The 57671-nt window shown below is 29.8% G+C and carries 54 protein-coding genes, 6 tRNA genes and 2 pseudogenes (2 of these 62 running past the window's edge); 17 read left to right on the top strand and 45 right to left on the bottom strand.

Annotated elements, in window-relative coordinates:
* The 5 genes from HUE53_RS12595 to prfB form a co-directional block, all read right to left on the bottom strand.
* Nucleotides 1–592 carry the 5' portion of a hypothetical protein gene (locus HUE53_RS12595; protein ID WP_192188550.1) on the bottom strand. Its footprint begins 98 nt before the window's first position, so only the first 592 of its 690 coding nucleotides appear in the window; the start codon lies at nucleotides 590–592; the stop codon falls past the left edge of the window.
* Entirely contained in the window at nucleotides 589–882 is a 294-nt protein-coding gene (locus HUE53_RS12590; protein WP_107317805.1) for a hypothetical protein, read from the bottom strand. Before HUE53_RS12590 ends, HUE53_RS12595 begins: the two co-directional genes overlap by 4 nt.
* 246 nt (nucleotides 883–1128) lie before the next feature.
* Nucleotides 1129–1929: a pyrroline-5-carboxylate reductase gene (proC, locus tag HUE53_RS12585; RefSeq protein WP_077225300.1), complete on the bottom strand. Its 801-nt coding sequence runs from the start codon at nucleotides 1927–1929 to the stop codon at nucleotides 1129–1131.
* 170 nt (nucleotides 1930–2099) lie between these two features.
* Nucleotides 2100–2720, bottom strand: coding sequence for an L-threonylcarbamoyladenylate synthase (locus tag HUE53_RS12580; RefSeq protein WP_014164517.1), 621 nt, complete (start codon nucleotides 2718–2720; stop codon nucleotides 2100–2102).
* Nucleotides 2721–2988: 268 nt separating this feature from the next.
* A protein-coding gene (gene prfB, locus HUE53_RS12575) for a peptide chain release factor 2 (protein ID WP_123906691.1) occupies nucleotides 2989–4084 on the bottom strand; the annotation gives its coding sequence in 2 pieces (ribosomal slippage) (nucleotides 2989–4020 and nucleotides 4022–4084; 1095 coding nt in all).
* Between the two features lie 123 nt (nucleotides 4085–4207).
* On the opposite strand from prfB, the gene HUE53_RS12570 reads away from it, so the two are divergent.
* Nucleotides 4208–5233 (top strand): threonine aldolase family protein, encoded by a 1026-nt coding sequence (locus HUE53_RS12570; protein WP_065213957.1) that lies wholly within the window; start codon nucleotides 4208–4210, stop codon nucleotides 5231–5233.
* Between the two features lie 31 nt (nucleotides 5234–5264).
* Here HUE53_RS12570 and HUE53_RS14550 read toward each other — a convergent pair whose 3' ends face one another.
* Entirely contained in the window at nucleotides 5265–5978 is a 714-nt protein-coding gene (locus HUE53_RS14550) for an acyltransferase family protein (RefSeq protein ID WP_065213597.1), read from the bottom strand.
* 42 nt (nucleotides 5979–6020) lie between these two features.
* Between HUE53_RS14550 and HUE53_RS12560 the strand changes: the two genes are divergently transcribed.
* From HUE53_RS12560 to HUE53_RS12550, 3 genes and pseudogenes are all read left to right on the top strand, one after another.
* Nucleotides 6021–6287 (top strand): transposase, encoded by a 267-nt coding sequence (locus HUE53_RS12560; RefSeq protein WP_065213596.1) that lies wholly within the window; start codon nucleotides 6021–6023, stop codon nucleotides 6285–6287.
* 48 nt (nucleotides 6288–6335) lie between these two features.
* Complete coding sequence (locus HUE53_RS12555; protein ID WP_192188549.1) at nucleotides 6336–6935, top strand: DDE-type integrase/transposase/recombinase; 600 nt, start codon at nucleotides 6336–6338, stop codon at nucleotides 6933–6935.
* A 12-nt stretch (nucleotides 6936–6947) separates the two neighbouring features.
* Nucleotides 6948–7199, top strand: a pseudogene (locus HUE53_RS12550) (integrase core domain-containing protein); the annotation flags it as partial.
* A 135-nt stretch (nucleotides 7200–7334) separates the two neighbouring features.
* On the opposite strand, the gene HUE53_RS12545 reads toward HUE53_RS12550, so the two are convergent.
* The 7 genes from HUE53_RS12545 to HUE53_RS12515 form a co-directional block, all read right to left on the bottom strand.
* Nucleotides 7335–7541: an acyltransferase family protein gene (locus HUE53_RS12545; RefSeq protein WP_192188547.1), complete on the bottom strand. Its 207-nt coding sequence runs from the start codon at nucleotides 7539–7541 to the stop codon at nucleotides 7335–7337.
* Nucleotides 7542–7744: 203 nt separating this feature from the next.
* Complete coding sequence (guaB, locus tag HUE53_RS12540; RefSeq protein ID WP_065213593.1) at nucleotides 7745–9217, bottom strand: IMP dehydrogenase; 1473 nt, start codon at nucleotides 9215–9217, stop codon at nucleotides 7745–7747.
* 278 nt (nucleotides 9218–9495) lie between these two features.
* On the bottom strand, nucleotides 9496–9684 hold the full coding sequence (locus HUE53_RS12535) for a hypothetical protein (protein ID WP_014164512.1): 189 nt from the start codon (nucleotides 9682–9684) through the stop codon (nucleotides 9496–9498).
* A 461-nt stretch (nucleotides 9685–10145) separates the two neighbouring features.
* Nucleotides 10146–10370, bottom strand: a complete 225-nt coding sequence (locus HUE53_RS12530) for a hypothetical protein (protein ID WP_077225303.1) — start codon at nucleotides 10368–10370, stop codon at nucleotides 10146–10148.
* Nucleotides 10367–11791 carry an MBL fold metallo-hydrolase gene (locus HUE53_RS12525; RefSeq protein ID WP_014164510.1) on the bottom strand — a complete coding sequence of 475 codons (1425 nt, stop codon included), beginning with the start codon at nucleotides 11789–11791 and terminating at the stop codon, nucleotides 10367–10369. Before HUE53_RS12525 ends, HUE53_RS12530 begins: the two co-directional genes overlap by 4 nt.
* 84 nt (nucleotides 11792–11875) lie before the next feature.
* Nucleotides 11876–13294 (bottom strand): MBL fold metallo-hydrolase, encoded by a 1419-nt coding sequence (locus tag HUE53_RS12520; RefSeq protein WP_097609754.1) that lies wholly within the window; start codon nucleotides 13292–13294, stop codon nucleotides 11876–11878.
* 66 nt (nucleotides 13295–13360) lie between these two features.
* Nucleotides 13361–13987, bottom strand: a complete 627-nt coding sequence (locus tag HUE53_RS12515) for a Crp/Fnr family transcriptional regulator (RefSeq protein ID WP_014164508.1) — start codon at nucleotides 13985–13987, stop codon at nucleotides 13361–13363.
* 104 nt (nucleotides 13988–14091) lie between these two features.
* Between HUE53_RS12515 and HUE53_RS12510 the strand changes: the two genes are divergently transcribed.
* Entirely contained in the window at nucleotides 14092–15696 is a 1605-nt protein-coding gene (locus HUE53_RS12510; protein ID WP_014164507.1) for a class I SAM-dependent methyltransferase, read from the top strand.
* A 51-nt stretch (nucleotides 15697–15747) separates the two neighbouring features.
* Complete coding sequence (locus HUE53_RS12505; RefSeq protein WP_014164506.1) at nucleotides 15748–16122, top strand: YchJ family protein; 375 nt, start codon at nucleotides 15748–15750, stop codon at nucleotides 16120–16122.
* A gap of 415 nt (nucleotides 16123–16537) precedes the next feature.
* On the opposite strand, the gene HUE53_RS12500 is transcribed toward HUE53_RS12505, so the two are convergent.
* Together HUE53_RS12500 and HUE53_RS12495 are read right to left on the bottom strand one after the other, a co-directional pair.
* Complete coding sequence (locus HUE53_RS12500; protein WP_077225306.1) at nucleotides 16538–17149, bottom strand: IS630 family transposase; 612 nt, start codon at nucleotides 17147–17149, stop codon at nucleotides 16538–16540.
* Complete coding sequence (locus tag HUE53_RS12495; RefSeq protein ID WP_225556153.1) at nucleotides 17109–17333, bottom strand: hypothetical protein; 225 nt, start codon at nucleotides 17331–17333, stop codon at nucleotides 17109–17111. Before HUE53_RS12495 ends, HUE53_RS12500 begins: the two co-directional genes overlap by 41 nt.
* A 65-nt stretch (nucleotides 17334–17398) precedes the next feature.
* On the opposite strand from HUE53_RS12495, the gene HUE53_RS12490 reads away from it, so the two are divergent.
* Nucleotides 17399–17665 carry a helix-turn-helix domain-containing protein gene (locus tag HUE53_RS12490; protein WP_014164503.1) on the top strand — a complete coding sequence of 89 codons (267 nt, stop codon included), beginning with the start codon at nucleotides 17399–17401 and terminating at the stop codon, nucleotides 17663–17665.
* A gap of 69 nt (nucleotides 17666–17734) precedes the next feature.
* Here the strand turns inward: HUE53_RS12490 and HUE53_RS14545 are convergent, their stop codons facing one another.
* The 9 genes from HUE53_RS14545 to HUE53_RS12445 all read right to left on the bottom strand — a co-directional run bounded on the left by HUE53_RS14545 (nucleotide 17735) and on the right by HUE53_RS12445 (nucleotide 25195).
* Entirely contained in the window at nucleotides 17735–17890 is a 156-nt protein-coding gene (locus HUE53_RS14545; protein WP_014164502.1) for a transposase, read from the bottom strand.
* Between the two features lie 158 nt (nucleotides 17891–18048).
* Nucleotides 18049–18726, bottom strand: a complete 678-nt coding sequence (locus HUE53_RS12480; protein WP_225556152.1) for a transposase — start codon at nucleotides 18724–18726, stop codon at nucleotides 18049–18051.
* Nucleotides 18727–18741: 15 nt separating this feature from the next.
* Nucleotides 18742–19065 (bottom strand): hypothetical protein, encoded by a 324-nt coding sequence (locus HUE53_RS14365; RefSeq protein WP_225556151.1) that lies wholly within the window; start codon nucleotides 19063–19065, stop codon nucleotides 18742–18744.
* A gap of 45 nt (nucleotides 19066–19110) precedes the next feature.
* The gene (locus HUE53_RS12475; protein ID WP_097609770.1) at nucleotides 19111–19410 is read right to left on the bottom strand and encodes a hypothetical protein; all 300 of its coding nucleotides are present in this window, start codon (nucleotides 19408–19410) and stop codon (nucleotides 19111–19113) included.
* Between the two features lie 260 nt (nucleotides 19411–19670).
* Nucleotides 19671–20717: an o-succinylbenzoate synthase gene (locus tag HUE53_RS12465; RefSeq protein ID WP_014164581.1), complete on the bottom strand. Its 1047-nt coding sequence runs from the start codon at nucleotides 20715–20717 to the stop codon at nucleotides 19671–19673.
* Between the two features lie 20 nt (nucleotides 20718–20737).
* Nucleotides 20738–21946, bottom strand: a complete 1209-nt coding sequence (locus tag HUE53_RS12460; protein WP_014164582.1) for a tetratricopeptide repeat protein — start codon at nucleotides 21944–21946, stop codon at nucleotides 20738–20740.
* A gap of 296 nt (nucleotides 21947–22242) precedes the next feature.
* Nucleotides 22243–23025, bottom strand: a complete 783-nt coding sequence (locus tag HUE53_RS12455) for a hypothetical protein (RefSeq protein WP_192188546.1) — start codon at nucleotides 23023–23025, stop codon at nucleotides 22243–22245.
* Nucleotides 23025–23939: a 1,4-dihydroxy-2-naphthoate octaprenyltransferase gene (menA, locus tag HUE53_RS12450; protein ID WP_192188545.1), complete on the bottom strand. Its 915-nt coding sequence runs from the start codon at nucleotides 23937–23939 to the stop codon at nucleotides 23025–23027. Before menA ends, HUE53_RS12455 begins: the two co-directional genes overlap by 1 nt.
* A 416-nt stretch (nucleotides 23940–24355) precedes the next feature.
* Nucleotides 24356–25195, bottom strand: a complete 840-nt coding sequence (locus HUE53_RS12445) for a 1,4-dihydroxy-2-naphthoyl-CoA synthase (RefSeq protein ID WP_192188544.1) — start codon at nucleotides 25193–25195, stop codon at nucleotides 24356–24358.
* Between the two features lie 397 nt (nucleotides 25196–25592).
* Here HUE53_RS12445 and HUE53_RS12440 point away from each other — a divergent pair, with 397 nt between their 5' ends.
* The 3 genes from HUE53_RS12440 to pepT are packed head-to-tail and all read left to right on the top strand — an operon-like array spanning nucleotide 25593 to nucleotide 28489.
* Nucleotides 25593–26129: an IS1096 element passenger TnpR family protein gene (locus HUE53_RS12440; RefSeq protein WP_014164586.1), complete on the top strand. Its 537-nt coding sequence runs from the start codon at nucleotides 25593–25595 to the stop codon at nucleotides 26127–26129.
* A gap of 57 nt (nucleotides 26130–26186) precedes the next feature.
* Entirely contained in the window at nucleotides 26187–27245 is a 1059-nt protein-coding gene (locus tag HUE53_RS12435) for a nucleoid-associated protein (protein ID WP_192188543.1), read from the top strand.
* A gap of 2 nt (nucleotides 27246–27247) precedes the next feature.
* Nucleotides 27248–28489 carry a peptidase T gene (pepT, locus tag HUE53_RS12430; protein ID WP_014164588.1) on the top strand — a complete coding sequence of 414 codons (1242 nt, stop codon included), beginning with the start codon at nucleotides 27248–27250 and terminating at the stop codon, nucleotides 28487–28489.
* 562 nt (nucleotides 28490–29051) lie between these two features.
* On the opposite strand, the gene HUE53_RS12425 is transcribed toward pepT, so the two are convergent.
* Together HUE53_RS12425 and fabG are read right to left on the bottom strand one after the other, a co-directional pair.
* On the bottom strand, nucleotides 29052–31079 hold the full coding sequence (locus HUE53_RS12425; protein WP_097609769.1) for a hypothetical protein: 2028 nt from the start codon (nucleotides 31077–31079) through the stop codon (nucleotides 29052–29054).
* A 128-nt stretch (nucleotides 31080–31207) separates the two neighbouring features.
* A complete protein-coding gene (fabG, locus tag HUE53_RS12420) occupies nucleotides 31208–31954 on the bottom strand; it encodes a 3-oxoacyl-[acyl-carrier-protein] reductase (protein ID WP_014164590.1) in 747 nt (248 codons plus the stop codon).
* Between the two features lie 148 nt (nucleotides 31955–32102).
* Between fabG and HUE53_RS12415 the strand changes: the two genes are divergently transcribed.
* Nucleotides 32103–33296, top strand: a complete 1194-nt coding sequence (locus HUE53_RS12415) for a cytochrome-c peroxidase (protein WP_225556150.1) — start codon at nucleotides 32103–32105, stop codon at nucleotides 33294–33296.
* 257 nt (nucleotides 33297–33553) lie between these two features.
* Here the strand turns inward: HUE53_RS12415 and HUE53_RS12410 are convergent, their stop codons facing one another.
* The 3 genes from HUE53_RS12410 to HUE53_RS12400 form a co-directional block, all read right to left on the bottom strand.
* Nucleotides 33554–35080: an oligosaccharide flippase family protein gene (locus HUE53_RS12410; protein WP_192188542.1), complete on the bottom strand. Its 1527-nt coding sequence runs from the start codon at nucleotides 35078–35080 to the stop codon at nucleotides 33554–33556.
* Nucleotides 35081–35174: 94 nt separating this feature from the next.
* The gene (locus HUE53_RS12405; RefSeq protein ID WP_014164593.1) at nucleotides 35175–36287 is read right to left on the bottom strand and encodes a DegT/DnrJ/EryC1/StrS family aminotransferase; all 1113 of its coding nucleotides are present in this window, start codon (nucleotides 36285–36287) and stop codon (nucleotides 35175–35177) included.
* A gap of 28 nt (nucleotides 36288–36315) precedes the next feature.
* The gene (locus HUE53_RS12400; protein WP_014164594.1) at nucleotides 36316–37263 is read right to left on the bottom strand and encodes a hypothetical protein; all 948 of its coding nucleotides are present in this window, start codon (nucleotides 37261–37263) and stop codon (nucleotides 36316–36318) included.
* A 107-nt stretch (nucleotides 37264–37370) separates the two neighbouring features.
* Between HUE53_RS12400 and HUE53_RS12395 the strand changes: the two genes are divergently transcribed.
* The 4 genes and pseudogenes from HUE53_RS12395 to HUE53_RS12375 all read left to right on the top strand — a co-directional run bounded on the left by HUE53_RS12395 (nucleotide 37371) and on the right by HUE53_RS12375 (nucleotide 43164).
* Nucleotides 37371–38156 carry a TrmH family RNA methyltransferase gene (locus HUE53_RS12395; RefSeq protein ID WP_014164595.1) on the top strand — a complete coding sequence of 262 codons (786 nt, stop codon included), beginning with the start codon at nucleotides 37371–37373 and terminating at the stop codon, nucleotides 38154–38156.
* A gap of 317 nt (nucleotides 38157–38473) precedes the next feature.
* A complete protein-coding gene (gene ppk1 / locus HUE53_RS12390; RefSeq protein WP_014164596.1) occupies nucleotides 38474–40588 on the top strand; it encodes a polyphosphate kinase 1 in 2115 nt (704 codons plus the stop codon).
* A 10-nt stretch (nucleotides 40589–40598) separates the two neighbouring features.
* Complete coding sequence (locus HUE53_RS12385) at nucleotides 40599–41489, top strand: Ppx/GppA phosphatase family protein (protein ID WP_014164597.1); 891 nt, start codon at nucleotides 40599–40601, stop codon at nucleotides 41487–41489.
* A 466-nt stretch (nucleotides 41490–41955) separates the two neighbouring features.
* Nucleotides 41956–43164, top strand: a pseudogene (locus HUE53_RS12375) (IS256 family transposase).
* 196 nt (nucleotides 43165–43360) lie between these two features.
* Here the strand turns inward: HUE53_RS12375 and HUE53_RS14600 are convergent.
* The 12 genes from HUE53_RS14600 to HUE53_RS12320 all read right to left on the bottom strand — a co-directional run bounded on the left by HUE53_RS14600 (nucleotide 43361) and on the right by HUE53_RS12320 (nucleotide 48764).
* A complete protein-coding gene (locus HUE53_RS14600) occupies nucleotides 43361–43744 on the bottom strand; it encodes an IS1/IS1595 family N-terminal zinc-binding domain-containing protein (protein ID WP_421638133.1) in 384 nt (127 codons plus the stop codon).
* 345 nt (nucleotides 43745–44089) lie between these two features.
* Nucleotides 44090–44164, bottom strand: a tRNA-Val gene (locus HUE53_RS12370).
* A gap of 33 nt (nucleotides 44165–44197) precedes the next feature.
* Nucleotides 44198–44272: transfer RNA gene (locus HUE53_RS12365), tRNA-Val, on the bottom strand.
* Nucleotides 44273–44305: 33 nt separating this feature from the next.
* Nucleotides 44306–44380 (bottom strand) — tRNA-Val (locus HUE53_RS12360).
* A 33-nt stretch (nucleotides 44381–44413) separates the two neighbouring features.
* Nucleotides 44414–44488: transfer RNA gene (locus HUE53_RS12355), tRNA-Val, on the bottom strand.
* Between the two features lie 33 nt (nucleotides 44489–44521).
* A tRNA-Val gene (locus HUE53_RS12350) sits at nucleotides 44522–44596 on the bottom strand.
* A gap of 33 nt (nucleotides 44597–44629) precedes the next feature.
* Nucleotides 44630–44704, bottom strand: a tRNA-Val gene (locus HUE53_RS12345).
* Nucleotides 44705–44788: 84 nt separating this feature from the next.
* On the bottom strand, nucleotides 44789–46006 hold the full coding sequence (locus HUE53_RS12340) for a bifunctional folylpolyglutamate synthase/dihydrofolate synthase (protein ID WP_041253164.1): 1218 nt from the start codon (nucleotides 46004–46006) through the stop codon (nucleotides 44789–44791).
* Nucleotides 46007–46020: 14 nt separating this feature from the next.
* A complete protein-coding gene (locus HUE53_RS12335; RefSeq protein ID WP_065213581.1) occupies nucleotides 46021–46788 on the bottom strand; it encodes an energy transducer TonB in 768 nt (255 codons plus the stop codon).
* A gap of 1 nt (nucleotide 46789) precedes the next feature.
* A complete protein-coding gene (locus HUE53_RS12330) occupies nucleotides 46790–47179 on the bottom strand; it encodes an ExbD/TolR family protein (RefSeq protein WP_014164603.1) in 390 nt (129 codons plus the stop codon).
* A 2-nt stretch (nucleotides 47180–47181) separates the two neighbouring features.
* Entirely contained in the window at nucleotides 47182–47886 is a 705-nt protein-coding gene (locus HUE53_RS12325; protein ID WP_014164604.1) for a MotA/TolQ/ExbB proton channel family protein, read from the bottom strand.
* A 320-nt stretch (nucleotides 47887–48206) separates the two neighbouring features.
* Nucleotides 48207–48764, bottom strand: a complete 558-nt coding sequence (locus HUE53_RS12320) for a DUF6642 family protein (RefSeq protein ID WP_107317798.1) — start codon at nucleotides 48762–48764, stop codon at nucleotides 48207–48209.
* Nucleotides 48765–49269: 505 nt separating this feature from the next.
* On the opposite strand from HUE53_RS12320, the gene cobW reads away from it, so the two are divergent.
* Both cobW and cobN read left to right on the top strand, forming a co-directional pair.
* The gene (gene cobW, locus HUE53_RS12315) at nucleotides 49270–50307 is read left to right on the top strand and encodes a cobalamin biosynthesis protein CobW (protein WP_014164606.1); all 1038 of its coding nucleotides are present in this window, start codon (nucleotides 49270–49272) and stop codon (nucleotides 50305–50307) included.
* A gap of 64 nt (nucleotides 50308–50371) precedes the next feature.
* Nucleotides 50372–54106, top strand: a complete 3735-nt coding sequence (gene cobN / locus HUE53_RS12310) for a cobaltochelatase subunit CobN (protein WP_192188541.1) — start codon at nucleotides 50372–50374, stop codon at nucleotides 54104–54106.
* A gap of 263 nt (nucleotides 54107–54369) precedes the next feature.
* Here the strand turns inward: cobN and HUE53_RS12305 are convergent, their stop codons facing one another.
* The 4 genes in view from HUE53_RS12305 to HUE53_RS12290 are tightly spaced (at most 39 nt apart) and all read right to left on the bottom strand, a layout consistent with a single transcriptional unit that may run on beyond the window.
* The gene (locus HUE53_RS12305; protein WP_014164608.1) at nucleotides 54370–54948 is read right to left on the bottom strand and encodes a cob(I)yrinic acid a,c-diamide adenosyltransferase; all 579 of its coding nucleotides are present in this window, start codon (nucleotides 54946–54948) and stop codon (nucleotides 54370–54372) included.
* A gap of 32 nt (nucleotides 54949–54980) precedes the next feature.
* Nucleotides 54981–56654, bottom strand: coding sequence for a VWA domain-containing protein (locus tag HUE53_RS12300; RefSeq protein ID WP_192188540.1), 1674 nt, complete (start codon nucleotides 56652–56654; stop codon nucleotides 54981–54983).
* A gap of 4 nt (nucleotides 56655–56658) precedes the next feature.
* Nucleotides 56659–57357 (bottom strand): hypothetical protein, encoded by a 699-nt coding sequence (locus HUE53_RS12295; protein WP_014164610.1) that lies wholly within the window; start codon nucleotides 57355–57357, stop codon nucleotides 56659–56661.
* 39 nt (nucleotides 57358–57396) lie between these two features.
* A protein-coding gene (locus HUE53_RS12290; protein ID WP_065213577.1) for a cobalt-precorrin-5B (C(1))-methyltransferase crosses the window boundary here: on the bottom strand, nucleotides 57397–57671 show its end. The gene runs 811 nt beyond the window's last position; only the last 275 of its 1086 coding nucleotides appear in the window; the start codon falls outside the window, past its right edge; the stop codon is at nucleotides 57397–57399.

Below are 57671 nucleotides of genomic sequence, written 5' to 3'. Positions count from 1 at the left end.
TTTGTAATAACAAATTGGTCATTTCTCCTATTTGAAAGCCTTTTTCTTGAATTTCTTTAGCAGATGGGATATTAGGTAAATGGTTGTTTTCTTTAGTATATTTTTCAATTTCTGCCAGAGTAGGCATTTTATAATCAGCTTTTAAAATAGATTTTCCGTTATAATATTTTTCAAAAACATAATCTGCAGGTATTTTTTGATCAATACGTACCTCTTGTGCATGAATACTCCCTTTTACCGCAAGCATTTCATCTGGATTATTGGTACCAATTTCTATCTTTTTAAAAATTGCTGTCCCATTAACATCTAATTTTGCTGCAGGAATATTTGTTCCAATACCAATATTTCCATCAGAAGTTACTCGCATTCTTTCCTGATTAAATAAAGTATGAAATATTAAGTTTCCATCATTTCCATGAGTATACATTTCTACATCATTAGAAGTTCTTTTTAAACCATGCGAACTATTTCCTAAAAATAAACTTCCCCCTGTTCCATTTTCATTTCCAGACATAATTCCTCCTATAACCTTTAATCTTTCAGTAGGAGAATTGGTACCAATTCCTATTTTTTTATTAGGTAAAAAGGTCATATACGTATTATCCCAACTTTACCTATAAAAGTGTACGACAAGTCTAAATTTCCATTTAAAGCATTTCCATACGAACCAAATGCCGTTGATATAGGTTTTCCATATTCACCAATCCAAAATGCCCTAGCCCATCCTCCTGTATAATTTTTAGCATACGTATCTACATCTAAGACAACTCCATATACAGGGCCTTCTAGTCCTATCTTAACATTATTAATAGTTTGTTGTCCTCTTATATTTTCAAATCCTGACAACAAAATGCTTACTATTAAAATCTTAAATCCTTTCATTTTATTTTTTATAATTTAATTATGCAACCGTTATTGTTTATAATTATTAAAATCTTTATACTCTATATCTATATTGATTAAGCCATAAAAATCATATTGAATAAATTCACTTAGTTTTAAACCATTCAAGTACAGTGCTTGTTAGAATTATTAAACCATATTCTCTAACATTCTTTTATCATCATTTTTTATTTTATCATCTACATTATTTCTTATAGAATTTTACAACTACAAAAATAATAAAAGTTAATCTCCTAATTCTATTGCTTTTGAATTAGCTCTTTGAATAGCTCTATTAATGATCATATTCAAATTATTTTCATTAAAAAGCAGAATAGCTTGTTCTGTAGTTCCTCCTTTTGAAGCTACTTTTTTAATTAATTCATCATTAGACAATCCAAGAGATGCTTTTAGACTTACCGCTCCTAAAAAAGTTTGATGCACTAACAATTCTGCCTCTGCATCAGAAAATCCTAATTCTCTTGCCGCTTGTATCATAGCATTCATAAAATAAAAAACATAAGCGGGTCCGCTACCTGACACGGCTGTTGCTGGATTTAACATTCCTTCATTTTCTACATAAATAGATTTTCCTGTAGTATTGATTAAATTTTGAATGATAAATAACTCTTTTTTATCGATTGTATCTGATGCTGAAAAAACAGTCATCCCCTGCCCTATCTGAGTTCCTAAATTAGGCATAGAACGAACAATCTTATTTACTTGTAATAAAGTAGCTATTTTTTGAATTGAAACACCTGCCATTACGGATAGGACAATTATTTGTTTATTTAATTTATCACGTAAAACCTTTGCTACTTTCTCAAATTCTTGTGGTTTTACAGCTAATATAAGAATATCTATTTCTTCAGTAAAAGGAAAATGATCTGTAGAAAAATTATTTAAAGGAATTAAAAAACAATCTTCTCTTTTTGGCAATGTACGTGTATAAACAAATATATCTTCTTTTCTTATAAAATGGGATTTAACAAAACTTCCAGCAAAAGTTTTACCTAAATTCCCATAGCCTACTATTGCTATTTTCATCTTTTATTATTTTAAAATTGGGGAAAATATTTTTTAAAGTGGATGTCTAAAAAGTAGTATCTTAAGGTATACAGAAGAAGTCACACTATGTAATTTGCTTGACCTATTCACTTCATTCGAGCCTCCTTTTGTTTTAAATGAAAAGATTGTAAACTATTAGTATATTTTCTTTAAAAAATATCTAAACTTCCTTTTCCTTCACGAATTACTTCTGGCTCTAAACCTGATAAATCTATTACGGTAGAAGCATGATTATCACCATAACCGCCATCAATAACCAAATCAACAATATTTTGCCATTTTTCAAAAATTAATTCAGGATCTGTGGTATATTCAATAATTTCATCTTCATCATGAATTGAAGTAGAAACAATAGGATTTCCCAATTGTTTTACAATTTCAATAGCTATTGAATTATCAGGTACACGAATCCCTACAGTAGTTCTTTTTTTAAATTCTTTGGGTAGATTATTATTGCCCGGCAAAATAAAAGTATAGGGCCCAGGTAAAGCTCTTTTTAAAATTTTAAAAGTAGAGGTATCTATTTGTTTGATATAATCAGATATATGACTTAAATCACTACAAACAAATGAAAAGTTTGCTTTTTCAAGTTTAACTCCTTTTATTTTAGCTATTCGTTCTAGAGCTTTGGTATTAGTTATGTCACATCCTAAACCATAAACGGTATCTGTAGGATAAATTATAAGGCCTCCTTCTCGTAGTATCTTAATAACTTTTGCTATTTCTTTTTCATTTGGATTTTGAGGATAAATTTTTAGAAATTGAGCCATATCGTTCTAATTAGTATTGTCAATTTAGTGAGCTTATAAAAGCCTAAGTTGGGTTAAATTTACTTCTTTTTAGTTTCTATAAAAAATAAAATAGAATATTAATTTGTTTAAATTTTTATTTTCAAAAAAAGGCTATCCTAAAGCTTCCTTTGTCTAAGAAACCTTTATAAAAAAACGATCTTCAATAGGCACTCCCGAATAGTTTAGTAATAAAAAGGCTGTCCAAAAAAGTTTTGAACAACCTCTTCACTAATCTTATTAAGCTGTATTATTCTTCTTTTTGTCCCATCATCATTAAGTAAGCTTTTAAAAACGAATCTAAATTACCATTCATCACACCATCTACGTCACTAGTTTCGTATTGTGTTCGAACGTCTTTGATTAATTTATAAGGGTGCATAACATAATTTCTGATTTGGGATCCCCATTCAATTTTCATTTTACTGGCTTCAATATCAGCTCTTTGTTCAAGACGTTTTTTCAATTCAATTTCATATAATTGCGAACGTAACATTTGCATAGCTCTTTCTCGATTATCATGCTGTGAACGAGTTTCAGAACATTGAATTTGAATACCTGTAGGCTTATGTAATAATTGAACTTTTGTTTCTACTTTATTCACATTTTGTCCTCCCGCACCACTTGAACGTGCTGTAGTGATTTCAATATCAGCCGAGCTAATTTCAATTTCAATTGTATCATCTACCAAAGGATACACATAAACTGAAGCAAAAGAGGTATGCCGTTTTGCATTGCTATCAAATGGAGAGATACGAACCAAACGATGAACACCGTTTTCACCTTTGAGGTATCCAAAAGCAAATTCGCCTTCAAATTCTAAAGTAACCGTCTTAATTCCTGCTACATCTCCTTCTTGAAAATTCAGTTCTTTTACTTTATATCCGTTTTTTTCTCCCCACATTAAGTACATACGCATGAGCATACTAGCCCAATCACAACTTTCTGTTCCTCCAGCTCCAGCTGTAATTTGCAATACGGCACTCATTGCATCACCTTCATCAGAAAGCATATTACGAAATTCTATAGTTTCTATATGTTCTATAGTTTGAAAATAAAGATCGTCTAATTCTTCTTCTGTAAATTCACCTTCTTTATAAAAATCAAATGCTATTTGAAGTTCATCTGCAAATTCAACAGCTTTATTATAATCTTCAACCCATTTTTTTTTAGAACGCAAATTTCTTACAATGCCTTCTGCTTCTTTGGCATTATTCCAAAAATCAGGAGCAAATGTTTTTTCTTCCTCATTTGTAATTTCAATCATTTTGGCATCTATGTCAAAGATACCTCCTCAACGCTCCTAGGCGTTCTATAATACCTTTAATTTGATCGGCATTTGTCATAATAAATTTCTATTTTTGGAGTTTTTAAAAAAAATTAAAATACTATTTTTGTATTTACTTGGAACATTATCTGTAACTATACAGAATCCTTTCCTAAGCAAAAGTACCAATCCTTTTATAATTATGGAAATAAATTTGGTAAGTGATACCGTTACAAAACCTACACAAGAGATGCTACATGCTATGTCTAATGCTAAAGTGGGTGATGATGTATATAAACAAGACCCAACAGTTAATGCTCTAGAAAGTAAAGTTGCTAACCTATTCGGGATGGAAGCTGCTTTATTTTTCCCATCTGGTACTATGGCTAATCAAACAGCTCTTAAATTAAATACACAACCAGGAGATGAAATTATTTGCGATCGGTGGTCACATATTTACCTATACGAAGGCGGAGGAACTGCGTTTAATAGTGGCTGTTCTTTAAGTTTAATTGAAGGACATAGAGGAATGATAAATGTAGATCAAGTACGAAAAGCTATTAATGATCCTGAGTTTTATCATGCTCCAAAAACAAGTCTTGTAAGTATAGAAAATACAACTAATAAAGGAGGGGGAGCCTGTTATGATATTCAAACTTTAAAGGAAATAAAACAAGTTTGTATTCAAAATAATCTCAAATATCATTTAGATGGTGCTCGTATTTGGAATGCTTTAGTGGCTACAGGACAATCTCCTAGACAATTTGGAGAATTGTTTGACACAATATCCGTTTGTCTTTCAAAAGGATTAGGAGCTCCTGTAGGATCTCTATTGATTTCTGATGAAAAAACCATAAAAAGAGCTCTTCGCATTCGTAAAATATTTGGTGGAGGTATGCGCCAATCAGGTTATCTAGCTGCCGCAGGTATTTATGCTTTAGATAATCATCTTGAACGATTAAAAATAGATCATAAAAGAGCACAAGAACTGGCCTTTATTTTAAATCAGCTCCCTTGGGTGGCTTCTGTGGAACCAGTAGAAACAAATATTGTGATTTTTACTATTCACCCCTATTTAGATGAAAGAATGATTCTTGAGAAGCTAAAAAGTAGAGCTATACATATAAGCTCAATGGGACAAGGAAAATTACGAATGGTAACTCATTTAGATTATCGTCAAGTCATGCATGAATATGTTTTAGATATACTTCCAAAAGTTGCTATGTAATTTCTAAAAAAGAATCTATAGGTTAAGTATTTTAAATACTTTCAATTCGTCGTTTTATTAGATTGTGAAATAAAATTTCAATTTTAGTGTAAAATAATATTGAAATAAAATTTATAAGTATAAAAGTTATCCAATAATTAAAATACTTATGAAAAAAATCATAAAAAATACCTAGATGAATCAAGTAAAAAGCGTAAGAGCTTTTGCCTAAAATTTGTATTATTTGAGTTGAAAGAAGCTTTTCAATAATAGTTTTTTCTGTAATTAAACCTATAAAAAGTGGAGTAAAAGCAAATAATGGAAAAAAAATAGTATTTATAATTTTACCAAGTAAAAGATCATTACCATATAATCCCTCCCCTGGTTTTAAATATACTAATCCCAAAAGACCAATGGAAGTAAATAAAATTCCAAGATAAGTCATATTGATAGTAAAAAAAACTTTATTATTCTTTTTTAGAAATAAGGCTAGATATATTCCCGAAAAAAATTCGAAAGATCGACCAAAAAAAGTAAAATCTAACATAAAGTTTATATCATTTCTATAAAATATTAGTCCTAAGATCATAAAAATAATAGGTAAAAAATAAATAGAGAATCTTTTTTTCTTAATAAAGATAAAAAAGAAAGGCGCTAATAAATAAAAAAATTCCTCTACTGTTAACGACCAAGTCTGAGCAATTCCTGTAAATTTTAAATTATTAAAAAAACCCTTTATAAAGGTTATATTTGTAAGCTTCCCCAAAAACAGCTACGATTAAAAGTATAATTTTTTAATTTTAGCAATATGAAAAAAAGTAAATTTACTGAGACACAAATCATCAAAATTATCTCAGAACAAGACAAGGGCAAAACGGTCAATGAAATTTGTCGTGAATTTGGTATAAGTCAGCCCACTTTTTATCAATGGAAAAGTAAATATTCTGGCATTGAACCCAATCAGCTCAAACAATTAAAAGAGCTTGAAAAAGAATTGAGCCAGTATAAAAAAAATGTTGCCGAACTCACTTTGCAAAACACCGTTTTAAAAGATGTAATCAAAAAAAAGCTTTAATGCCTGCCGAAGCGCGAGCTTGTTATCTATGTTGGGAAGCGATTTAAAATGAGCTTTCGTCAGGCTTGTAAGCTGTTTCGTACAAGTACTTCTGTGTTTTATTATAAGTCCAAACGAAAAAATTGCGACCTTCAAATTTCCGAAGAGTTATTAAAATTGGCTGAATCTCATCGTACTTGGGGTTTTTGGATGATGTATAACCGTTTGAGAAATTTAGATTATCTATGGAATCATAAACGAGTTTATAGGATTTATACAGAAATGCGGCTAAATTTAAGATGTAAGCGTAAAAAAAGAATTCCCGCAAGAATAAAGGAACCTTTGCTCAGACCAATTCAACCTAATATCACTTGGAGTATTGATTTTATGCAGGATACGCTACAAGATGGGAGGAAAATTCGTTCTCTTAATGTCATAGATGATTTTAATAGGGAAGCATTAATGGTTACTGTCAACAACAGCTTGCCTGCTCAAAGGGTGATTAATGAATTAGACAATTTAATCCAATGGAGGGGTAAACCAGAGCGAATTCGTGTAGATAATGGTCCCGAATTTATTGCACAAAAGATGAAGGATTGGTGCCAAAATAATCAAATAGAATTAACCTATATTCAACCTGGAAAACCTACCCAAAACAGTTTGATTTAGCGTTTTAATAGAACATTTCGACAGGAAGTATTGGATTGTTATATGTTTGAATCAACCCGCCAAATGCAGAATTATGTAAACGCATGGATATGGATTTATAATAATGAAAGACCTCATTCTGGGCTGAATTATATGACGCCTATAGGGTTCTTGTTGAAATCTGGGAAACTCAACTTTGAAACCGCCGAAGAGTTTCCCACATTTCAACAAGAGAAATTTAAAATTATTGATTGGAATTCTTTAGTTTTGAATGTAGCTAATTGAGGGAAGTTTACATATTCAGTAAGTATAATTTTATATTGAGTGTATTAGTTTTATAATAAATGTATAAAAAAGTAAACGTAGTTAAAATAAAAAAACTTGGATAAATTCTTGAAAATCTATTAATAAAATAAATTTTCAATTTATTTTTTGATCATAATATCTGTTTGCAATTAAAAATCCACTTAAAAAAAAGAACAATGTGACACCAATGTGCATTTCAGTAAAACAATCATATAAAAAAGGAAATGATGTTCTTGTTGAAACGGGATTAAAATGATGAAAAAAAACCATACTGGCAGCAACAAAGCGTACTCCAGTTAAACTAGGATAATACTCTTTCATTAGTAATCTTATTTGTTTTTACTTTAGTTAAAAGAGGGTCTGAAAGATTACAATCTTGTCATTTAGACCAAAGGGAGGCTCGAACAAAGTGAAGATACGAAGCAAATCACCATAGCAATATGACTTCTCCCTTTGTTCGAAGGGAAAACTAGACGTTAAGTTACTACTTTTTGCCTCCCATCTTTTTATTTTGAATAACTCTTTTAACGTGAATAATTAGGAGCTTCTTTTGTAATGGTTACATTATGAGGATGACTTTCACTTATACCACTCGAAGTAATTCTAATAAATCTCCCTTTTTCTTGTAATTCTTCTATAGTAGCAGCACCACAATATCCCATTCCTGCACGTAATCCTCCTATAAATTGAAGCATACTTTCATTTAATTCTCCTTTATAAGGTACTCTTCCTACAATTCCTTCCGGAACTAATTTTTTTACATCGTCTTCAACATCTTGAAAATAACGATCTTTAGAACCTTCTTTCATAGCTTCTACGGATCCCATTCCTCTATAAGATTTGAATTTTCTACCTTCAAAGATAATAGTTTCTCCAGGAGATTCTTTGGTTCCTGCTAATAAAGATCCTAACATAACTGTAGAGGCTCCTGCTGCTATTGCTTTAGGAATATCTCCTGTATAACGAACACCTCCATCTGCTATAACAGGAACACCACTATCTTTTAGTGCAGCTGCTACTTCTAAAACAGCAGAAAATTGAGGAAAACCAACGCCTGCCACGACTCTAGTAGTACAGATAGAACCTGGTCCAATACCAACTTTAACAGCATCAGCTCCATTTTCAACTAAATACAATGCAGCTTCTGGTGTTGCAATATTTCCGACTACTACATCGAGTTCTGGAAATTTATTTTTTACTTGCTTTAATACTTCAACTACTCCTTTAGTATGACCATGTGCTGTATCTATAATAACCGCATCAACACCTGCATTTACTAAGGCTTCTGCTCTTTCTAGAGCATCTGTTGTAACGCCTAAAGCTGCAGCTACTCGTAAACGTCCGTATTTGTCTTTATTAGCATTTGGTTTTTGAGTAAGTTTTGTAATATCTCTGAAAGTAATAAGGCCTACTAGCTCGTTTTCAGCATTAACAACGGGTAATTTTTCTATTTTATTACCTTGTAAAATTTCTTCTGCCTTTTCCAAAGTTGTTCCTTCAGGAGCTGTAACCAAATTAGTTGAAGTCATTACTTCAGTAATACTTCTTAGATTATTTTTTTCGAAACGTAAATCTCTATTAGTAACAATTCCTTTTAATTTTTTATTTTGGTCAACCACAGGTATTCCGCCAATTCCGTATTCTCTCATCGCACTTTTGGCATCTCCTACATTTGCTTCAAGATTTAATACTACAGGATCAATAATCATTCCACTTTCAGCTCTTTTTACCTTACGTACTTCTGCTGCTTGTTGCTGGATTGACATATTTTTGTGTAAAACTCCTATTCCTCCTTCTTGTGCCATAGCTATAGCCATTGCACTTTCTGTAACAGTATCCATTGCAGCGGAAACAACAGGTAAATTTAAAGTAATATTTTTAGTGAATTTTGTTTGGATACTTACTTCTCTTGGAAGTACTTGTGAGTAGTTAGGAATAAGCAATACATCATCGTAAGTTAGTCCTTCACCGATAATTTTAGTTGTGTGTGCGTTCATTGCAATTTACGATTAAATTGCGAACAAATATAGGAAATTAACTGTAAATTTTAGCAATTTAATTTAAATTTAATACTAAAATTTACTGATTTTCATATTTTTTAAACAAAAAAAAGTGCCCGAAAAGTGTATAAATATAATTTAAAGAGGATTTAATGAATTAAAAAATCGATCATGTATTTATTATGAGACTTTCCTTAGACTTAAACCAGATAAATTTTATTTTTACTTCTCGGACAGCTTTTTATTATTCTTTTAATCTATAAAATTTAGAATAATTAAGCTTTTTTCTCAGCTTTTTTTGTGCAACACGCTTTTTTTTCAGTACACGCTTTCTTGTCTTCTTTAGAGCAAGTTTTTTCAGTTTTTGCTTTTTTGTCTTTTTTCTCTTCTTTTACTTCTTGTGCAAATACACTAGAAGAAAATACAAACGCTACTAATGCTACTGATGAAATTAATTTTTTCATACTAAAATTTTTAAAAGTTATTTTTTTGATTTAAATAGACTTCCTACTACTCCCCTTAAAACAGCACCATATAAACACTATTATTCAGAGGATTTTAGGTAATCAAACAAGTTCCCGATATAGAACCATAATGGTAATAAAGGTAGCCTGCTATAAGACCAAATGTACTACCTAAAAGAGTTAAAAAATACTTCTTTAACATAATTTTATAAGGTGCTCTCTTTTAGTACTTTTATAATTTTATCTTTTTGTAGTAATCCTGAAACATCCTATGGATTATTTTTTTAAAAAAGGGTTAAGCTTGTAACTCCTCTTACCAGATATTTTGTTGCTAATTATTTATTTTTGTTTACATCTATTCAATCTCCTTGTATTCCCTTTACTTTTTTAAGATGGTATGGAGCCTAATACTTGACAGGAGCCATAGCAAGTCGCAAAAATTAATTAATACTGGTTTATCTTTATTTGTAATGTTTAGGAAATGAATCATTACTTTTTTTATCCTCTAATTGAATTTGACAAGTATTTGAACTACATCCTATATTAAAAAAGGCTTGAAATAAAAAGAATATTGCAAATCCTAAAAAAATCCATTGATGAGTTTCAAAGGCTTGAAAAATTAAAAAAACACCTAATGCTAAGCGAAAAAAACGGATTATATGCCAATTTAAAAAAAATCGTTTCATAATTTAGAATTTAACATTTTACTTGGACAAATAAAATGAGTCCTTGGCAAATTAGTTTTAGAAATAGCTGTAAATCCCCCTTCAATTTCTGTAAAGTTTCGATAGCCACGTGCTTGAAGTATTGATGCGGCAATCATACTACGGTAACCGCCTGCACAATGTATATAAAAATGTTCTTTGGGATGAATAGTATTCATCCAATCGTTAATATAAGCGAGTGGTTTATTATAGGAGTCCTCTAGGTGTTCTGCTTGGTATTCGTTTTCTTTGCGAACATCTATTATTATATCATCTTTTAAATTTACTTTTTGAGCAAATTCTTCTGCACTTATTCTATTAATTCGATCTGTTTCCCTTTTTGATTCTTTCCATGTTTTCAGGCCTCCTTCTAAATAACCTAGGAGATTATCAAAACCTACTCGACTAAGTCTGGTAATTGTTTCTTCTTCTTTTCCTTCTTCACAAACTATAAGAATTGGCTGATTAACATCAGCAATGAGTGTTCCTACCCAAGGGGCAAAATCGCCTATTATTCCAATATTAATAGATTGTGGGATATGCTCTAAATGAAATACAGCGGCTGGTCGTGTATCTAAAACGATAGCATCTTGGTTATCTGCTAAATCATTAAATTCTTTGGCTGACAAAGGTCTTAATCCATTATTTAATACCGTTTCAAATGAAACATACCCCTTTTTATTCATAGCTACATTCATTCCAAAATATGGAGGAGGAGGAGTTAATCCATCTAGGACTTCTGCTATAAATTCAGCCTCATCCATATCAAAGCGAAGGGCATAGTTGTCAACTTTTTGTTGTCCAATAGTGGAACTAGTTTCTTTACTCATATTTTTACCACAAGCACTCCCTGCTCCATGAGCTGGATAAACTATTACATCATCGGCAAGTGGCATAATTTTATTTCGTAATGAATGAAATAATGTACCCGCTAATTCTTCTTGAGTCATACTAGCAGCTTTCTGGGCTAAATCAGGTCTGCCTACATCTCCTATAAAAAGAGTATCTCCTGAAAAAATAGCATGGTCTTTTCCGTTTTCATCTATTAATAAGTAAGTTGTACTTTCCATGGTATGTCCAGGAGTATGTAAAACTTTAATAGCAACATTGCCTACCTTAAATATTTGCTCATCTTGTGCTATGATTGCATCAAATTCTGGTTTGGCAGTTGGACCATATACTATTGGGGCACCAGTAGCTTTACTTAAATCTAAATGACCTGAAACAAAATCAGCATGAAAATGCGTTTCAAAAATGTATTTTAAAAGGACATTATCTCTTTTAAAACGGTCTAAATACGGTTGTATTTCCCTTAAAGGGTCGACAATTAAAGCTTCTCCATTTGAGGTAATATAGTAGGCACCCTGGGCTAGGCAACCTGTATAAATTTGTTCTATCTGCATTATTATCAATTTGTCCTACAAAAATACTATTTATTTTTATAACAAATAGTGATAATAGTTACAAACCTTTAATCTTATATAAAATTATAACATACAGGTTTGAGTTTGATAGTCTGATAATCTAATTTCTGTCTTTTTTATTCCATTGAAACCATCTTCAATTTCTATAAAATTTGTAATTGCTTTTTTGTATAATATAGATGCTGCCATCATACTTCTATATCCTCCTAAACAGTGTATAAAAAAAGTAGTTTTTAGTGGTATTTTATTTAAATTATTTTCTAATAGATGTAGAGGAATGTTTATACTATTTGTTATATGTTGAGAATTATATTCATTTATCTTACGCACATCTATTATGTAAGAATTTTCATTTAGAATTTTAGTTAACTCCATTGCTTTCATCCTTTGGATGGTATGAAACGGTTTATTGCAATTTTTCCAGGTTTTAAATCCACCTTTTAAATAACCTATAGTTTGATCAAACCCTATTCTTGATAAACGAATAATAGATTCTAAAGGCTGTTCTTCATCTTCTGTTATTAATAATATTTTTTGCTCAATATTAGGTATCAACTCTCCTACCCATTGGGCAAAGTTTCCATTCAGTCCTATATTTATACTATTAGGAATAAAACCTTTTGCAAATTCATCAGAATTACGAACATCTAATAATAAAATTGTAGGATCTTCTATATATTTTTCAAATTGTGTTATATCTAATTTTTTAAGACTTCTGTTTATAACTGAATATAAACTTTCATACCCTTTAATATTTAGTAATACATTTTTAGGAAAATAAGGAGGTGGAGGCATTAATCCTTCTAAAACAGCTTGTACAAAATCATCTTCTGTTAAATTAGGGTTTAAAGCATAATTTACTTTTTTTTGATTACCTAATGTATCCGTAGTTTCTTTACTCATGTTTTTACCACAAGCACTTCCTGCCCCATGATTGGGATAAACAATTAAATGATCAGGAAGAGGAAGAATCTTATTTCTTAATGAATGATATAATAACCGAGCAAGTTTGTCTTCTGACAACTCGGTCATAACATGTTGAGCCAAATCAGGTCTTCCTACATCACCTATGAAAAGGGTATCTCCTGTTATAATACCTTTTTCTAATTGATTTTCATCTATTAATAACAAGCAAGAACTTTCTAATGTATGGCCTGGTGTATGAATTAGTTTGATAGAAGACTTGCCTAATTGAAAAATTTCATTATCAAAAGCAATATGACATGGGTAGCCTGTTTTTGTAGTGGTGGGGCCAATCACTATGGTTGCCCCTGTAGCACGAGCTAATTCTATATGTCCAGAAACAAAATCAGCATGAAAATGGGTTTCAAAAATATATTTTAGGGTAACGCCTTCTTTTTTTAAACAATCTAAATAGGGTTCTATATCTCTTAAAGGATCAACAATAACTGCTTCTCCATCTGAAACTATATAATAACAAGCTTCAGCTAAACATCCTGTGTAGATTTGTTCTATTTTCATAATAATTTTATCAAAAGGACAAAGGTATAAGTCAATTTTTAAAAAAAGGCTGACTTTTGTCAGCTCTTAAAAATTGATTTCAATATGGCTTCTATATAATTTAACTACCCCTTGTTGCTCCATTTTTTTTAACAAACGTGACACTACTTCCCTAGATGTGTTTAATTCGGAAGCTATTTCTTGATGGGATAGTTTTATATCTTTGCAATTGCAAGCATCTCGATGTCTTTTTAAATAAAATTCTAAGCGCTCATCCATAGCTTTAAAAGCTATATTATCTATAACCGTTAAAACTTCTTCAAAACGACTTCTATAGGTTTCTATTACAAACTCATACCAAGAACGGTGTTTACTCATCCATTTTTCCATTAATGCAAGAGGTATCATAATAAGCTCTGCATCTTCTACTACTTTAGCCATTAAAGCACTGGTTTCTTCTCTAGTGGCACAAATCATAGAAATAGCACAGGCTTGTCCCGGTTGAAGATAATACATAAAATATTCATTTCCTTCGTCATCTTCACGGTATAACTTTATCTTTCCTTTTATAACTAAAACAGTATGACGAATAAATTGACCTGAACGCATTATTGTTTCACCTGCCTTCATATTTTGTATATAGGCGTTTTCCTCTATTTCTTCTATTAGTTGTGGATGAAAATTAGGGAAATTTAGCTTGATTATATCTCTCATAAAAAATTAAAAAACATCCTACAAATATAAGTTACTTATCTCATCTTTAAAATTTAAAAAGTCATTAAAATTTACTACTTTGTGCAAGTAAACTTAATAAACTAATGATGAACACAACAGAATTGAGAGAATCTATTTTTAGGCATCTAGATGGCATTGTAATTTTACCTATAGCAGCTTTACTTAAAGAAAAAAAAATTACAGATTATATTATTGATAAAAAAGAAGTTACGCTAGATGAATTAAAAAATATTTTTAACTTAAATGAAGGATATTTAAATATTGCATTAAGAGCTTTAGCCTCTCAAGGATTTATAACTTATTTTGTAGATAATCACCAAAATAAAGTAAGTTTAAAGATTAATAATGTAACTGAATTGGCTTTTTCTCAGTTTGATTTATACCATGATATTGCTCAAACATTGTTTCTAACGGATGTATTTACATCTAATAGCATTAATGAACATACTATTTCTATATTAGCTCCTTTATTTGAAAAGTTAAAAAAAATAAACTCTCTACCTCTTGATCTAAATTCAGAAGAAGGAAAAATTAAACATCAGATTATAAAACACTTAGAGGGATTTTTAGTAGGTCCTTTAATAGTAAATTTAGGAATGACAGGTATGTTTCATAAATATTTTATGGAAACTTCATTTGGAGCCGATGAATTTCATAAAGAACCCGAAGCTTTTACTGTTATGTTAAACTTTTTCACCTCTTTAGGTTGGTTTACAGAACGAAAAGGAAAATATCAATTTACCGAATCAGGTCTTTTTTATGCTAAGCGAGCTTCCGCTTATGGAGTAACTGTTTCTTATTTACCAATGCTAAAAAATCTTGAAATATTATTATTTGGCAATCCTAATAAATTAAGAGATATAGCTATTAATGATGTAGAAATACACGTAAATAGAGAAATGAATGTTTGGGGTAGCGGTGGCGCTCATAATACTTATTTTAAAGTTATTGATGAAATTATAATAGAACTCTTTAATCGCCCTATTTCTGAACAACCTAAAGGAATTTTAGATATGGGATGTGGCAACGGTGCTTTTTTACAACATATTTTTAACGTTATTGAAAGACAAACAATGCGTGGAAAAATGTTAGAGGAATATCCGCTTTTTTTAGTAGGAGTTGATTATAATCAAGTAGCTTTAAAGGTAACTAGAGCTAATTTAATAAAAGCTGACATTTGGGCTAAAGTAATATGGGGAGATATAGGCAATCCAGATTTATTAGCAACAGATTTAAAAGAAAACTATAATATTGATTTGAACGAATTATTAAATGTTCGTACATTCTTAGATCATAATAGAATTTGGAGTGAACCTAAAAACAATTATGATATCGAAAGTAGCTCTACAGGAGCTTTTTCGTATAGAGGAAAACAATTATCAAATAATACAGTAGAAGCAAACTTATATGAGCATTTAGAAAAATGGGCAAAATACGTTCATAAATTCGGACTTCTACTGATTGAGCTTCATACTGTAAATCCAAATATTGTTTCTAAAAACATAGGTAAAACACCCGCTACCGCTTACGACGTAACACATGGTTTATCAGATCAATATATATTAGAAATTGAAGAATTTGTAAAAATAGCTCAAAAAGTAGGACTTTATTCTGATGAGCGTTTTACACAACGTTTTCCTAATACAGATTATGCTACAGTAAGTATTCATTTATTAAAGGGTAACTAGTTATTTTTTAAATAGATAAATAATATAAATAGGATAAAGATTTAGAACAAAATGAATAACTGTTTCTGTGGATCAAAAAAAATATTTCACGAATGTTGTGAACCTTTCATACTAGGTATTAGTAAGCCTAGTACTGCCGAAGAATTAATGCGATCTCGTTATAGCGCATATTGTATACATCAAGTAGATTATTTATTGAATACGACACACATTAGTACGAGAAAATTTTATACTAAAAAAGATTTTTTGGCTTGGGCTACCCAGAATAATTGGTTAAAATTAGAAGTTTTAGAAGCAACAGAACAGAATGTTGAATTTAAAGCATATTATATAGATAGCAATCTTCAATCACATTGTCATCATGAAAAATCTAGTTTTAGAAAACAAGGAGGAATATGGTATTATGTAGAAGGCGAAATAGGTTAGTTTTAATATAAATTAAAATCTATCTAAAAGATTTATAAGTGTTTTTTAACCCCAGACTATGTGTTAGTATAATGAAGAGGAAAAGAGCAAAGAAGGCAAAAAGGAACGAAATTTTTTTACCAGAGCTGTAATTTTAATACATTGAGGACAAAAAATGGAGTACTTTTTAGATTCAAGGTCATTTGTATTTGTAATAAATTTCTAATACCTAATCTGGGGTAACTTTATTCAGTTAGTATACTCTAAACAGTGAATAAATAATTTCTAAACAATTGATTTTAAAAAACATAAATTAAAAAATACTCGTTATGAGATTTTTATTTATTGATAAAATAAATTGAGATACCTATTTTTTATTTTAGATAGTTTATCTAAAACTAATTCATTCAAGTTGCTAGTTTAAAAATGATACCATTTAAACTTTAAAAATACTGTAAAAAGCTTTTATATAAAACTCATAGCCTGTTATTGATTTAATTAATTCATTCTCAGCTGTTTTGATCAATTCTTCCATTTTTTGATTTAATTCGGCTAGAGTATTATAAATTTTCATTGCAATTTTATCTTTCATCCATTGCCATATTTTTTCAGCAGGGTTGAGTTCTGGACAATATGGAGGAATTGGTAACAGAAATATGTTCTGAGGAATTATTACATCTTTTGTGGAATGAAATGCTGCATTATCAATTATTATAATCTTTAATTCTGTTGGTTTGTGATTACTAAAATCTTCCAAATATTTTATAAATAATTCTTTACAAACACTCTGTGTTGTCATACAAAAACTCTCACCTGTTATGGGGGAAAAACTTCCCCAAAGCCAATTATAAAGATAACTGTGCTTATAGGTACCAATGGCTTTTATTCCTTTTGCCGTAATAACTCTTTTTTGTTTTGTGATCAACCCGAAGCGACTTTCATCTTGAAAATATAAGTTTACAGATTTGAAATTATTTTTATTAAGAATAATTCTACACTCTTCGAGCTTATTTACAAGGTTTTTTAAAAAACGCTTCCGCGTTTTCATCCTTTTTGTAATGGGATTTTCTTGCTATTTTTAACTTTGATTGATGTTTTCGTCTACAATGAGCGTATAAAGCTCCATAGTTAACCGTTTCGTTTAGTTCTGCTTCAAGTAATTTTAATAATTCTATATAAGATGTAATTGTTGTTTTTGGATCAGTCAATTTCTGCTCAATAGACTTAGCCATTTTATCTGATATTTGCTTATACCATTTTAATTTTGAATTTACTAGAATAATTTGTAATTTTAGGCATGCCAAAAAAAATTCAAATAGTAATAAATGAAGATCTTGATTTTTTAGAAAAATTACTAGCAAAGACATCAGGTTCTTTGAAGAAAGACCGAGTAAAGACTTTGATTCTAATTAAGAAAGGGAAATATGTTTATTATAGTGATATCGCTAAGAAGCTCGGGAGAACGGAAAAGACAGTAAGAGTTTGGGTTCAAGACTATTTAAAAAAAGGTATTTCTGAAATGTTATGTGTTAGAAGTGGAGGAAACAATACTAATACCATTTAAACTTTAAAAATACTGTAAAAAGCTTTTATATAAAACTCATAGCCTGTCATTGATTTAATTAATTCATTATCAGCTGTTTTTGATCAATTCTTCCATTTTTTGATTTAATTCGGCTAGAGTATTATAAATTTTCATTGCAATTTTATCTTTCATCCATTGCCATATTTTTTCAGCAGGGTTGAGTTCTGGACAATATGGAGGAATTGGTAACAGAAATAGGCACATTCAGAAGTAACCACACTTTTGTAAAAAAATAAAAAAATGACCCATTTTGATTTACAATTTTGGGTCATTTTTGTTTTTTGGCGGATTCAAATGTTTAAAAATTGGTTTTTGGTTCGCAACAGGACGCACGTTCCCCAGTGAGGCTAGTTTTCATTTTTTTATGCTACTAAAGTTTGCTGTTGCTGATAAATTCTTCGTCCTATTTCTAAAGCATTGGCTGTGTGAATGCCAAAGAAAATCCAAAGTATCTCACTTTTTTGGGTTTTGGCTTTGATTTTCTTGAGATGGTAATGTTCCTTTTCCTTGCCAAAACTTCCTTCTAGGCGAGTAGCTCGTTCTTTCTTGATGTGTTGGGCTAAAATTTTGCGTTGTTCTTCATTTTTTCCAGCTTTTCCTTTACGTACAAAATCGGTTTGGATAGTATTGGTTGTAGTGAACGTTCGATTTTTGTTGGTGGCGTAAATGGCATCTGCTCCAAGTATTTTTACTTTTGTTTTAGTTAAATTCTGGGCGCAAAAGACACTGCTTTGCAGACGAGTTCCTTCGTTGAAAGCTCGATATTGAATGTGTTGGATGAAATTGATGCCATCGATTTGAATTTTGTTTACTTTGGCTCCAAATTCAACTTGCTTTATTTCTTTCTCACGGACAATTGGGCGGATATAACTTTTGCTAATACTTACAATCCTGTTTGGAAGACTTTTGCCGGTTTTAAATATCTGAAGTTGTTGTTTGTGTACCTGATTGATAATCAAGCGTTGTTTGCTGTATTTTGTAGTGGCTTCAAATGGATTTTGTGTTTCAATACGGCTAAGTTCGTCATTGAGTTTGTACAATAATTTAAGTAATCTTCAGGTAACTTTTGTGCGATGTTTTGATTGTTTTTTTCTCTTTTTTGAATATTTTTTGTATCGCTTACACCAATCTAAATATTTAGTTCTTGGTAGTTTTATTTTAAATAAATGACATAAAGATTCCATTTGCTTATAATTCCACTCTACACATTCCCAAAGCAATTTCTGGTTTGTAGGAAAGCGCACTTCGCTCTCATAACAGGTAGCATCCGTAAGCATTTTGTCTAAATCTCCCATATAAGGAATCCAGCTCTTTGCTAGTACTTCTTGGGCTTTACGGATGGTTAAATTTTTGGATAGCTCCATTCTGATTTGACTCACGATTTTAAAGTTTTTCAATGGTTTATCAATCGGAATCAGAATGTCTCAAAAAAATGGCATAAAGATATTTCCGTTGAGAAGTTCAATTAACTTTTTATCAGAACAGCCGTAGTAGTTTTTAAGCATCATCAGAGCTATTTTACCCTTAGGGCTAAAATAACAATGAGTTCCTTTTTGAAAATCTTTCAGTTTGAAGGCTTGAGCTAGCTCTGAAAAAGGCATCGAAAGATAAATTTTTCCCAAATCTGTTTTTAAAAATTGGGCGTAAAAACCATCAAAATCTTTATTGAGGGTAAAAAATGGAATTTGGTATTGAAATTCGCTTAAACGTATTTTTTTTGCCATAGCATTTAAAGAAAAACCCCGTTTTTGACTCTTTTTGAGCTTTTTCGGGGTTTGTTTCTTCTAATATAAGACTTATTTTATTGATAAGCAAGTGTTTATGTTATTATGAATGTGCCTAAATAGAAGAACTCTATATTTCTAACTCCTCTAAATTTACTTCTAAAAGCTTTTATTTTAGTATTAAAAGATTCAGCTGAAGTGAAGTTAATCTTCCCCAAAAAAGTACCGTTTAATAATATAAAACGCTCTTTTGACAACTTCTAAAAAACATTTATAGATTTAATCTTCCACTCTAATTTTGGATTATAAGATAAAAAGCCATTCGTAACCTCTAAGGGACAATCAATATTATTAAGATACAAAGAACCAGTACCTAAACCTTGAGGCATAGGATTTTGCTTCATAAATGTATACTGAGCAATGGCATTTAAACCGATGTTGGATTCTAGTGCAGAAGTAATCCACCAACCAATATTATACTTTTTAGCCAACTGAATCCATTCATCAGTACCTTTAAATCCACCTATAAAACTAGGCTTTAATATAATATATTGAGGTTTTATTTCTAATAAAAGAGTTTCTTTCTCCTTTAATGAAAAAACACCTATTAATTCCTCATCTAGTGCAATGGGTAATTCTGACTTACTACAAATGTCTTTCATGTATTTTTTTTGCCCTTTTGTTATGGGTTGTTCTATACTATGAATAGACAAATCCGATAATTTTTGCAATTTATCAAATACTGTTGTATAATCAAAAGCTCCGTTTGCATCCACTCGCAACTCTATCTGTTCATTCGAAAAATTTGAACGAATAAATTTTAATAGTTTATATTCTTGATCAAAATCAATAGCTCCTATTTTCATTTTTATACAATAAAAGCCTTGATTAATTTTTTCTTCTATTTGTTGTTTCATAAATGCTTTATCTCCCATCCATATTAAGCCGTTAATAGGAATAGCATCTTCTCCTGTTGTAAATTTAGAAGGAAATAATTCAAAAGGATTAGAAGATTCTAATGATTGAAAAGCCATTTCAACCCCAAATTGTATTGAAGGAAATGCTAGTAATTCCGTCCAAAGTTTATCTTTTCCTAAATGAATATTCTTACAAACCCATTTTAACTTTTCTTCATAATCTGGTCGATCATCAACGGATAATCCGCGTAGTACGCCGCACTCCCCTATTCCTTTCTTATTGTCTTTTTCTAAAATTAGGTACCAAGTTTCTTTCTGATTTAAAACGCCTCTTGAAGTTCCCGCAGGACGTTTAAAATCCAATAGATGTTTTATATAAGTTGCTTTCATTTTAGATTATATTTTTATACTTAATTATATAATCTCCAAATCTTATCTAAATTTTCTTGTGGTAGAGATAACCTTTTAAATTTTTCTAAATCATTTATAGTTTTATTCTCCCATGTTTGCTTAGCTGAAATATTTTGAGATTTATATTTTTTATGAATTTCTTTAGATTTAGACACTTCGTCTAAAAACATATAAATATGGGCTAAATTTAATTTTACTTTTAATTCGCTCTTATCCTTATCTTCTGCCAAAAGTAAGGTTTGCAATGATTTCTCAAATTGGTTTGTGTACATATACATTTCAGCCAAGAGATTATAATCTAAAGAACTAGCGTATTCTGTATTAATTAATCTATTTTGAATCCAATTAATAGCTTCTTCTTCTTTTTTATTTTTAAATAAATTTTGAGCTTGTTTACAAATTAAATCATTATAAAGAGGCATAGAATTGGCCTGTTTAAAACATATTGGATCATTTTGTTCTATAAAAAAAATCTGTTCTTGTTTACTTAAATTTAAGAAATCTTGAAAACGATATTTATCCATTATCTTATTAAGCAAACCAAAAGCAATTGCATTGGATACATCTGTTTTTAAAGTTTTAGATAAAGAAGTTTGTTTAATAATCTCTAAAATAATCTCTTTATTGTTTTTAGTCCACCCTTTACTAGCTGTATAATCTACCCAAGGAATAACTTCTAATATTATTTTTTCACTCATTAACCAATTTTGATTTTTAAAAGTAAACCAAAGGTTTTTAGTGTTTTCATGTAGACAGACTGATTTTAAAGAAATTAATTTAGCATCTTTGCTTACAGGATTTTTTTGATATAAACAAGCTTTTTGTATTGATTCTGTTTTAATAAAATCATTACTAGATAATTCATCTACAAATATAGCGTACGTACATTTATCAACTCCTGAAATAGATGAAACTAAAGAAATAGCACTTCCTGTGCCTTTTCCTATAAAATAAGGATCTGGAATAGCTTTCAATACAGATGCAAGATCATTTACCATCTTTTGATTTTCGTCAAGCAATGTAATACGATACGCTATTTCAGTAGTTCCAACGGGTAAATCTTGGGTTTTTACGACTAATTTTTCGCCAGCTGAAAGATTTACTTCCTTAGTCGTCCCACGTTGATTATCCCAATAACCTGAAGGGGATTGTGTATATCCTGTAAAAAAACTCAGAGTAATAAGTATATTATAAAAATGGAATTTCATTTTAATTCATCTCAAAAATTAAAGTACGCAAACCGTATAAAAGGTAAAAAATAATTATAATACTTGTTTTTATATAAGGATAAAAACTTAACTCTAGAGTAGGCATTAGAATTTATTAGACATAAAAATGTCTTTGAATTTAAAAAAGGACTTTTTCAATGTAGTAAAACATTTACAAGAAAAATTTTCCATGTTTTTTAGATTTATCAAAAGTCTAATGCTTAATCTAGGTTAAAATCATATAGAATATGATGGTTAAGTTTGCTTTTAGATAGTTTTAAATAAAAACTAAATATTTATCCAAATATTTTTTTCCAAAGGCTCTTTTTTTCTACTTTAGATTCTGTTTCAGGTATTTTTGCAATAGGAATATCTAACATTATTTCTCTTACTTTTTCTTGTCTTGACAGGTTTGTTTGAGATCCAAATTGTAGACTTTGAGTATCACAGTTTTCTATGATAATATCGCTCACATCGCTTGATGATAGTAAAAAATCTTTATTTATAATACCTGCTGCTTCTAATAAACCTAGATTATTATGCCTAGCATATTCTAAGCTATCTAAAAAAATCGTAATGTGTTCACCAAAAAAAGAATTCAAATCATCTTGTACACTTCCTTTTTTACTATAATCTTGTAATAATTCTACTACTTTATTAGAAGGTATATATATTCCTCCACTTTTTTCTCCTGAAATTTTATTATTAAAATTAAGAAGTATTTCTTTTTCTTTTTTTACTATTTCTTGCCATTTTTTGGTATATCGCTCAAAATAGGATTTTTTATCTATTAGTTTTGAAAAGGAAAAATCTTTTAAATAAAAATATTTTCTAAAAAGACCTTGAACAAGGGCTATGTTGTAAGCATGGGCTTCATCAAAATTATTTTTTGACTGAGCATTTTTTGCTGCCATTTTCATTATTTCAACATAGGATTTTAAACTTTCCTCACCAAGATTAAAACGTCTACCGTTTTTTACAATTTCATAATATACATGATCCAATATACTTTGAAATTTCAAATCACAATACCATTCGTTTATTTCTTTTTCTGCAATTGGATGATAACTACAATTCATTATTGATTAAAAATTAATGTTAATGATAATATTAAAGATATTAAAAAAGTACTTATTGCTAATTTTTTTAACTCAGGGTCTAATGATCTATTATCTGAGCAATTACGAACAGTCATAAGATGGCTTATCAAAGGGAAATATCCTACTAAGAAAAAGTATTGTTCCCAAGTAAAATTAGATAAGTAGCCAAATAGAAGAATTAAAATCATGGCTGTAATAATTAAAAAATAATGATATTTTTTTGCATTATTACCGCCTATTCTTACAACTAAAGTATTTTTTCCTGATCTACGATCTAATACTTCATCTCGCATATTATTCAAATTCAATACTCCTGCGCTAAGCATACCAATGGCAGAAGCGGGTAAGATGAGTAAAGCATTAAAATCTTTTGTAAACAAAAAATTAACCCCCATGGTACTTACCCAACCAAAAAAGATGAAAACAAAAATATCTCCTAATCCTCTATAGCCATACGCAAAATTTCCAACAGTATATTTTATGGCTGCTATAATAGAAACAATCCCCAATACAAGAAAAAAAAGAGAGTAATTGAGATACATATCTTTAAAAGAAAGGTAAATAAGTAAGCATGCGGATAAAAAACTAATAATAGCGGTTATATATACAGCTATTTTCATTTGTTTTGGAGTTATTTCTCCACTTGCAACCAATCTTTTTTCTCCTATCCTATTGGCGTCTGTCCCTTTTACTCCATCTCCGTAATCATTTGCAAAATTTGAAAGTACTTGAAATCCAATAGTTGTAAAGATAGCTAGTACAAAAATTCTCCAATCAAATGATTCAATAGTAGTCAATTGGCTTGTTTTATACGCATACATACTCCCTACCAAAATACCAGAAAGAGATAAAGGTAAAGTTCGTAAACGCGCAGCTTGTATCCAGTGTTTCATATTTTTTTTTAATATAAAGAATAACTCACAATGGCAATTAGAAAAAAATGATCATTTGAATTATAATAAATAACAAAATTAATAATTCTTTTAAAATAAAAATAAAATTATAAATTTCAAAAATTACTAAAACTCTTGTTATAGGACAAGGAAGCAATTGTAAAAAATCAAATAATTCGTTTAAATTTTAATGACTTAATTCTAAAAACTTAAAATTTATTTCTAGGAAGAATAATGATAATATGTCCAAATATAATTAAAATATACATTCTATAGACTATTATTTATATCATTTTAAACTTTCTCTATATTAATAAACTTAAAGGCTAATATAAAAAATCATAACAATATACCTCTAGCTTTTAACATTTAATATAAAAACTAGAAGTATTCTTTGGATCGGATAGAACTATATATTATGGAATATATTTTTTCTCGAAATTAGGTTTACGCTTTTCTAAAAACGCATTTCTACCTTCAATAGCTTCATCACTCATATAAGCCAATCGTGTAGCTTCACCTGCAAAAACCTGTTGACCTACCATCCCATCGTCAGTTAGGTTCATAGCAAATTTTAACATTTTAATTGAAATAGGTGATTTTTCTAGTATTTCTTGCGCCCATTCATAAGCTGTTTCTTCTAGTTCAGAATGTGGAATAACGGCATTTACCATTCCCATTTCGTATGCCTCTTGAGCTGAGTAATTTCTACCTAAAAAGAAAATTTCACGAGCCTTTTTTTGACCTACCATTTTAGCCAAATAAGCAGATCCATATCCTCCATCAAAACTAGTAACATCTGCATCTGTTTGTTTAAAGATAGCATGTTCTTTACTAGCTAATGTTAAGTCACAAACTACATGCAATGAATGTCCTCCTCCAACAGCCCATCCTGGAACTACTGCAATTACAGCTTTTGGCATAAATCGAATTAGACGTTGTACCTCTAGAATGTTCAAACGATGATATCCATCTTCACCTACATATCCTTGATGTCCTCTTGCACGCTGATCGCCTCCACTACAAAAAGACCAAATACCATCCTTAGAAGAAGGTCCTTCGGCAGATAATAATACTACACCTATTGATGTATCTTCATGGGCATCTTTAAAAGCAACTAATAACTCTGAAGTTGTTTTTGGTCGAAAAGCATTTCGAATATCCGGACGATTAAAAGCAATTCGAGCGACACCATTACATTTTTTATAAGTAATATCTTCAAACTCTAGAGCTGTTTCCCATTGTATTTTATTCATAACAATATAGCTATTTTATTATAAATTTATTAATAATCAACTTTTTAAAAATAAAATTATACTGGTTTTTTTTACCAAGTACCTCGCAAAAATACTTCAATTTTATTGTATATAGTAATTTATAGATTATAAAATTGTTTTTCTGCTATAAAAATCTAATAGAAATAAATAGATAAAATCTTTTAAAAAACAAAATAAAGTGCTATTAATAAGTGCTTTACAATCATAACTTCATGACAATATCTATTTATTACTTTTAAAGTGATAATTTATTTTTAAACATTCTGATTTCTAAAGATTAACAAGAAGCATGAAAAAATATTATTAACAAAAGCTCATTCTAAATTTCGTTTTCTAAAATTATGGTTACCTTTGACCCTAGCAAATAATTCGTTTTATGATTTACAAATTCAGAGTTATCCTTGATGCTGAAGAGGATGTATTTAGAGATATAGCTATTGAAGAAAATGATAGTTTAGAAGATTTACATAACGCTATTGTAAATGCTTTTGGTTTTGATGGTATGGAAATGGCCGCTTTTTATACCTGTGATGATCAATGGAATCAAGATCAAGAAATTCCTTTATTTGATACAAGTGATAATCCTGGTGAAGGATTAACAATGGTCGATCATATTTTATCATCTACTTTTGATAAAAATAACACAAAGATAATCTATGTCTACGATTTTTTAAATATGTGGACTTTCTTTGTTGAGTTAGCTGCCATTGAAGAACCTGAACAAGGTATGGCATATCCTGATTTGTTATTCTCACATGGACTCCTCCCTCTTACAGCACCAGATAAAGAATTTGATGCTGAACAAGATGATTTCTATGGTGATTTTCAAGATGATTACGATGATGAAGATTTAGATATGTTTGAAGGTGACGATTCATTTAGTGATTTTGGGTTTGATGAAAACTGGAATTAATTTTTTTAAAAAAAATCAAGAACAATAAAAAAAATATTTGTTCTATTACTATAAAATATGATTAATCTTTTTAATACACAAATAGAAAACCTATCCATTCATCGTGTAGGAAATAAAAGTAGAAATGAGGCTATATTTCTATCAGATCAACCCTATGGGCTAAATGATGAAATTATGCCTTTGCTAAAAGAATTTTTCTTTAAATCATTTAGAGAGAAAGAAGAAAATTACTATCAGTTTGCACATGATGTAGATTTAGAATATAATGAGATGTACAATTTAGCAACTGAAATTTTTTCAAATCCTGCTAATATTCACGATCTTTCAAAAAAAATAACAAAACATCTTTTTGAACAATCCAACCACCCACACATAAAAAATGGAGAGGTTTATATTACATACTTAACAAACGTTTCTATTGATAATAAACCTGTAGATGCTATTGGTGTATTTAAAAGTGAAATAAAGTCAGATTTTCTTCAATTTGAAGAAAAAGAGACAAATCTTGAAATGATTTTACAACAAGGAATTAATTTGCAAAAGTTAGACAAAGGTTGTTTAATCTTTAACTATAAAAAAGAAGAGGGTTATAAAATTTTAACTGTAGATAGTAACCGTTATGATGCACGCTATTGGTTAGAACATTTCTTAAGCGTTGATGCGTTTCAGGATGAAAATTTTATGACCAAAAAATATTTAAAATTCTGCCAAGATTTTGCAAAAGAAGTTGTTTTACCTGCTGAAGATAAAAAAGAAGAGGTTCTTTTTATGAACCGAGCAGTCAACCATTTTGCTAAAAATGATAATTTTGAAGAATCAACATTTTTAAACGATGTATTAGATAATCCTGATTTAATTTCTGAGTTTAAAAACTATAAAGTCGATAAAGGCGAAAAATATAGTATTGAAGATTTAACGAATTTCCCAATTGCTAATCAGGCAGTAACAGATGTTCGTAGGAAGATGAAAAATGTAATTGAGTTAGATACGAATATTCAAATAAAATTAGATTTTGTAAATCCCGAGAGTGCAGAAAAATTTGTTGAAAAAGGGTGGGACGAAGAAAAACAGATGTATTACTATTTGGTATATTTTAATAAAGAACAAAAATCGTAATTATGCAACATATCATAGATCGTTTTATAAGCTATGTAACGATAGATACAGAAGCTGACCCTAATTCTAATACCACGCCTAGTTCTGCTAAACAGTGGGATCTTGCCAATAAACTGGTAGAAGAATTGAAAACTATAGGAATGCAGGATGTGAGTATAGATGATAAAGCTTATATTCAAGCAACTTTACCCTCTAATATTGAACAAAAAGTTCCTACAATAGGTTTTGTTTCGCATTTTGATACTACTCCTGATTTTACAGGAGCGAACGTAAAACCACAAATAGTACAAAACTATGATGGAGGAGATATTGTTTTAAACCAAGAAAAAAATATTGTTCTTTCACCTAGTTATTTTGAAGATCTATTATTATACAAGGGTCAAACTCTAATTACTACAGATGGTACAACCTTATTGGGGGCTGATGATAAAGCTGGCATTACAGAAATTATAACTGCAATGGAGTATCTTATTCAAAATCCACAAATTAAACACGGTACTATAAAAGTTGGTTTTACTCCAGACGAAGAAATAGGACGCGGTGCAGACTTTTTTGATGTAGAAAAATTTGGATGTGACTGGGCTTATACAATGGATGGTAGTCAAATTGGTGAATTAGAATATGAAAATTTTAATGCCGCAGGCGTTAAAATTACATTCAAAGGTAAAAGTGTACACCCTGGTTATGCAAAAGGAAAAATGATTAATTCAATGCTTTTGGCTAATAAGTACATTAGTAAATTACCTAAAAAAGAAGTCCCTGAAAAGACAAAAAATTACGAAGGCTTTTTTCATGTTGTTGATATCAAAGGAAGCATAGAAGAAACAACAGTTCAATTAATTATTCGCGATCATAATCGTAAGAAATTTGAAAAACGTAAAAAGTTTGCGCAAAAAATTGCTGACAAGATCAATTCTAAATATAAAAAGCAATTTGGTGAAGATATTATAGAAATAGAAATAAAAGATCAATACTATAATATGCGTGAAAAAATTAAACCTATGATGCACATAGTAAAAATAGCAGAAAAGGCTATGAAAAATTTAGGTATTACTCCTATTATTAAACCAATACGTGGAGGTACTGATGGATCTAGGTTATCTTATATGGGGCTACCTTGTCCTAATATCTTTGCAGGAGGACATAATTTTCATGGAAAATATGAATATGTTCCCGTAGAAAGTATGCAAAAAGCAACTGATGTTATTGTAGAAATTGCTCAGTTGGTAGCTCAACAAAAATAATTTTATAAAATAAAACTATCATAAAAAGTGGTTGTCTAAAAAATGTAACTTAACATCTAGTTTCTCACTTCGCCTAAAGAGAAGTCCTATGCGAGTTGCTTCGTGTGTTCACTCTTTTTGATCCAAATGACAAGATTGCAAGCTTTTAGACAGCCACTTTTTAAAATTTATTCTATAAAAAATACAATGTTATTTTGAAACAACAAATGATTAAAGATATTTCAATTGAAGAATACAATGTAAGTAGTCATTGCATTTATTTCTTGATTTTTTATTAAGAATAAAATCTATTTTTCCTAATTTCTTTTTTATATCTTATTTTACTCTCCTCCGATCCAACACAAAATAGAATTTTAGATAAACTTAAAACAAGTTGTTAAGTTTATCTGAACTAAAAAAATATTTTATAAAAAGAATTAAGGTATTCATTTCTATTCAGATAAATCATTTTATAATTGGCAGACGCTAATTTAAAATATTATTTGATTCTTATTCTTATGGATTTATCTTTCAGTATTTTTTTAGATAGAATTGACAATATTTTATCCTTTTAAAAAACTATTTACAACAAACCATTATATTTTCTTACGAACCACTCAATACTTAATAATATAATCAATATGATTAATCCATAAAACCAATCTATTAGTGGAGATTTTTTTATAATTTCTTTTTGAGTAGGTTTGTATTTTTCTAAACTTTCTAAATGAAGAATGAGTTCATCTATTTGTTTTGGAAGATATATTTTACCTTCTGTATTTTCTGCTAATTGTTTTAATCGAATTAAATCCGCATTTACAAATTGCTTTTCTGCATCAAAATATAAAACATGAAATTTACCAAAATACTGTGTTCCTGATTGTTTTTCTTTTACTTTAAAAATGTAGTTGCCAGCATCTAAATTATCAAAGGCAACTGAAAAATCATTATTTCCTTTAACAAAATCGTATATTTTTAATTGTTTTGTGTCATTGTTTTTTAACTCAATCGTTAATTGAGCATTTTCATCGAACTCATAATTTTTATTAAAATATTGAGCTGATATTGTAACTGTTTCCCCTGAATTATAAAAATTTTCATGATTAACTACTAAATTTTTCTTTTGGGTATTTGAAGCTACGTATTGTGTCATTTTATCAAAGAAAACATCAAATTTCTCAAAAGTCTTTTCTTTTAAATAACTTTCCAATCGCCATTTCCAAATATTTTCTCCAAATAAAAATGCGTTTCTAGTTATCCCGTTTTCAGTAAAGGCTAACAAAGGGCTTTCTGTAGTTATCGTACGGATACGTGCGGTAAGTAAAATATTTGCGTCAGATTTTGGAACGATAGTCCCAAATGGATTTTCTAAAGGAGGAAATTGTTCAAAACCAAAATCATCAATAGAAAAAGAAGTAAAACTATTATTAAATTTAGCTGAATAATCTTCTTTTTGAACGGATGTTTTAAAATCAAATTGATTATAATACTGTGATAATAAATTAAAATCAGTATGAAGTCCCGTAATTACAAAAGTATTAATCTTACGGTTTTTATTTTGTTCCAAAATAGATTTGAATTCTGAATTTGGTTGGTAGAAAAACAAAACGTTAAAATCATTCAAATCCTTAATTTCTTTTGGTTTAACCATAGTTACTTTACGCTGTGCATTTGATTCTATTGCTCTTTTGATAGCCCCCAGATCGGGATGAACAATAGATGCTACTAAAGCAACCTCTGTACGTTGATCTATTATTTCTACAGCAAAGTTTTTAATATTATTGAACTTATTTTTCTCTTTTTCGGTAGAAGTAAGAACTGCTTTATAGGTATGAACTCCTACTTTATCAGCATTCAATAAAATGGATATGTTTTCTGATTTTTTCTTTGCTGAAAAAGAAACATTTTGAGTATAAATGGTTTTATCAGCCATTTGTATACTTAAATTAGCTGCTACTGATTTATTTCCTGTGTAATTCAGAAATACTTCTACAGGAAATTTATTCTTATAAAAAGCATACTTATTAGCATTTAATTGATTTATTTTTAAATCTAAGTGTTGAACGGTATCTCCTAAAATAATAGGAAAAACAGTAGCATTTTGTTGAATGTTAAAAACATAATCGCTCCCTTGTGTTTGGTTTCCATCAGTTAACAAAACGACAGGATGATTTTGTGTGCGGTATAATTGTTTTAAATTTTCAAATATTTTGTAAATGTTTGATTGTTTTCCTTTAAAATTAAGTGGCTGGTCTGTGTTTAAATCTTGATCAAAAGAAAATAATTGTACTTCGTATTTTTCTTGAAGTTTTGAATTTTTAGATATTTTTTGAGATAATTCTTTTGCTATTTTACTTTGTTTTAAAAATTCAATAGATTCAGAGTTATCAACCACTATTGGCAAAGGCGTTTTTAATGTTTCATACGTATTTTTAGTAATTATTGGATTAATTAATAATAGCAAAACCAAAAATAAGGAAGTAAAACGTAAAAAAGTCAAAAACAAATGCAAAGGTGATTTATAATTGGCTTTATATAAATATTGATAAAAAGCAATTCCAGCAGAAACTATTATTGCTAAAAGTAAAAGTAAAATTGTATTTATCGACATTTTTTAGTGATTAATAAATAGTAAATTAGTAAAGAGCAAACTTATGAAAAATCATTATTTTTACTCTTTACCATACTTCTTTATGTTAACATTCTTAGATTTGCATTCTGTTCTTATACTGAACAAAATTATGTAAGCATTCCTCCGTCTACATTTAGTACTTGTCCAGTAACATAAGTACTCATATCAGAAGCTAAGAATACACAAGCATTAGCAATATCTTCAGGTTTACCTCCTCTTTTTAAAGGAATTGTATCTCTCCAACCTTGTACCACATCCTCATTTAACTTAGCAGTCATTTCAGTTTCAATGAATCCAGGTGCTATAGCATTACAACGAATATTACGTGAACCCAATTCTAATGCAATAGACTTAGTAAAACCAATCATACCTGCTTTAGAAGCCGCATAATTTGCTTGACCAGCATTTCCTTTTACTCCTACTACGCTACTCATATTAATAATAGATCCTGCACGATTTTTTAACATCGTTTTTTGAACTACTTTAGTCATATTGAATACAGATTTTAAATTAATATTAATTACTGCATCAAAATCTTCTTCTGACATTCTCATTAATAAATTATCTTTTGTAACACCTGCATTGTTAATAAGGATATCTATTGTTCCAAATTCAGCCAAAACATCCTCTACTAACTTTTGCGCTTCATTAAAATCAGCTGCATTTGATTTGTATCCTTTTGCTTTAACTCCTAAAGCTATTAAATCATTTTCTAGAGCTAATGCGCTTTCTGCTGATGAACTATATGTAAAAGCTACATTGGCTCCATTTTTTGCAAATACTTCTGCTATCCCTTTACCAATACCACGACTGGCACCTGTAATGATAGCTACTTTTCCTTCTAATAATTTCATTTGATTTCTTTAATATGTATGATAATTTGTTTGGTTGAACAAATATAAAAATACTTTAATATTATTCTATTACATTTTAGATTTAAAATTAAACCTTTTTCGTTTTTTTTAGTCTTATATAATAGTTATTTGCCTAAAAATCAGCCCTATGAAAAAAATAACCTATCTATCATTATTCTTTATTTTTACTATGTCTTGTCAATCAAATGATGAATCTTATATAGAAATTAGCCCAACAGCCGAAAATTTCCCTAATATTACGGCTACTTTTGGCAATACAATAGACTTAAAAAATCTTTATAATTACACTAATCAACTAATTCCTAATTACATAACTAAATTTAATACAAGTACAAACCCTATAACTGATAAAGGTGCAACTCTTGGAAGAGTTTTGTTTTATGACAAAAATCTTTCATCAAATAACAGCATTTCTTGCGCTAATTGCCATCAACAAGCCTATGCGTTTAGTGATCCTAAACCTGCGAGTCAAGGTGTAAATGGAACAAGTGATAGACATTCTATGCGATTAATAAACAATCGTTTTGCGAATGAAACTCATTTTTTTTGGGACGAACGTGTTTCCAGTCTAGAATTTCAAGTAACCCAACCAATACGAAATCATACGGAAATGGGATTTAGCGGTACAAATGGAGATTTAGATTTTAATAACCTAATAAGTAAATTAAATGCCATTCCTTATTACAAAGAACTTTTTAAATTTGTGTATGGTTCAGAAGAAATTACTGAAATAAAAATTCAACTTGCTTTAGCTCAATTTGTAAAAAGTATTCAATCCTTTGATTCTAAATATGATGTAGGTAGAGCTCTTGTAGCTAATGATAATCAAACATTTCCTAATTTTACAGCACAAGAAAATATAGGGAAAACTTTATTCCTTACACCATCAACATTTGACACAACAGGAAATAGAATAGGCGGAGGATTAGGTTGTTCCGCTTGTCATGCTGCTCCTGAATTTGACATAAATCCAAACAGTCGAAATAATGGTATAGGAGGATCTATTAAGGGAGGCTCTGATTTTAGCGTTACCAAAGCACCTAGTTTAAGAGATTTGGTTAAAACTGATGGGACTACAAATGGTCCTATGATGCACACAGGAATTATTACAACACTACAAGCCGCTATTGGTCACTATGGAAATTTAACAAATGCGGCTACAAACAATCCTAATCTAGATAATCGTTTAAAACCCAATGGATTTGGGCAACAACTTAACCTTAATGCCACTGAAGTAAATGCGGTTATTGCTTTTCTAAAAACATTATCTGGAACAAGCGTGTATACTGATCCTAAATGGGCTACTCCTTTTAAATCTTAAACTCAAATTATGTATTTAAGGGCAAATAAATTTAAGCACTTATTAAAAATTGTAGAAAAAAGTGGTTAAACTCTGATTAGACATTAGAAATTTATTATAGATAAAAATGACTTTGGATCTAAAAAATTCCTACATTTTTATCTTCTTTCTCTTTTCTTCTTCATTATAAAGTCTAACGTATAATCTGGCTTAAATAAACTAATCTTTTAAATGTATAGTCTAAAACAATACTTAAAACACCTTCTTTATAATTGAAACTAATTATTTTTTTCCTTAAAACATCTATTCATTCTCTCTTGAATTTTAGTGAATAAGGGAATCGTTTCTACTCTATTCATTATTAATTGATCTAAAGAATATTTAGAACTAAATAAAAAAATAAAAAAAGATATGATATAAGTCAAATAATTTATTTCCTTACAAGTAAATAGGAGAATAATAATACTTAATAAAAACAACATAACTATGGTGTTTTTTAAAATTTGTTTTTCAAATTCAAATGCGTAACGTTTTTTGGTTATCAAATAAATGAGTATATTATATTGAAAAAAATGAATTAAATAAGCAAATCCTAATCCATTAATTCCATAGTAAATATAAAAAAGTACAAACAGTATTAATTTTATTAAATTTCCATATACCCCTTCAAAAAAAAAGTAAAATATTTTATCGCTTTTAGCAAAAGAAATATACCCCATACAGTAAGATACCAACTGAAAAAAAGTTGCAAAAGAAATCAATCGAATTATGAAAATCGAGTTTATAAATTGTTTAGATAAAAATAATTCAACTAAAAAGGGACTTACGATAATTAATAAAATTAATAAAGGAGAAACTAATAAAACCACCACATTGGTTTGTTCATTAACCAATTGTTTTACCTTATCATTATCTTTAGAAATCATAGATAATCTAGGAAAAAAATCCGTAGCTAATGCAGTTAATAAAAAACCGATATATTGGGTTGTTAATGAAATAGCCGCTGAATACAATCCTAAATCTTGTAAACCGCCTCTTTTTTCTATAAAAATATTAATTAGTTGATTTGTTATTAATCCTAAAAGCGAAACTACAATAATAACGAATCCCAGCTGTATAATTTTTTTAGTATATAAAAAAACCGAATAATCTGGTTTAAAACTTATATTAATCTTATTTTTTATGTAATAGAAAAGTAAAATTATAAAACTAACAAAAGCTGAGCCTACAATTGAAAAAACAATTCCTTCCTCTTTGTAGGTATAAAAAAACAAACTTGACAGTAAAAAACTAGCAATAGATATATATATACTTGAAACAATAATGTCCTGTATCATTTGTAAGGACTTAAAAATTGTTTGTATTCCTTTTCCTAAAATCGTAAAGAATACAAATAAAGATAAAAAGATAAAATCTTTGTAACGGTCAGAGGTATTAAATGTGAATAAACTTAATTGTTTTGCAAAAAGAATTGTTAATGCTGTGCCTAAAAGAGCTGAAAATAGGAATAATAAAACAGAAACATTAGTCCTTTTTTCTAACTCTTTTTTATTATCATTTTCTAATGTATCTGATATTTCTCGAACTACGCTTAACTCTAAACCCAATAAACTAAAAGTAGATATAATATTTAGAGTAGAGTTAAAAAGATTATTCAACGCAATACCTGAAGGCCCTAAAAAAACAGCCATTATTTTACCTTTAAATATAGCTATTATAATATTTACAAGCTGTACAAATCCAAAACTTAGTGTATTAGTCAAGCTTTTTTTATAACTCTTTATGTTTGGGTTTTCTTTTGTCATAGTATAATAATCTAAAACGTATTTTTCTTACTTCATACTCCTTAAACTAACAAATAGATCTAGATAGATTTTGTTTTTAATACAAACAAAAAATTTAAAAAGCATTTAATACCCTAATTACATAATCTACTTCTTCTTTATTCATTATAGGACTCATTGGTAAACTAAGTATTTCATCATGAATTTGTTCTGTAATAGGAAAACTCAAATTATTCCATTCTTTCATTGCTTTTTGTTTATGTGGCGCAACAGGATAATGAATAAGTGTTTGAACTCCATTAGCGTCTAAGTATTTTTGTAATTCATCCCGTTGTTTACATCTGATAACAAAAATATGAAATACGTGCTCATCTAAAGTTTTAATTGTAGGAAGAAAGATTCTAGGGTTTCGAATGTTTTTTAAATAGTAATCAGCTATCTTTCTTCTTTTTTCATTCTCTTGATCTAAGAATGGAAGTTTACTATTTAAAAAAGCAGCTTGTAGCTCATCTAATCTTGAATTAATTCCTATTAAATCATTATAATATTTTTTTGATGAGCCGTAATTTCTTAATTTTTGTATAATACTTGCAATTAATGAATCATCTGTAATAATAGCTCCTCCATCTCCTAAAGCACCTAAATTTTTACCTGGATAAAAACTAAATGTACGGGTATGACTTCCTTTAAATTTTAATCCATGAGCTTGTGCACAATCTTCTACTAATATTAAATCGTATTTATGTCCTATTGGTATTATAGCATTCATATCGGCTAATTGGCCATACAAATGAACGACTAAAATACCTTTTGTTTTAGATGTTATTTTTTCTTCTATCTTAGAAGGATCTATAGTATAGGTATCTAAATTAGGTTCAACCAATACAGGGGTGAGTCCAGCTTGTATAATTCCTAAAATAGAAGCTATGTAAGTATTAGCAGGCACTATAATTTCATCTCCCTTTTTTAAATTTCCTTTTTCTAGATATGCTAAAAAAGTAAGTGTAATAGCATCCAATCCATTCGCCACTCCAACGCAATAATTAGATTGGCAATAATCAGCAAATTGTTTTTCAAAAAGAGCTACTTCTTTCCCTAAAATATACCATCCTGATGTCAATACTTCTTGTAACTTATTTTGAAAAAGTATTTCATAAGGTTGATTAATCTTTTTTAAATCTAAAAAAGATACATTCATAGAGTCAGGGTATAATTTTATATTAGTCATAGCAATTCAGATCCATTTTTATGGTAATTTATTTATTTTCTATTTCAATTGTATAGGTATCTAAATTATAAATTGAACAGCCTAACTCTACTTTTTGTTGTAATAAACCTACGTTATAGCCTAAAAAGCTATCGTTACTAACTGTACCCATATCAAAAAAATGAAAGGAATCTTTAAATTTTTGAATGAGTTTAATAAATAAAAAATCAAGTGCTCTATACTTTTCTCCTAATATGGTTGTAGCTCCATATTGTGATTTAATACCTTTTTTAGATATAAAAAGCGTAACTCCAGCTATAATTTTATTTTCAAAATAAACAGAATATTGTCTAATGTTAGAAGGAAACTGATTTTTTAGTTTTTGAATTTCTAATAATGAATGTACTGGTTTGGTTTGATAACGTTCTAATAATCTAGGTTCTAAAACTTCTGTCCAAAAAGAGGTTAAATTAGATTCTTCTTGTATTTTTAAACCTAACTTGTCAATTTTATTAAAGTGTTTTAATTTACTTTTTGAAATTAATAATTCTTCTTTGTAATCAATAATTAAACTCATTTCTCGTTTGAACAAAAAACTTTTATAACGATTAAATAATATATAATCAATTCCTTGGTTTCCTTTTAGATATATACTAGGGATTTGTTTTAAAACAAGTTGTTTTATACCGCGTTTTTGTAAAAAGACAAAACTCTTTTGAATAATTATTTCTATTTTTTCTACAGTAAACTTAGAAGAAAAATAAAACCCTCCATAAGTTAATCCTTGGTGTGAATACAAGGTATCGCCTACTCTGTTCCCTGGTAGAATAGCTACTAATAATTGGTCTTCAAAAAGCATCAATGAAAAATCTTCAAAACGCGCCTTATGATATTCCATATAATCACGATGAAATAAAAAAGGAACACATTTAGATGTTTCAACAAACTGATTCCAAATCATATAATAGCTTGAACTATATTGTACTGCTGTAAACAAACTTGAATTTTAAAAATTAAAGTCGAAAAATACACATTTTAATATGCTAATACAAATTTTAAGATCTCAGTTTTTTTAGATAATTTTGGTTTCTTATTAAAAATACAATGAAACAAATTAGCTCAATTCAAAATCCTTACATTAAATCATTAAGTTTACTACAAGAAAAAGCAAGGGAAAGAAAGAAAACAGAAACTTTTTTAATTGAAGGAATACGTGAAGTAGAATTAGCTAAAAAAGGGGGTTATCAAATAGAAACTATCTTAATTTGTACAGAAATAATCCCTACGTCTGATTTAAGTAAATTTGAATGCAATCAAATCATTGAAATTTCAAAAGAAGTATATCACAAATTAGCTTATCGTGATACTACAGAAGGAATTATAGCTGTTGCAAAAACTAAATCTTTTGAATTAACCAATTTAAAACTGCCTAAAAACCCCTTGATACTAATTGCAGAAGCTCCTGAAAAACCAGGCAATATTGGAGCTATACTTCGTACAGCAGATGCAGCCAATCTGGATGCAGTAATTATTGCAAATCCCAAAAGTGATCTTTATAATCCGAATATTGTTAGATCTAGTGTAGGATGCCTATTTACCAATCAAATTGCTATTGGTACTACTGATGAAATTATAGCCTTTCTAAAAACCAATCATATTTGTTTTTATGCTGCTACACTACAAAACTCAACAAATTATCATACACAAGATTACACAAAACCAACAGCACTAGTAGTAGGTACAGAGGCTACAGGGCTAAGCGAAGCATGGCGAACTCAAGCTACTCAAAATATAATAATACCTATGCAAGGTGCTATAGACAGCATGAACGTATCGGTTGCAGCAGCCATTCTCATTTTTGAAGCTAAAAGACAGCGCGATTTTAAATAATAAAAATACATATAAAATAGTTTTATTCCTATTTTAAACAAAAAATAACTTTTTACGTTATAACAGAATATTTGAAGTCATTTGATATTGTTAGAATTTATTATATCATTTCTATTTAAATATAAATTTAATGTAAAAATAGTGTTAAACAATTAATTCTTTTTAGAGATCATGATGTCATTACAAATTTTGTCAATAAATTTGAGGGTATTATATAAAATATTCTAATTCTATTCCTTTTATAAGTTTATAAAAGGAATAAGACTGATATTTTTAGAATAGATCCATATAATATTTGCAAAAAACAGACTACATAGATGCCAAATAATCAAAATAAATATATAGATAGAGAAAAAAGCTGGTTAGCATTTAATTTTAGAGTGCTACAAGAAGCAGCTGATGAAAAGGTTCCCTTATTAGATCGTTTGCGATTTTTAGGGATTTTTTCAAATAATCTAGATGAATTTTTTAGAGTTCGATATGCAGCTATCAGAAGATTGGCTTTAGAAGGAAAAACAGGAGAAGAAATTTTAGGAGGAATATCTTTACAACAACTAATCAAAGATATCACAGATACTGTTATAGAACAACAATCAGAAAGTCTTAGAATACTCAGTATTATTGAAAAAGAATTAGGAAAAGAAGGAATTTTTATCATTAATGAAACAGAAATAAATAAAGAACAACAAAAGTTTATTAGAAATTTCTTCATTCAAAAAGTAAGTCCTGAGTTAGTAACGATTATACTTAATGATTTAGACGAATTTCCTTTACTAAAAGACACTTCAGGCTATTTGGCCATTAAAATGGTTATGAAACCCAAAGAAGAAGCCTCTATGCTTCAAAAAATAAAATTAAAAAGAGAGGTCAGATATGCCGTAATTGAAATTCCTAAAACAATTAATCGTTTTGTTGTTTTACCTTCCAATAATGACAAACAATATGTCATTATGTTAGATGATGTAATACGATATAATATTCATCAAATATTTACCATTTTTGATTATGATAACATCAGTGCTCACATGATCAAAATTACTAGAGATGCTGAATTAGAGCTGGATAGTGATTTAAACAAAAGTTTCTTAGAAAAAATTTCACTAGGCGTTAAAGATAGAAGAATAGGAGAACCCGTACGCTTTGTCTATGATCAAACAATTGATAAAGATACTTTGAAATTTTTCTTATATAAAATGGGAATAAATTCAAAAGATAGTTTAATTCCAGGAGGACGATATCATAATCGTAGGGATTATATGGATTTTCCTAATCTAGGCCGATTTGATCTACTATACAAAGCAAATGCTCCATTAACAGTAAAAGGTTTAAGCTTAGAAGGAAGTATCCTAAAACAAATTGAACATAAAGATTATTTAATAAATGCTCCCTATCAGTCTTTTTCTTATATCATACGATTTCTTAGAGAAGCAGCTTTAGATCCGTATGTTACAACTATCAAAATTACCTTATATCGTTTAGCAAAAAATTCACAAATCATAAGTTCATTAATTAATGCTGCTAAAAATGGTAAAAAAGTAATTGTTCAAATAGAACTTCAAGCTCGGTTTGACGAAGCTAGTAATATTTCTTATGCAGAAATAATGCAAACTGAAGGCATAGAATTAATTTTTGGAGTAAAAGGGTTAAAAGTTCATAGTAAAATATGTTATGTAGAACGAATTGATGAAAAAGGGCGATTAAAACGCTATGGGATCATATCAACAGGTAATTTTAATGAATCCAGTGCTAAAGTATATACTGACGTAACACTCTTTACAGCGCATCAAAAAATACTCAAAGACATGGTTAAAGTCTTTGAATTCTTTCAAATTAATTATAAAGTCCATCGCTATAAACATCTAATCCTATCACCTCATTATAGCAGATCTAAATTCTGTAAATTAATTGATCGTGAGATACTTAACGCATCAATAGGCAAACCCGCTTATATAAAACTTAAAATGAATAGTTTATCAGATTACAAAATGATAGATAAATTATATGATGCCAGTAGAGCCGGTGTAAAAGTTCAATTAATTATCAGAGGAATTTGCTCATTAATTCCTGGTGTTAAAGGAATGAGCGAAAATATAGAAGCAATTTCTATAGTAGATGCTTATTTAGAACATTCTAGAGTTTATATTTTTTGTAACGAAAACAATCCAGATGTCTTTATTTCATCAGCCGATTTTATGACTAGAAATTTAGACGCACGTGTGGAAGTTTCATGTCCTATTTATGATCAAGATATAAAAGAAGAATTGATAAATACTTTTGATATAGGATGGAAAGGTAATGTAAAAGCACGTTTTCACTCAGAAAAACTAGATAACAAATATAGATTAAAAGGAAATAATCCTATTTTTAGAGCACAATTAGAAACCTATCAGTATTATAGAAATAAAATAGAAGTTATAGAAGAAATAATTTAAGTCAATCCAAATGATTAATATAAAAAAGTACGCAGCAATTGATATAGGATCCAATGCTGTAAGATTGCTGATCACAAATATAGTAGAGCAAAATGGCAAAGAAACTCAATTTAATAAAAGTGCTTTATTTAGAGTTCCCATTCGATTAGGACAAGATGCTTTTACAGTAGGAGAAATTACGCAGGAAAATATTAATCGGATGATAGATGCTATGAAAGCCTACAAGCTACTAATGGGCGTTTATAAAGTAGAAAAATATAAAGCTTGTGCCACTTCTGCTATGAGAGAAGCCTATAATGCCAAAGAAGTAGTAGAATTAATAAAAAAGAAAGCCGAAATTAAAATTGATATCATTGATGGCAAAAAAGAAGCCGCAATTATAGCTGCTTCTGATCTGCATTCATTTATAAAAACAGAACAAACTTATTTATATGTGGATGTTGGAGGAGGAAGTACCGAATTTTCTTTGTTTAGCCAAGGTAAGATTATAGCTTCTAAATCATTTAAAAATGGAACTGTACGATTACTTAATGAAATGGTAAATAATGTGGTCTGGGAAGAAATAGAAAAGTGGATCAAAAATGTTACGGATCCCTATGAAGAAATCACTTTAATTGGATCTGGAGGCAATATTAATAAAATTTTTAAATTATCAGGTAAACCACAAGACAAACCTTTATCTTATATTTATTTAAATACTCAGTACCAATACCTTTCTTCATTATCCTATGAGGAAAGAATTGCAGAATTAGGATTAAACACAGATCGAGCAGATGTAATCATACATGCACTTAGAATTTATTTAAATGCTATGAAATGGAGTAAAGCAAATAAAATTTACGTTCCAAAAATAGGTCTTTCAGATGGTATTATTAAAGCAATGTATTACGAAAAAATATAAAGTAATTCGTCAAAAAGAGTTGTGATTGTTTTTGGTAATGTGGTCAAAAATAGTTGGTGATTTTCCATTTTTTAATGCTTATATTACCCTGTCAAATTCAAGAGGAAGTTGGCTCTGCTGAGGAGCAACCAACCAGCAATAGGTTTTATAATTCATAGATAGTTAAGAGGATAGATTTTTAGTCTATCCTCTTTTAAATTATCGGTAATTGATATGGCTAAAAAAACCTATTTTAAGTTTGATTTTTATAGTATAAATACCATTTCAAAAAGTTTTTTCTGTTTTTTAAACTTAAGCCTCGATGTATATTTAAATTTCCTTTGAGGTGTCCAAAAAATGATTCCAAAGAGTTAGTCGAATTTGGTATTTTTTCATCTTTTAGATACAAAAACTGGATACTGTACAAAAAAAGTGTGTAAAGAATTTTTTGTAATTTTAAAATTATGAACCATTAAAATTTACAATTATGGACTTTACACACGCTCAAATTTCGGAATTATTATTGGAAGTTGCAAATTCAGAAAATGGAACGAATTTATTAATGCAAATGACCTTAGAGACCTTTATGAAGTCAGAACGAGTATTGCATCCGCTAGAAAATCCTACGGATTATGCAAATGGATTTAGAACTAGAACTACTAATGGTTTTGGCAAAGAAATGGTTTTAAAAGTACCAAGAACACGAAGAGGTACCTTTTATCCAGCATTGCTTGGAGTTCTAAGAAATGAGGATGAAGAGCATCGAAAACTCATTTTTAGTCTTTATAGAAAAGGTTAAACAACAGAGCAAGTAAGCGACGTTTATGAAGAACTTTACGGTAAAGATTACAGCAAGCAGCAGATAAGTTACTTGATGAAGGAGAGTAAAAAAGAAATTGAATTATGGCTTAAAAGAGACTTAGAAGAACATTATTTAGTACTTTATATTGATGCTACTTTTGTTCATACAAGGCGAGATAATTCGGTTAAGAAAGAAGGCTATTTCACAATTTTAGGTATTAAAGAAGAAGAAACAAGGGAGGTTTTAACAATTGTAAATCATCCCACAGAAGGAGCTTTATTGTGGCAACAAGAGTTGGAGAGCTTAAAAACAAGAGGTGTAAAAAGTATTGGATTAGTGGTCTCTGACGGCTTAACATCTATTGAAAACGCTAGTGCAAAAGTCTTCCCTAATGCCAAACATCAACTCTGTGTGGTTCATTTTAAACGAAATATATTAGCTATTTTTCCACGAACAAAACGAGTAGAAATAGCAATAGAATTAAAGGAAATATACCAAGTAGAAACAAAAAGCACAACACCAATTGCTTCATTTGAAAAATTAATTAATTTTGTTAAAAAGAGGGAAAGTAAATATCCAAGCATAAAAAGTTTCAAAAATGAGCGAAATATAGCTTATTTTACTTATTTAGATTATCCGCCACAAATTCAAAGAATGGTTTATTCGACCAACTGGATTGAACGGTTGAACAGAGATTACAAGCGTGTTTTGAAAATGAGAGGAGCCATGCCGAACGTGTCTTCAGTTATTGCTTTAATGGGTTCGGTAGCATTGGAAAAAGAATATAAAACATACAAGTATCCAGTAAGTGCTTTTAGAGATATAGAGGAATTAAAAAATTATACTTTTAATCGTAGCTGTTTTTGGGGAAGCTTACATTTGGATTTGCTGTAAGCCATATTCTACACATTCGTGATATATGAACTAAACATCTTTGAAAAGGCACTTTTGGACAAACTTTTTTAATGGATTTTATGGAAGATTTATCACCATCAGAAGTAATACTTTTTATTGTTATCCCAAGCTTTAATAGATTCTGTAAGTCTTCGGTTATTTCCTCAAAATGTTCTCCATTGCTTATTCTGTAAAGTTATGTTAGCTTTAAATGAAAGTTTCTATATACAACTAAACAAATATCGTTTGGAAAATAAGTACCATCTAGAACTAAGTAAATCTCATCAGCTGAACTAAACTCTAACACAGGAGATTTGTTTAGCATCGTATAGAAGTAGCCTTGTAAAGTACTTATACTATATCCTGATTCTTGTGAAATTTTGTTAAAAGTATCTTTGCCAATTATCCAATTTTTAAACCAAATTTCTTTATTAGAATCTGAAACAGATTTATTGCTACTAGTAAATAATTGTCGACAATACTTACACTTAAATCGTTGTTTGTTTTGTTCAATTCCCCATTTTATAGTTTCTAGACTTTTACAAGTTGGACATCGCTTTTTTTTGAGTTTTTCATAAATAAAAAAAGTTTATTGAAATTCGTTTCAATAAACTCTTCGAAACTTCATATTTTATAATGCCTAACTGCTATTTTACCAACTATTTTTGACTATTAAACCTAGATTTTATAACGAGTAAGTTTATTCGAAATCCGACGGATTTTATTCTTTTTACCGTCTTTAAGAAAATCGGTTTTTACCTAAGTAAACACAACTTTTAAACTTAATCTATTACAAGTTTTATTAGGTTTTAAAAATAATCAAAAAACATTTTGCTTATTAAAAAAGGATATGGTGGAATACCTTTAATATAGAAAATAAATAGGCTAATCAACCCAAATTAGAGATTGTCTTTTTCGACTTTTGTGGGCGATAAGGGATTCGAACCCCTGACCCCCTCGGTGTAAACGAGGTGCTCTGAACCAGCTGAGCTAATCGCCCGATAAATTTTTGAACGTTGTCTTTTGACTTCTGTGGGCGATAAGGGATTCGAACCCCTGACCCCCTCGGTGTAAACGAGGTGCTCTGAACCAGCTGAGCTAATCGCCCGATAAATTTTTGAACGTTGTCTTTTGACTTCTGTGGGCGATAAGGGATTCGAACCCCTGACCCCCTCGGTGTAAACGAGGTGCTCTGAACCAGCTGAGCTAATCGCCCGATAAATTTTTGAACGTTGTCTTTTGACTTCTGTGGGCGATAAGGGATTCGAACCCCTGACCCCCTCGGTGTAAACGAGGTGCTCTGAACCAGCTGAGCTAATCGCCCGATAAATTTTTGAACGTTGTCTTTTGACTTCTGTGGGCGATAAGGGATTCGAACCCCTGACCCCCTCGGTGTAAACGAGGTGCTCTGAACCAGCTGAGCTAATCGCCCGATAAATTTTTGAACGTTGTCTTTTGACTTCTGTGGGCGATAAGGGATTCGAACCCCTGACCCCCTCGGTGTAAACGAGGTGCTCTGAACCAGCTGAGCTAATCGCCCAATAACTTTAAGAAGTATACCCTCCGTTATTGTGGGTGCAAATATAAGATAGTTTTTTTGTAAAACAATAAAAAATAAAGAAAATTATACAATTTCTGCTACTACAAACGTACTCCCTCCTATATAAACAAAATCTTTAGGGTTTGCTAATTCCTTAACACGTTTATAAGATTCTGAAACAGAACAAACTATCTCATTACGCACTAAGCCATAAGACTCAGCTATCTTTTTTAATTTTTCCGCTTCCAAACCACGTGGTACACTAGGCTTTGTAAAAATATAATATGCTTCTTTAGGAAAAAGAGGTAAAATATCGTCTAAATCTTTATCATTAACTACTCCTAAAACAAAAAACAATTGATTATAGGTTTCATTCTGAATCTGATTCAGTACAATTTTTAAACCATGACTATTATGAGCTGTATCGCAAATAATTTTAGGAGACGAATCCAACTGCTGCCAACGTCCTAATAAGCCTGTATTTTGGACTACATTTAATAATCCTTTTTCTAACTGTTCTTCTGTAATACTAAAATACTTTTGGAGAATTTCAATCGTTTGTAAAACTGTTTTTTTGTTGTGTTTTTGATAATCTCCTAATAAGGTACAAGTATATTCTTTAAACATTCGATCTGAAGCAAAATAAATATCTGAATGTGTCTCTTTTGCTTTATCTAAAAAAACAACTTGGGTTTCTGGTAAATATTCCCCTATTACTACGGGTACCCCCTTTTTTATAATCCCCGCTTTTTCTAAAGCTATAGAAACCAAAGTATTTCCTAAAAACTGTGTATGATCCCAACCTATATTAGTTATAATAGAAACCAAAGGGATAATTATGTTAGTAGAGTCTAATCGACCGCCTAAACCTACTTCTATAATGGCAACATCCACCTTATGATCGGCAAAATATTGGAAAGCTAAACCAACTGTCATTTCAAAAAAGCTCAAATGATGTTGCTCTAAAAAAGATTTATTTGTTTTAATAAATTCTACCACATATTCTTCGGATATCAAATTACCATTTATTCGAATCCGTTCTCTATAATCTTTTAAATGAGGAGAAGTGTATAACCCTACTTTATAACCTGCTTCTTGTAAAATTGATGCTAACATAGAAGAGGTTGATCCTTTACCATTAGTTCCTGCTACATGAATGGTTTTAATTTTGTGTTCAGGATTTCCTAAATGAGCTGTTAGCAATATGGTGTTTGTCAAATCCTTTTTATAAGCAGTAGCCCCTTGTTGTTGATACATAGGAAGCTGTGCAAACATCCACTGAATCGTTTCTTGATATGTCATAAAAAATTGGAGAACTATTGCCCCACGTCAAAATTAAAAACTATAAAACCTATTTGTTTTTCAGGTGCTTGTTGATCAGCATGCCATTTAAATGCTCTTGCTGCTTCTAAAGCTGGGTTAACTAAACAAGGATGTGTATTTGTTGTTCCTTTTATATAATTAGCAACTACTACCTGACCGCTTCTATTTACAGTAACCTGTACAACTACCCTTCCTGTTTCATTACAATCTTGTACTTTTCGTGATTTAGAAGCAAGGGTTCTTCCTTTTAATCCCCAACCTGATCCTCCCATTCCAGTACCTGAACCATAGAATGAATTAGCATATCTATTTCCATTTGGATCGCCTTTATCTCCAGGCACTTCATCATTGCCATGACTTCCATTAGCACCTGTTACTTTAGGACCATTAATCAAACTTGACAAAGCATCATCTGTAGATCTACTAGGTTTTTTAGATTCTTCTTTATTCTCAGGCATTTGTTTAACTCCCTTGTTTTTTATAACCAGAGAATTACTTGAATCATCATTTAAAACCTCTTCTTGTTGATTTATAGGAGTTGATTTTTCTATCTTAGGTTGAGGCGAAGAGGCTACCCTTTTTTCAGGCTGTATTTGCCCCTGCCCTAATTGGGTTGTTCCAAAATTAATTGTTATTCCATTTTCAGGAGGAGGATCTATATAGGTCAATCCAAAAAACAGAAACAAAAAGAGTAAAATAGCAAAAATTGCCGTAGTAATGGCAAATGATTTTTTTTCTTCTGGTGTTTCTAAAAATAACATATTATTTAGGTCTTACAGCTAAAACAATTTTTATATGATTACGATTGGCTATATCCATAACATAAACCGCTTTTTCTATAGGTACTCCTTCGGCTACCCGAAGTATGAGTGATTGGTTTTCTTTACCAAGAATTGTTAACAATTTAGTTTCAATCTCATTTTCAGCAACCGTTTGCTCGTTTATATAATACTTTTTGTTTTTATCTATACTTACTGATATACTTTTGTTATTATCCGTCTTTCCTTTTGCTTTTGGCAAAACCAAGTCCAAAGCATTTGTAGTAACCATAGTAGATGTTAACATAAAGAATATCAACAATAAGAAAACAATATCTGTCATAGATGACATATTAAATTCTGCTGAAACTTTATTTCTTCCTCGTAAGTTCATATCTATCGTTCATTTAATAAATCTAAAAACTCAACTGCGTTTAATTCCATTTGATGTACGACTTTATCTGTTTTTACAACTAAATGATTATATCCTACATAAGCTATTAAGCCTACTATCAAACCAACAACCGTTGTCATCATAGCGGTATAAATACCCTCTGCTAGCATACCTACTTCTATCTGTCCGCCTCCACTTGCCATTTTATGGAAAGCCATCACCATTCCTACAACTGTTCCTAAAAAACCTGTCATGGGACCTGCTCCTGAAAGTGTTGCTAACATACTTACGTTTTTTTCTAATTTATAGACTTCTAATTTTCCAGCATTTTCTATAGCGGTATTAATATCTTCTAGGCGATTACCAATTCTTGAAATGCCTTTTTCAATCAATCGAGCCACTGGAGAATCAGTTGCTATACATAATAATTTTGCAGCATCTAATTTACCATTCCCAATATGATCTTTTATTAGTAACATAAACTTATCGTCTATTTTAGAAGCTTTATTAATAGCCATAAGTCGTTCAAAATACAAATACAATGCAAAAAACAACATGATAAATAAAGACAACATGATCATTTGACCAACCAATCCTCCTGAAGTTAATAACGCCCATATAGACAAAGTTTTTTCTACTGGCACATTTCCTTCATTAGCTTGATTAACATTTGTGGCAAGTGAATCCACTTGAAGAAATAAACTCATATCCTTTTTTATTTTAAACGGTTTTATTTTGAAATAATTGTTTGGTAAATATAGTAGAATTTTGATTTAAAGTTAAAAATGATTCTAAAGACTCTATTTATAAGAACGCAAAATAAGCTTAATTATCTTTTAGAAAATATTTAATAGATGTTCTATAAAATACTCATAATGTGTATTTTAAATAACTTTATTTTAAAAGTAGATTTAAATTTTAATACCTTTTATTTTGTATCGTATTCAGTTATTTTTTATACATCATATAATTATGATACTCTTCAACATTTTAAGAACTTTTTTTACTGGATTTACTTCAGATGGGTTCAATAATACATTCTAAAACCTAACGATTGACAAAGAGAATATTGTTTTTCAAACAGAGTCTCTGTCAAATCAACCACATTATCTATTTCCTCACTGAGTGAAAAATATAAATTATCTAACATGGTACTTAATATCGGCACACGATTAATATATCCTGAAAGAGCTTTGGCTCCTGTAGTATCTAAAAAGTATTGAAAAGTTTCTTCTTCTAAATCTAAAGGAAAAGTATTTGCAAAATGGATGATTTTGCCCTTTAGTTTCCCTTCAAAAAACTCAGCTATTTCCTCAAAACTGTAATAATAATTATCAATTTGAAGAGCATTTCTTTTCCCTTGGATTACTAAATAAATAATGGAGTAATTTTTAAAAAATCTATCTTCGTATAGTAAGGTGCTAATACTTTCTTCAAATCCTTCTATACAATCAAAAGTTTTATAAATATTTGTTATTTTGTATTGAAAAGCTAAATTTTCTAATGAAGTTAAAATAACACTTGGTTTTTCTTCTGTTACATCTGCAACTGATTCTAAACAATAGATGTGGTGATTTTCTGGCATCTTTCTTAATTCTATGTGTTTTTTAAAACGTATTCCAAGAATTGATTTTTTTAAGTTTTAATTTTTTTATAAAAAACGCAAAGTTATCTAAATCGTAAAATAGTTGAAAGAATTTACATCCATTTATTTTTGTTTCATTCCCTGAAGTTATAATTAGATGAAAAAGGGATTGTTATTTTTTGCTTTTATTAGTCTTATCCTAAAGATAAAAGTTTATTTTTTATGCCCTTATTACCTATTCTTTTACTCTTAACCTCAGATTACGTATTATAAATTTATTAGAGATAAAATGCCATTGAGTATAAAAGAGGACCCTCTTTTATACTCAATGTGATAACACTACAATCTTTGAAAAAATTTCCATGTATTTTTATCTTCTTTTCCCTTTATAGTTTTCATCACAAAGGCTAAGGCATAATCTGGGATAAAATAAAAATAACTTCAACTATTTTTACTTTTTTCTTACAGATATACTATTTTTAACCAATAAAAAAATAAAGCTATTATGACAAATAAAATTCCTGTAACGATAATAACGGGGTTCCTAGGATCAGGAAAAACTACAATTATTCGCAACTTATTAGAAAATAATAATGGAAAACGATTGGCCGTTATTGTAAATGAATTTGGTGAAATGGGAATAGATGGCGAATTACTAAAATCATGTTGCAGTTTTGAAGAAGACATTTTAGAACTAAATAACGGTTGTGTTTGTTGTACTGTACAAGACGAATTTTTACCTGTTATGTTAGAACTAATGGAACGAAAAGATTCGATAGATCATATACTAATTGAAACATCAGGACTTGCTTTACCCAAACCTCTTTTACATGCTTTTAATTGGCCTGAATTAAAACCACAAATTACGGTAGATGCCGTAGTAACTGTGGTTGACGCTGTAGGACAAGCAACGGGCGAAATTTGCGATCGTGCTAGAGTTGATGCTCAACGTCTAGCAGATGATTCATTAGATCATGAAACGCCAATTGAAGAATTATTTGAAGATCAGTTATCATGTGCAGATTTAATTGTAATGACTAAAAAAGATTTGCTAGATCAAACGCAATTTGAAGAAGTACAATCTATCATTACAAACAAAATTAGACCCAATGTAAAAATAGTAAGTGCTAATAAAGGCGTAATATCCTCTGATATTTTACTAGGAGTGGGTGCACAAGCAGAAAATGATTTAGAAAGCCGACACTCACACCACGAAGAAGATCATGCTCATGGCCACGAACATGACCACGATGATCATATTGATTCTGTGGTTGTAAAAATTACGGCAAATCATACACCAGAAACTTTAATTAATACTTTAAAAGAAATCATCAAAGAGTATGAAATTTATAGAATTAAAGGTTTTATAAATGTACCCGAAAAATCTATGCGCATGGTTTTGCAAGGCGTTTCTACTCGTTTTGAAAGCTATTTTGATCGTAAATGGAAAGAAAACGAACCCCGAACGACAAGTCTAGTTATCATTGGAGATGAATTAAAACATAAAAATTTGCAACAAATTATAAATGAAAGATTAAATTAAAAGTATATTTGAATGGATAATTAACTCGAATTAATTATCCATTTTTTAATTTTGAATACTACAAATGCACTTAATACCTACCATTCCTGGCGGCTGGAATCCTAATGAGGACGGCGTTTTTTATATAGAACAATCCAAAGGCGATATTCTTTTTTTATCTGCTGCAGATACGGAAATACATTCTTTAAATACTGCTTATAAGGAATGTATGCAGAGTCTTAATAAACAGGGACTCCCTTCTTTACGAATGACTAATCTTACTTATTTAAAACAAGAGTTAACAATAGACAAATATGTTGAAGAAGTAGTAGGAGAATCAAAACTTGTAATATGTAGACTATTAGGAGGTGTTAGTTATTATCCTTATTTAATAGAATCACTTGAATTAGAATGTCGAAAAAAAAACATTCCTATTCTTTTTTTGTCCGGTTATGATGTACCTGATATTGAATTAATGAACCTATCAAATATTGATTTCTCCATTTCAGATTTAGTTTGGAAGTATTTTTGTGCTGGAGGAAAAAACAATTTAATAGAACTATTACGTTTTCTTTTTCATCATTTTTTTGGAGCAAAAGAATTGGTTTATAAAGAACCTCAACGTATACCTGATTTATTTTTGTACGATTTAAAAACAGGTATATTAACTAAAGAGCAAGCTTCTAATTGTGTATTTAACACCATAATCTTAGTCTATAAATCACATTATTTAGCCGATAATTTAGAGCCTGTCTATGCTATTTATAAACAATTACAACAAAAAAACATATTCCCGATTATTGCTTTTGTTAATAATCTAAGAGACAAAAATACAACTGATGAATTATATGAATTACTAACTCAATCTAAAAATTGTCAGTTAAGTTCGATTATTAACACCACTAGTTTTTCAATAAAAAACGTAACAGAAAATGACAATGGCTTTATTTTTCAAAAATTAAACATACCTGTTATTCAAGCCATTTTTGCTTCTTGTACTAAAACTATTTGGGACAATAATTTATTTGGCTTACCTCCTACTGATGTAGCCATAAATGCTGCATTACCTGAATTAGATGGGCGAATCATTACTACAGCTATTTCTTTTAAAACCCCTTTAGGTAAAGATGCTATTACTGATTCAGATATTTTGAAATATGAAACACATCCAGAGGGAGTCGATTTTGTAGTGGATTTTGCAATTCGTTGGTATAAATTACAAAATATAATAAATTCAGAAAAAAAAGTGGCTCTAATCATGCCTAATTATCCCAATAAAGACAGTCGTTTGGCTAACGGGGTTGGACTTGACACGCCAGAAAGCATGGTAAGAATTATACAAGCTCTTAAAGAAAATGGATATGATTTAGGTAACTTTATTCCTAATTCGAGTAACGAATTAATTCAATTGATTACACACTATATAACGAATGATATAGATACCACACAAGCTCGTCCGTTTCAGGTTTCATTAAAATTAGAAGATTTCTATGAAGAATATGAATCTTTTTCTCCTTATTTAAAAACACAACTTGAAAAACAATGGGGAAAACCAGAAGATTCTCCATTTTGCAATAATAAACAATTTGCTATTCCAGGTTTTTTATTAGGAAATATTTTTATAAGTATTCAGCCTGCAAGAGGTTATAATCAAGATGAAAAAGCTATTTATCATTCACCTGATTTACCTCCAACGTATAATTATTTAGCTTATTATTTTTGGGTAAATAGTATTTTTAAAGCGGATGCCATTGTACATGTTGGAAAGCATGGAAACTTAGAATGGCTACCAGGTAAAAGTATAGCATTAAGTAAAGAAAGTTGTTATCCTAGAGTATTATTAAATGCCATTCCGCATTTTTATCCCTTTATTGTTAATGATCCTGGCGAAGGAACACAAGCCAAACGAAGAAACCAAGCTGTAATTTTAGATCATCTCATTCCTCCTATGACACGTGCTGAAAATTATGGCGTTTTAACAAGATTAGAACACCTTATAGATGAATATTACGAAGCTTTTACACTGGATAATAAACGTACTGCATTACTAAAAAAGCAAATTAAAGCTTTAGTTCAAGAAGCACATTTAGACACTGACTTAAAAACTTCTGTAGATGACATAGATCAATTATTAGTAAAACTAGATGGCTATTTATGTGATTTAAAAGAAGCACAAATTAGAGATGGTTTACATATTTTTGGGGAAGTTCCTAAAAATAATCAATTGTTAGATTTGCTTATTGCCCTACATCGTTTGCCTTCAGGAACAACAAAAGGTATAACCCAAGCTTTAGCTATTGATTTAGAATTAGATTTTAATCCTTTAGAATGCAATTATGCGGATTCTTTTAAAAAAGAAATTCATCAAGTACATTGCAGAACTATTGGAGATGCTATAGAACAACTAGAATTAATTTCACGTACTTATCTATCGCAATTTTTATTAGATAGAAAAAAAACAGGATATTTACATTTTGATGAAGTCCTTCAATTTATAATTAATACTACCTATCCTAAAATTCAACAAACGACTAATGAAATTACTAATTTAATAACAGGATTAAATGGCAAATACGTTCCTTCTGGAAGCTCAGGAGCTCCTACAAGAGGCCGTTTAGACGTATTGCCCACTGGTAGAAATTTTTATTCAGTAGATGTACGTACCATTCCTTCACCAACAGCGTATACATTAGGCGTAAAAAGTGCCCATTTAATTATTGAACGCTACCTCCAAGAAAACGGGGAATATCCAGAAACAATAGGACTCTCGGTTTGGGGAACTTCTACCATGCGAACAGGAGGAGATGATATTGCACAAGCCTTTTCTTTAATGGGGGTTAAACCTATTTGGGAAGGAGCTAACAGAAGAGTTATTGATTTCGAAATTATTTCACCTTTGATACTCAAACGACCAAGAGTAGATGTAATACTTCGTATTTCTGGCTTTTTTAGAGATGCCTTTCCTGATGTAATTTCGTTATTTAATAAGGTCGTTGAACGACTAGCACACTTAGATGAAGATCCTGAAATAAATCCTATTAGAAAACGTTTTTTAAAAGAAAAAGAAGAGTGGATAACAAAAGGAATTACTCATGATAAAGCTCATAAAAGAGCCTTATTTCGTGTGTTTGGATCTAAACCTGGGGCATACGGAGCAGGATTACAAGCTGTTATTGATGAAAAAAACTGGCAAACTAAAGAAGATTTGGCAAAAGTATATATGCAATGGAGCGGTTATGCTTATGGTAGCGACAGAATAGGAGAATCAGCTCATGAAGTTTTTGAACAACGCTTATCTGATATTCAAATTGTAATGCACAATCAAGATAATAGAGAACATGACCTTTTAGATTCTGATGATTATTATCAGTTTCAAGGTGGTTTGACTAATGCCGTACAAACAATTAGTGGCAAGCAACCAAAGGTCTATTTTGGAGATCATTCGCGTCCTGATAATCCAAAAGTCAAAACGCTTAAAGAAGAATTACTAAAAGTATATCGTTCACGTGTCATAAATCCAAAATGGATTGAAGGTGTAAAACGACATGGTTATAAAGGTGCTTTTGAAATGGCTGCAACAATGGACTATCTCTTTGCCTATGATGCTACTACTGATATGATTGACGATTTCATGTACGAAGGAATTACACAAGAATATTTATTTAATCCCGAAAATAAAGAATTTATAGAAAAAGCAAATCCATGGGCTCTAAAAGATATGACTGAACGAATGTTAGAAGCTATTCAACGAGGTATGTGGAAAGATCCCAAACCGGAAACGCTTGAAAAACTACAACATCTTTTTATAGATACAGAATAAGATTTTTTTCTGAAGGTTTAATTTTAGAAACTCTTAAAAAACGAATTGAACAGCCAAAGTAAATCTCACAAAGCGAGTCACGCAATGTAATTCAAATGTAAAACATTATATCTTTTTGAATTAGATTATGTGACCGCTCTCCTTTGGAAGTAACAAACGAAAGGCTAAATTCTAACTTTTTAAATACTCCCAATGCCCCCACTAAAAAAACCAAATAAACAGGATCCTTTTTTAGCAGTTTCACTATAATAATCTTATTTATTTTATTCAGGTTGTTTTTTTCTTTTATATAAGAATAACTGCCACTTTTCTTCTGCTACTCCCGCTTTGTCCATTTCTGCACGCCCTAGAATAAAAAATAAATCAGAAAGTCTATTGATATAAGCCGGAATATAATCATCTACCTCATCTTCTTTCATTAAACTTACTAATAATCGTTCGCCACGACGTATTTGTGTACGCACTACATGGCATAGAGCTGAAATTTCATTTCCACCAGGAAGTAAAAAATAATCCGATTTAGTAGTCATTGCTGCTTCTAATTCATCAATCCATGCTTCACAAAAAGAGGGTCCATCTTCTGGTTTTGGATTAGGATTGACTTTTTTACAGTCAGATGGACGTGCTAAATGAGACATCATGTCCATCATGTCCTTCTGAATTTTATGCAAATTAATTTGCCATTCGTGTGTAACTCCTAATTTGGCACGTAATAATCCTATTGTAGAATTTACTTCATCTAATGTTCCATAACAATCTACACGAACATCATCTTTATAAACACGACTTCCACCAAATAATCCTGTTTTACCTGTATCTCCTTTTTTAGTATATATCTTCATCTTTTTGTTTTTTTTCTGATTTTCTATAATTTTTAATAAACAAAGGTTTGGTAATTTACGCTCATTTCATTAGCTAATTTTTTGGCTAATGATAACTTTACAAAACCTTTTTCGGTATCTATTATTGTTGTATTCTTGTTCATTTTTAGATAGGTTTTAAAATATGAAACCGCTTCTGCAAATGGGTTTTGTGTTTTTCCTTGATTTATTTTACCATCTGTTATTATATATAAAAGAGTTTTTTCTTTTGTTTTTTTAGACTTTATAAGTTGTTGTACTAACTGTAAGCCTGCTTTTAAATTTGTTTTCCCCCCAGATCGTAGATCTTGTATTTCTGCAATAAAGGTTTCTATATTTTGTGTAAGTTTTAAAACAATTGTAGCCGTACCATTTTGTAATGCCACAGCTGAAAGAACTATTTTTTTATTCTGAAATTTATGGACTGTTTCTGAAATTAATCCTTTTATAAAAGAAATTTGTTGATCTTTAATCATTGAGCTACTGGAATCAATCAGAAATACTAAATGTATTTTAGATTCAGAGATAGCTTTCTTGTAATAAATTTTAAACTTTTGAGTAGTTAAATATTTTTTAACTGTATTTACTATATTTATACTTATTGCGTTTTTTTTAAAAATATTATAACTCTCTTTTTGATTGGTTTGAGAATTAAAAACGGTTCTCTTTTGAGATTCTTTTTGGGGAATCTGAATTTTTAAAAACTGATCTGTACTTGTAGCTTGTAACAAATAGTCATTTAAACCTTTACTTCCATTTTTATTTAGATTATCCTCCTTTTTATGATTATTTTCTTCTGTATTTGTTTTTGTTTGATCATTTTCAGGAAAATGTTTCCCTCTATGATTTAGAACTAAAGGGGCTATTTTTTCTAAATGTACAGATGTTACTTCCGTACAATTCTTAAAAGCGGCATAAGCACGACTGGCTTTCATGAGTAAAATATCAGCACGTAATCCTTCTACTTGATAAGCTATACATTTTTCCGCAATCGTTTCTCTGATTTCTTCCGAGAGATGAATATTTGAAAGTTGTTTTCTAGCACTTGTAATTTGGTTGGCTAATTGTTTTTCTTGATCTTCAAATTCATGATAGAATTCGTTTGAATCTAAATCAAATTTCAAACGACGATTTACAATTTCCATTCGAATTTTTTTATCTGTAGGTGTTTTTATAGTAACTGCTAACCCAAAACGGTCGAGTAATTGCGGACGCAAATCGCCCTCTTCTGGATTCATAGTGCCTACTAAGCAAAATCTACTATCAAGCCACTGCGAAATAGAATCTCGTTCTAAAAAATACCCACCACTTGAAGAAGCATCTAATAGCACATCCATTAAATAATCATTCAACAAATTTACTTCATCAATATATAAAATACCTTGATGAGCTTTGGATAGTAATCCTTTTTGTACTTCTAATCTTTTTTCGTTAATGAGAGTTTCTAATTGAATAGAACCTAAAACACGATCTTCTGTAGCTCCTATTGGTAGATTGACAAAAGGAAAATGGGGTTCAATATTTTTCATTAAACCTTGTAAAGCACGAACAGTGGTTGTTTTACCTGTTCCTTTATCTCCTTGAACCAAAACGCCTCCTAATGAGGGATCAATCATACATAAGAGTAAAGCCAATTTAAAATCATCTTGTGCAGAGATAGCTGTAAAAGGGAAACTTTTTTGCTCCATACTATTAACCATTTATAGCGTTGTAAATCCAAAGAAATCCGATAAAAATAGAAAAAATACCTACAATAGCATTCATTATTTTGAAAGCTATTTGATTTCTTTCAATAAAACGAGACACAGAAAAGGTCAGAACACAACTGTAGGTAGTCATTGCAATAATAATTCCTATACTTTGTAAAATAATAATTCCTATTGCTGTATACGAATCCTTAGATGCCATAACTAAGGCAATAGAACAGGCACCTCCTGTACCGGCTAATCCGTGTAACATTCCTACCCAAAAAGTACGACTTAATAAATTCATAGAAATTTCTTCGCCTTGTTTACCATGTATATGTAAAACATTGGTAGTATGCTCATGATCAGGAATAGCTCTATGGTCAGCCATTATTTTTTTGAGTTCGTGATTACGACGAATAGCTGATATGCCTAGCCAAATCATTACAGGTCCTACTAGTATTTCAGCATAAGTAGAAAGATTAAGTGGTAAAGTAGATTTTAACAATAGAGCAAAGGCACTAAATAGTAATAAAGATACGGAATGTCCCATAGCCCATTGGGAGGAACGCCATAGGAGTTTTCCTAGACCTATTTTGTTATTTTTTCGTTCTGATGCTAATACAGAAACTGCTACCATGTGATCGGGTTCAAAAGAGTGTTGTATACCTAATAAAAGTGAATCTGTAAATAAATAGCCTATCATTTTTTTTATTTTTAAAATTATTATTTATTTAATAATGAATTAGTTAAAACCTATTATTTGATCATTTGCATCAATTAAAAGTATATTTAATTCTACATTGGGAATATGTTGTTTACAAACATTATAACAATGTTGTCTTAGAGAGTAAAAAAAAGGCTCTTCAAGTGTAAAATTAAAAATTTCAGTAAGCCGTCTTGCCATATTTAATTCTAAAACAGGAGTACATTGTTTATCTGTATAACCACAGTTTTTAGCCATTTGATAAATAAACTCCTTATCCCATGTAGATTTTCCACTATGGGTATCTAGTTCTC

Source organism: Flavobacterium columnare (assembly GCF_014844295.1).
GTDB classification, from domain to species: Bacteria; Bacteroidota; Bacteroidia; order Flavobacteriales; family Flavobacteriaceae; genus Flavobacterium; species Flavobacterium columnare.
The sequence above is the reverse complement of the archived record's forward strand: the minus strand, read 5'-3'. Positions and strand labels throughout refer to the sequence as shown.

Bases quoted from the DNA above. Each gene is read 5' to 3' on its own strand.
- ppk1 (WP_014164596.1), top strand. From the start codon at position 38,474: ATGCCAAATAATCAAAATAAATATATAGATAGAGAAAAAAGCTGGTTA.
- HUE53_RS12455 (WP_192188546.1), bottom strand. From the start codon at position 23,025: ATGAATTGTAGTTATCATCCAATTGCAGAAAAAGAAATAAACGAATGG.
- HUE53_RS12490 (WP_014164503.1), top strand. From the start codon at position 17,399: ATGCCAAAAAAAATTCAAATAGTAATAAATGAAGATCTTGATTTTTTA.
- menA (WP_192188545.1), bottom strand. From the start codon at position 23,939: ATGAAACACTGGATACAAGCTGCGCGTTTACGAACTTTACCTTTATCT.
- HUE53_RS12465 (WP_014164581.1), bottom strand. From the start codon at position 20,717: ATGAAAGCAACTTATATAAAACATCTATTGGATTTTAAACGTCCTGCG.
- HUE53_RS12410 (WP_192188542.1), bottom strand. From the start codon at position 35,080: ATGACAAAAGAAAACCCAAACATAAAGAGTTATAAAAAAAGCTTGACT.
- HUE53_RS12535 (WP_014164512.1), bottom strand. From the start codon at position 9,684: ATGAAAAAATTAATTTCATCAGTAGCATTAGTAGCGTTTGTATTTTCT.
- HUE53_RS12405 (WP_014164593.1), bottom strand. From the start codon at position 36,287: ATGACTAATATAAAATTATACCCTGACTCTATGAATGTATCTTTTTTA.
- HUE53_RS12295 (WP_014164610.1), bottom strand. From the start codon at position 57,357: ATGATAGGCTATTTATTTACAGATTCACTTTTATTAGGTATACAACAC.
- HUE53_RS12425 (WP_097609769.1), bottom strand. From the start codon at position 31,079: ATGTCGATAAATACAATTTTACTTTTACTTTTAGCAATAATAGTTTCT.
- HUE53_RS12460 (WP_014164582.1), bottom strand. From the start codon at position 21,946: ATGAAATTCCATTTTTATAATATACTTATTACTCTGAGTTTTTTTACA.
- guaB (WP_065213593.1), bottom strand. From the start codon at position 9,217: ATGAACGCACACACAACTAAAATTATCGGTGAAGGACTAACTTACGAT.
- fabG (WP_014164590.1), bottom strand. From the start codon at position 31,954: ATGAAATTATTAGAAGGAAAAGTAGCTATCATTACAGGTGCCAGTCGT.
- HUE53_RS12300 (WP_192188540.1), bottom strand. From the start codon at position 56,654: ATGGAGCAAAAAAGTTTCCCTTTTACAGCTATCTCTGCACAAGATGAT.
- HUE53_RS12325 (WP_014164604.1), bottom strand. From the start codon at position 47,886: ATGAGTTTATTTCTTCAAGTGGATTCACTTGCCACAAATGTTAATCAA.
- HUE53_RS12525 (WP_014164510.1), bottom strand. From the start codon at position 11,791: ATGCAGATAGAACAAATTTATACAGGTTGCCTAGCCCAGGGTGCCTAC.
- HUE53_RS12385 (WP_014164597.1), top strand. From the start codon at position 40,599: ATGATTAATATAAAAAAGTACGCAGCAATTGATATAGGATCCAATGCT.
- HUE53_RS12320 (WP_107317798.1), bottom strand. From the start codon at position 48,764: ATGCCAGAAAATCACCACATCTATTGTTTAGAATCAGTTGCAGATGTA.
- HUE53_RS12530 (WP_077225303.1), bottom strand. From the start codon at position 10,370: ATGAAACGATTTTTTTTAAATTGGCATATAATCCGTTTTTTTCGCTTA.
- HUE53_RS12495 (WP_225556153.1), bottom strand. From the start codon at position 17,333: ATGGCTAAGTCTATTGAGCAGAAATTGACTGATCCAAAAACAACAATT.
- HUE53_RS12445 (WP_192188544.1), bottom strand. From the start codon at position 25,195: ATGAATAAAATACAATGGGAAACAGCTCTAGAGTTTGAAGATATTACT.
- HUE53_RS12440 (WP_014164586.1), top strand. From the start codon at position 25,593: ATGATTTACAAATTCAGAGTTATCCTTGATGCTGAAGAGGATGTATTT.
- HUE53_RS12415 (WP_225556150.1), top strand. From the start codon at position 32,103: ATGAAAAAAATAACCTATCTATCATTATTCTTTATTTTTACTATGTCT.
- HUE53_RS12560 (WP_065213596.1), top strand. From the start codon at position 6,021: ATGAAAAAAAGTAAATTTACTGAGACACAAATCATCAAAATTATCTCA.
- HUE53_RS12545 (WP_192188547.1), bottom strand. From the start codon at position 7,541: ATGAAAGAGTATTATCCTAGTTTAACTGGAGTACGCTTTGTTGCTGCC.
- HUE53_RS12580 (WP_014164517.1), bottom strand. From the start codon at position 2,720: ATGGCTCAATTTCTAAAAATTTATCCTCAAAATCCAAATGAAAAAGAA.
- HUE53_RS12510 (WP_014164507.1), top strand. From the start codon at position 14,092: ATGATGAACACAACAGAATTGAGAGAATCTATTTTTAGGCATCTAGAT.
- HUE53_RS14545 (WP_014164502.1), bottom strand. From the start codon at position 17,890: ATGTGCCTATTTCTGTTACCAATTCCTCCATATTGTCCAGAACTCAAC.
- HUE53_RS12500 (WP_077225306.1), bottom strand. From the start codon at position 17,149: ATGAAAACGCGGAAGCGTTTTTTAAAAAACCTTGTAAATAAGCTCGAA.
- HUE53_RS12340 (WP_041253164.1), bottom strand. From the start codon at position 46,006: ATGACATATCAAGAAACGATTCAGTGGATGTTTGCACAGCTTCCTATG.
- cobW (WP_014164606.1), top strand. From the start codon at position 49,270: ATGACAAATAAAATTCCTGTAACGATAATAACGGGGTTCCTAGGATCA.
- HUE53_RS12505 (WP_014164506.1), top strand. From the start codon at position 15,748: ATGAATAACTGTTTCTGTGGATCAAAAAAAATATTTCACGAATGTTGT.
- HUE53_RS12335 (WP_065213581.1), bottom strand. From the start codon at position 46,788: ATGTTATTTTTAGAAACACCAGAAGAAAAAAAATCATTTGCCATTACT.
- HUE53_RS12330 (WP_014164603.1), bottom strand. From the start codon at position 47,179: ATGAACTTACGAGGAAGAAATAAAGTTTCAGCAGAATTTAATATGTCA.
- HUE53_RS12590 (WP_107317805.1), bottom strand. From the start codon at position 882: ATGAAAGGATTTAAGATTTTAATAGTAAGCATTTTGTTGTCAGGATTT.
- pepT (WP_014164588.1), top strand. From the start codon at position 27,248: ATGCAACATATCATAGATCGTTTTATAAGCTATGTAACGATAGATACA.
- HUE53_RS12570 (WP_065213957.1), top strand. From the start codon at position 4,208: ATGGAAATAAATTTGGTAAGTGATACCGTTACAAAACCTACACAAGAG.
- HUE53_RS12555 (WP_192188549.1), top strand. From the start codon at position 6,336: ATGAGCTTTCGTCAGGCTTGTAAGCTGTTTCGTACAAGTACTTCTGTG.
- HUE53_RS12435 (WP_192188543.1), top strand. From the start codon at position 26,187: ATGATTAATCTTTTTAATACACAAATAGAAAACCTATCCATTCATCGT.
- HUE53_RS12520 (WP_097609754.1), bottom strand. From the start codon at position 13,294: ATGAAAATAGAACAAATCTACACAGGATGTTTAGCTGAAGCTTGTTAT.
- HUE53_RS12515 (WP_014164508.1), bottom strand. From the start codon at position 13,987: ATGAGAGATATAATCAAGCTAAATTTCCCTAATTTTCATCCACAACTA.
- cobN (WP_192188541.1), top strand. From the start codon at position 50,372: ATGCACTTAATACCTACCATTCCTGGCGGCTGGAATCCTAATGAGGAC.
- HUE53_RS12395 (WP_014164595.1), top strand. From the start codon at position 37,371: ATGAAACAAATTAGCTCAATTCAAAATCCTTACATTAAATCATTAAGT.
- HUE53_RS12305 (WP_014164608.1), bottom strand. From the start codon at position 54,948: ATGAAGATATATACTAAAAAAGGAGATACAGGTAAAACAGGATTATTT.
- proC (WP_077225300.1), bottom strand. From the start codon at position 1,929: ATGAAAATAGCAATAGTAGGCTATGGGAATTTAGGTAAAACTTTTGCT.
- HUE53_RS12475 (WP_097609770.1), bottom strand. From the start codon at position 19,410: ATGGCAAAAAAAATACGTTTAAGCGAATTTCAATACCAAATTCCATTT.